Origin of the sequence: Aestuariivita sp. (assembly GCF_049276915.1) — a bacterium.
Taxonomy (GTDB): Bacteria; Pseudomonadota; Alphaproteobacteria; order Rhodobacterales; family Rhodobacteraceae; genus Aestuariivita.
Map to the genome: position 1 here is coordinate 1 of NZ_JBASXK010000089.1, position 54,883 is coordinate 54,883.

60 protein-coding genes (1 of these 60 cut by a window edge) are annotated in these 54,883 nt (G+C 61.3%); 33 read left to right on the forward strand and 27 right to left on the reverse strand.

The window, feature by feature from the left end; translation table 11 throughout:
* Positions 1–183: 183 nt before the first annotated feature.
* From WAO69_RS09160 to WAO69_RS09180, 5 genes are all read left to right on the forward strand, one after another.
* On the forward strand, positions 184–537 hold the full coding sequence (locus WAO69_RS09160; protein ID WP_422178260.1) for a carboxymuconolactone decarboxylase family protein: 354 nt from the start codon (positions 184–186) through the stop codon (positions 535–537).
* A 223-nt stretch (positions 538–760) separates the two neighbouring features.
* Positions 761–2,191, forward strand: a complete 1,431-nt coding sequence (gene hydA / locus WAO69_RS09165) for a dihydropyrimidinase (RefSeq protein WP_422178262.1) — start codon at positions 761–763, stop codon at positions 2,189–2,191.
* Positions 2,188–2,577 carry a VOC family protein gene (locus WAO69_RS09170; RefSeq protein WP_422178264.1) on the forward strand — a complete coding sequence of 130 codons (390 nt, stop codon included), beginning with the start codon at positions 2,188–2,190 and terminating at the stop codon, positions 2,575–2,577. Before hydA ends, WAO69_RS09170 begins: the two co-directional genes overlap by 4 nt.
* Complete coding sequence (locus WAO69_RS09175) at positions 2,574–3,254, forward strand: aspartate/glutamate racemase family protein (RefSeq protein ID WP_422178266.1); 681 nt, start codon at positions 2,574–2,576, stop codon at positions 3,252–3,254. The genes WAO69_RS09170 and WAO69_RS09175 overlap by 4 nt, the downstream gene beginning before the upstream one ends.
* Complete coding sequence (locus tag WAO69_RS09180; protein WP_422178268.1) at positions 3,247–4,164, forward strand: dihydrodipicolinate synthase family protein; 918 nt, start codon at positions 3,247–3,249, stop codon at positions 4,162–4,164. The genes WAO69_RS09175 and WAO69_RS09180 overlap by 8 nt, the downstream gene beginning before the upstream one ends.
* A gap of 155 nt (positions 4,165–4,319) precedes the next feature.
* On the opposite strand, the gene WAO69_RS09185 is transcribed toward WAO69_RS09180, so the two are convergent.
* A complete protein-coding gene (locus tag WAO69_RS09185) occupies positions 4,320–5,528 on the reverse strand; it encodes a hypothetical protein (protein ID WP_422178270.1) in 1,209 nt (402 codons plus the stop codon).
* A 375-nt stretch (positions 5,529–5,903) separates the two neighbouring features.
* Positions 5,904–6,623, reverse strand: coding sequence for an META domain-containing protein (locus WAO69_RS09190; RefSeq protein WP_422178272.1), 720 nt, complete (start codon positions 6,621–6,623; stop codon positions 5,904–5,906).
* Positions 6,624–6,858: 235 nt separating this feature from the next.
* Here WAO69_RS09190 and WAO69_RS09195 point away from each other — a divergent pair, with 235 nt between their 5' ends.
* A complete protein-coding gene (locus tag WAO69_RS09195; RefSeq protein WP_422178274.1) occupies positions 6,859–9,066 on the forward strand; it encodes an NADP-dependent isocitrate dehydrogenase in 2,208 nt (735 codons plus the stop codon).
* 66 nt (positions 9,067–9,132) lie between these two features.
* Here the strand turns inward: WAO69_RS09195 and WAO69_RS09200 are convergent, their stop codons facing one another.
* Positions 9,133–10,113, reverse strand: coding sequence for a DMT family transporter (locus WAO69_RS09200; protein ID WP_422178276.1), 981 nt, complete (start codon positions 10,111–10,113; stop codon positions 9,133–9,135).
* Between the two features lie 134 nt (positions 10,114–10,247).
* Here WAO69_RS09200 and WAO69_RS09205 point away from each other — a divergent pair, with 134 nt between their 5' ends.
* From WAO69_RS09205 to WAO69_RS09245, 9 genes are all read left to right on the forward strand, one after another.
* Entirely contained in the window at positions 10,248–10,763 is a 516-nt protein-coding gene (locus tag WAO69_RS09205; protein WP_422178278.1) for a CoxG family protein, read from the forward strand.
* 267 nt (positions 10,764–11,030) lie between these two features.
* On the forward strand, positions 11,031–11,828 hold the full coding sequence (locus tag WAO69_RS09210) for a S49 family peptidase (RefSeq protein WP_422178280.1): 798 nt from the start codon (positions 11,031–11,033) through the stop codon (positions 11,826–11,828).
* Between the two features lie 37 nt (positions 11,829–11,865).
* Entirely contained in the window at positions 11,866–12,003 is a 138-nt protein-coding gene (locus WAO69_RS09215) for a hypothetical protein (RefSeq protein WP_422178426.1), read from the forward strand.
* A complete protein-coding gene (locus tag WAO69_RS09220; RefSeq protein WP_422178282.1) occupies positions 12,000–12,953 on the forward strand; it encodes a calcium/sodium antiporter in 954 nt (317 codons plus the stop codon). Before WAO69_RS09215 ends, WAO69_RS09220 begins: the two co-directional genes overlap by 4 nt.
* Before the next feature lie 13 nt (positions 12,954–12,966).
* On the forward strand, positions 12,967–13,746 hold the full coding sequence (locus WAO69_RS09225) for an SDR family oxidoreductase (RefSeq protein WP_422178284.1): 780 nt from the start codon (positions 12,967–12,969) through the stop codon (positions 13,744–13,746).
* Positions 13,747–14,047: 301 nt separating this feature from the next.
* Positions 14,048–15,937: an excinuclease ABC subunit UvrC gene (uvrC, locus tag WAO69_RS09230; protein ID WP_422178286.1), complete on the forward strand. Its 1,890-nt coding sequence runs from the start codon at positions 14,048–14,050 to the stop codon at positions 15,935–15,937.
* Between the two features lie 102 nt (positions 15,938–16,039).
* Positions 16,040–16,705, forward strand: coding sequence for a CDP-diacylglycerol--glycerol-3-phosphate 3-phosphatidyltransferase (gene pgsA / locus WAO69_RS09235; RefSeq protein ID WP_422178288.1), 666 nt, complete (start codon positions 16,040–16,042; stop codon positions 16,703–16,705).
* Positions 16,705–16,950 carry a molybdopterin converting factor subunit 1 gene (moaD, locus tag WAO69_RS09240; protein ID WP_422178290.1) on the forward strand — a complete coding sequence of 82 codons (246 nt, stop codon included), beginning with the start codon at positions 16,705–16,707 and terminating at the stop codon, positions 16,948–16,950. Before pgsA ends, moaD begins: the two co-directional genes overlap by 1 nt.
* Positions 16,951–16,955: 5 nt before the next feature.
* Entirely contained in the window at positions 16,956–17,399 is a 444-nt protein-coding gene (locus tag WAO69_RS09245) for a molybdenum cofactor biosynthesis protein MoaE (protein ID WP_422178292.1), read from the forward strand.
* Between the two features lie 60 nt (positions 17,400–17,459).
* Here the strand turns inward: WAO69_RS09245 and WAO69_RS09250 are convergent, their stop codons facing one another.
* The 3 genes from WAO69_RS09250 to ubiA form a co-directional block, all read right to left on the reverse strand.
* Positions 17,460–17,786 carry a hypothetical protein gene (locus WAO69_RS09250; RefSeq protein WP_422178294.1) on the reverse strand — a complete coding sequence of 109 codons (327 nt, stop codon included), beginning with the start codon at positions 17,784–17,786 and terminating at the stop codon, positions 17,460–17,462.
* Positions 17,773–19,680: an OmpA family protein gene (locus WAO69_RS09255; protein WP_422178296.1), complete on the reverse strand. Its 1,908-nt coding sequence runs from the start codon at positions 19,678–19,680 to the stop codon at positions 17,773–17,775. The genes WAO69_RS09250 and WAO69_RS09255 overlap by 14 nt, the downstream gene beginning before the upstream one ends.
* Before the next feature lie 83 nt (positions 19,681–19,763).
* A complete protein-coding gene (gene ubiA, locus WAO69_RS09260) occupies positions 19,764–20,726 on the reverse strand; it encodes a 4-hydroxybenzoate octaprenyltransferase (RefSeq protein ID WP_422178298.1) in 963 nt (320 codons plus the stop codon).
* An 11-nt stretch (positions 20,727–20,737) separates the two neighbouring features.
* Between ubiA and WAO69_RS09265 the strand changes: the two genes are divergently transcribed.
* The 3 genes from WAO69_RS09265 (at position 20,738) to WAO69_RS09275 (ending at position 23,415) form a co-directional block, all read left to right on the forward strand.
* On the forward strand, positions 20,738–21,460 hold the full coding sequence (locus WAO69_RS09265) for a 16S rRNA (uracil(1498)-N(3))-methyltransferase (protein ID WP_422178300.1): 723 nt from the start codon (positions 20,738–20,740) through the stop codon (positions 21,458–21,460).
* Positions 21,457–21,981, forward strand: coding sequence for a hypothetical protein (locus WAO69_RS09270; protein WP_422178302.1), 525 nt, complete (start codon positions 21,457–21,459; stop codon positions 21,979–21,981). Before WAO69_RS09265 ends, WAO69_RS09270 begins: the two co-directional genes overlap by 4 nt.
* A gap of 63 nt (positions 21,982–22,044) precedes the next feature.
* On the forward strand, positions 22,045–23,415 hold the full coding sequence (locus WAO69_RS09275; RefSeq protein ID WP_422178304.1) for a glutamate--cysteine ligase: 1,371 nt from the start codon (positions 22,045–22,047) through the stop codon (positions 23,413–23,415).
* A 67-nt stretch (positions 23,416–23,482) separates the two neighbouring features.
* Here the strand turns inward: WAO69_RS09275 and plsY are convergent, their stop codons facing one another.
* The 5 genes from plsY to WAO69_RS09300 form a co-directional block, all read right to left on the reverse strand.
* A complete protein-coding gene (gene plsY / locus WAO69_RS09280) occupies positions 23,483–24,091 on the reverse strand; it encodes a glycerol-3-phosphate 1-O-acyltransferase PlsY (protein ID WP_422178306.1) in 609 nt (202 codons plus the stop codon).
* Entirely contained in the window at positions 24,091–25,371 is a 1,281-nt protein-coding gene (pyrC, locus tag WAO69_RS09285; protein WP_422178308.1) for a dihydroorotase, read from the reverse strand. The genes plsY and pyrC overlap by 1 nt, the downstream gene beginning before the upstream one ends.
* 167 nt (positions 25,372–25,538) lie before the next feature.
* Positions 25,539–25,922 carry a hypothetical protein gene (locus tag WAO69_RS09290; protein ID WP_422178310.1) on the reverse strand — a complete coding sequence of 128 codons (384 nt, stop codon included), beginning with the start codon at positions 25,920–25,922 and terminating at the stop codon, positions 25,539–25,541.
* Positions 25,919–26,479, reverse strand: a complete 561-nt coding sequence (locus WAO69_RS09295; protein ID WP_422178312.1) for a hypothetical protein — start codon at positions 26,477–26,479, stop codon at positions 25,919–25,921. The genes WAO69_RS09290 and WAO69_RS09295 overlap by 4 nt, the downstream gene beginning before the upstream one ends.
* A complete protein-coding gene (locus WAO69_RS09300; protein ID WP_422178314.1) occupies positions 26,479–27,429 on the reverse strand; it encodes an aspartate carbamoyltransferase catalytic subunit in 951 nt (316 codons plus the stop codon). The genes WAO69_RS09295 and WAO69_RS09300 overlap by 1 nt, the downstream gene beginning before the upstream one ends.
* A gap of 110 nt (positions 27,430–27,539) precedes the next feature.
* Here WAO69_RS09300 and WAO69_RS09305 point away from each other — a divergent pair, with 110 nt between their 5' ends.
* From WAO69_RS09305 to WAO69_RS09325, 5 genes are all read left to right on the forward strand, one after another.
* On the forward strand, positions 27,540–28,313 hold the full coding sequence (locus WAO69_RS09305) for a uracil-DNA glycosylase (protein WP_422178316.1): 774 nt from the start codon (positions 27,540–27,542) through the stop codon (positions 28,311–28,313).
* Positions 28,310–28,930, forward strand: a complete 621-nt coding sequence (locus WAO69_RS09310; protein WP_422178318.1) for a LysE family translocator — start codon at positions 28,310–28,312, stop codon at positions 28,928–28,930. Before WAO69_RS09305 ends, WAO69_RS09310 begins: the two co-directional genes overlap by 4 nt.
* Positions 28,931–29,473, forward strand: coding sequence for a molybdenum cofactor biosynthesis protein B (gene moaB, locus WAO69_RS09315; protein WP_422178320.1), 543 nt, complete (start codon positions 28,931–28,933; stop codon positions 29,471–29,473).
* 172 nt (positions 29,474–29,645) lie between these two features.
* The gene (locus WAO69_RS09320; protein WP_422178322.1) at positions 29,646–31,100 is read left to right on the forward strand and encodes an efflux RND transporter periplasmic adaptor subunit; all 1,455 of its coding nucleotides are present in this window, start codon (positions 29,646–29,648) and stop codon (positions 31,098–31,100) included.
* A 4-nt stretch (positions 31,101–31,104) separates the two neighbouring features.
* The gene (locus WAO69_RS09325; protein ID WP_422178324.1) at positions 31,105–34,503 is read left to right on the forward strand and encodes an efflux RND transporter permease subunit; all 3,399 of its coding nucleotides are present in this window, start codon (positions 31,105–31,107) and stop codon (positions 34,501–34,503) included.
* Positions 34,504–34,512: 9 nt separating this feature from the next.
* On the opposite strand, the gene WAO69_RS09330 is transcribed toward WAO69_RS09325, so the two are convergent.
* Complete coding sequence (locus tag WAO69_RS09330) at positions 34,513–35,313, reverse strand: protein-disulfide reductase DsbD domain-containing protein (RefSeq protein WP_422178326.1); 801 nt, start codon at positions 35,311–35,313, stop codon at positions 34,513–34,515.
* A gap of 138 nt (positions 35,314–35,451) precedes the next feature.
* On the opposite strand from WAO69_RS09330, the gene WAO69_RS09335 reads away from it, so the two are divergent.
* Positions 35,452–36,009, forward strand: coding sequence for a YqgE/AlgH family protein (locus tag WAO69_RS09335; RefSeq protein WP_422178328.1), 558 nt, complete (start codon positions 35,452–35,454; stop codon positions 36,007–36,009).
* Positions 36,010–36,016: 7 nt separating this feature from the next.
* Here the strand turns inward: WAO69_RS09335 and WAO69_RS09340 are convergent, their stop codons facing one another.
* Positions 36,017–36,967, reverse strand: coding sequence for an L-threonylcarbamoyladenylate synthase (locus tag WAO69_RS09340; RefSeq protein ID WP_422178422.1), 951 nt, complete (start codon positions 36,965–36,967; stop codon positions 36,017–36,019).
* A gap of 151 nt (positions 36,968–37,118) precedes the next feature.
* Here WAO69_RS09340 and WAO69_RS09345 point away from each other — a divergent pair, with 151 nt between their 5' ends.
* The 5 genes from WAO69_RS09345 to WAO69_RS09365 all read left to right on the forward strand — a co-directional run bounded on the left by WAO69_RS09345 (position 37,119) and on the right by WAO69_RS09365 (position 41,293).
* The gene (locus WAO69_RS09345) at positions 37,119–38,834 is read left to right on the forward strand and encodes an acyl-CoA dehydrogenase (protein ID WP_422178330.1); all 1,716 of its coding nucleotides are present in this window, start codon (positions 37,119–37,121) and stop codon (positions 38,832–38,834) included.
* 71 nt (positions 38,835–38,905) lie between these two features.
* The gene (locus tag WAO69_RS09350) at positions 38,906–39,949 is read left to right on the forward strand and encodes an MBL fold metallo-hydrolase (RefSeq protein WP_422178332.1); all 1,044 of its coding nucleotides are present in this window, start codon (positions 38,906–38,908) and stop codon (positions 39,947–39,949) included.
* A 4-nt stretch (positions 39,950–39,953) separates the two neighbouring features.
* Positions 39,954–40,418 carry a DUF6173 family protein gene (locus WAO69_RS09355; protein ID WP_422178334.1) on the forward strand — a complete coding sequence of 155 codons (465 nt, stop codon included), beginning with the start codon at positions 39,954–39,956 and terminating at the stop codon, positions 40,416–40,418.
* A 105-nt stretch (positions 40,419–40,523) separates the two neighbouring features.
* Complete coding sequence (locus WAO69_RS09360) at positions 40,524–40,658, forward strand: aa3-type cytochrome c oxidase subunit IV (RefSeq protein WP_422178336.1); 135 nt, start codon at positions 40,524–40,526, stop codon at positions 40,656–40,658.
* Between the two features lie 38 nt (positions 40,659–40,696).
* Positions 40,697–41,293: a hypothetical protein gene (locus WAO69_RS09365; RefSeq protein WP_422178338.1), complete on the forward strand. Its 597-nt coding sequence runs from the start codon at positions 40,697–40,699 to the stop codon at positions 41,291–41,293.
* Between the two features lie 6 nt (positions 41,294–41,299).
* Here the strand turns inward: WAO69_RS09365 and WAO69_RS09370 are convergent, their stop codons facing one another.
* Positions 41,300–41,635: an AzlD domain-containing protein gene (locus WAO69_RS09370; RefSeq protein WP_422178340.1), complete on the reverse strand. Its 336-nt coding sequence runs from the start codon at positions 41,633–41,635 to the stop codon at positions 41,300–41,302.
* Entirely contained in the window at positions 41,632–42,348 is a 717-nt protein-coding gene (locus WAO69_RS09375) for an AzlC family ABC transporter permease (RefSeq protein WP_422178342.1), read from the reverse strand. Before WAO69_RS09375 ends, WAO69_RS09370 begins: the two co-directional genes overlap by 4 nt.
* Before the next feature lie 48 nt (positions 42,349–42,396).
* Between WAO69_RS09375 and WAO69_RS09380 the strand changes: the two genes are divergently transcribed.
* Genes WAO69_RS09380 through glp form a run of 4 tightly spaced genes read left to right on the forward strand, consistent with a single transcriptional unit; the run spans position 42,397 to position 46,512 of the window.
* Positions 42,397–43,287 carry a formate dehydrogenase accessory sulfurtransferase FdhD gene (locus WAO69_RS09380; protein ID WP_422178424.1) on the forward strand — a complete coding sequence of 297 codons (891 nt, stop codon included), beginning with the start codon at positions 42,397–42,399 and terminating at the stop codon, positions 43,285–43,287.
* Positions 43,284–43,904, forward strand: a complete 621-nt coding sequence (mobA, locus tag WAO69_RS09385; protein ID WP_422178345.1) for a molybdenum cofactor guanylyltransferase MobA — start codon at positions 43,284–43,286, stop codon at positions 43,902–43,904. The genes WAO69_RS09380 and mobA overlap by 4 nt, the downstream gene beginning before the upstream one ends.
* Positions 43,901–44,392, forward strand: coding sequence for a molybdopterin-guanine dinucleotide biosynthesis protein B (mobB, locus tag WAO69_RS09390; RefSeq protein WP_422178347.1), 492 nt, complete (start codon positions 43,901–43,903; stop codon positions 44,390–44,392). Before mobA ends, mobB begins: the two co-directional genes overlap by 4 nt.
* Positions 44,389–46,512 (forward strand): gephyrin-like molybdotransferase Glp, encoded by a 2,124-nt coding sequence (glp, locus tag WAO69_RS09395; protein ID WP_422178349.1) that lies wholly within the window; start codon positions 44,389–44,391, stop codon positions 46,510–46,512. Before mobB ends, glp begins: the two co-directional genes overlap by 4 nt.
* Here the strand turns inward: glp and WAO69_RS09400 are convergent.
* The 12 genes from WAO69_RS09400 to WAO69_RS09455 all read right to left on the reverse strand — a co-directional run.
* On the reverse strand, positions 46,491–48,242 hold the full coding sequence (locus tag WAO69_RS09400; RefSeq protein ID WP_422178351.1) for an alpha-amylase family glycosyl hydrolase: 1,752 nt from the start codon (positions 48,240–48,242) through the stop codon (positions 46,491–46,493). The genes glp and WAO69_RS09400 overlap by 22 nt on opposite strands.
* A 7-nt stretch (positions 48,243–48,249) precedes the next feature.
* Positions 48,250–48,888, reverse strand: coding sequence for an urease accessory protein UreG (ureG, locus tag WAO69_RS09405; RefSeq protein WP_422178353.1), 639 nt, complete (start codon positions 48,886–48,888; stop codon positions 48,250–48,252).
* Between the two features lies 1 nt (position 48,889).
* Positions 48,890–49,300: a DUF3995 domain-containing protein gene (locus tag WAO69_RS09410; protein ID WP_422178355.1), complete on the reverse strand. Its 411-nt coding sequence runs from the start codon at positions 49,298–49,300 to the stop codon at positions 48,890–48,892.
* Complete coding sequence (locus WAO69_RS09415) at positions 49,297–49,944, reverse strand: urease accessory protein UreF (RefSeq protein WP_422178357.1); 648 nt, start codon at positions 49,942–49,944, stop codon at positions 49,297–49,299. Before WAO69_RS09415 ends, WAO69_RS09410 begins: the two co-directional genes overlap by 4 nt.
* Complete coding sequence (locus WAO69_RS09420; protein ID WP_422178359.1) at positions 49,934–50,386, reverse strand: urease accessory protein UreE; 453 nt, start codon at positions 50,384–50,386, stop codon at positions 49,934–49,936. Before WAO69_RS09420 ends, WAO69_RS09415 begins: the two co-directional genes overlap by 11 nt.
* Positions 50,387–50,405: 19 nt before the next feature.
* On the reverse strand, positions 50,406–50,627 hold the full coding sequence (locus WAO69_RS09425; RefSeq protein ID WP_422178361.1) for a DUF1127 domain-containing protein: 222 nt from the start codon (positions 50,625–50,627) through the stop codon (positions 50,406–50,408).
* Between the two features lie 129 nt (positions 50,628–50,756).
* Complete coding sequence (locus tag WAO69_RS09430) at positions 50,757–50,954, reverse strand: hypothetical protein (RefSeq protein WP_422178363.1); 198 nt, start codon at positions 50,952–50,954, stop codon at positions 50,757–50,759.
* Between the two features lie 151 nt (positions 50,955–51,105).
* Positions 51,106–52,866 carry an urease subunit alpha gene (ureC, locus tag WAO69_RS09435; protein ID WP_422178365.1) on the reverse strand — a complete coding sequence of 587 codons (1,761 nt, stop codon included), beginning with the start codon at positions 52,864–52,866 and terminating at the stop codon, positions 51,106–51,108.
* Positions 52,867–52,996: 130 nt separating this feature from the next.
* A complete protein-coding gene (locus WAO69_RS09440; protein WP_422178367.1) occupies positions 52,997–53,392 on the reverse strand; it encodes a carboxymuconolactone decarboxylase family protein in 396 nt (131 codons plus the stop codon).
* A gap of 146 nt (positions 53,393–53,538) precedes the next feature.
* Positions 53,539–53,844 carry an urease subunit beta gene (locus WAO69_RS09445; protein ID WP_422178369.1) on the reverse strand — a complete coding sequence of 102 codons (306 nt, stop codon included), beginning with the start codon at positions 53,842–53,844 and terminating at the stop codon, positions 53,539–53,541.
* Positions 53,845–53,986: 142 nt separating this feature from the next.
* Positions 53,987–54,289: an urease subunit gamma gene (locus tag WAO69_RS09450; RefSeq protein ID WP_422178371.1), complete on the reverse strand. Its 303-nt coding sequence runs from the start codon at positions 54,287–54,289 to the stop codon at positions 53,987–53,989.
* A gap of 1 nt (position 54,290) precedes the next feature.
* On the reverse strand, positions 54,291–54,883 hold the 3' portion of the coding sequence (locus WAO69_RS09455) for an urease accessory protein UreD (protein ID WP_422178373.1). The gene runs 271 nt beyond the window's last position; 593 of the gene's 864 nt are visible here — the last part of the coding sequence; its start codon lies beyond the right edge, outside the window — the gene reads right to left on this strand; it ends in the stop codon at positions 54,291–54,293.

Here is a 54,883-nt window from a genome sequence, read left to right on the forward strand (position 1 = left end):
GCGGCACCATCGGTCCAACGGTTCGCCCTGGTGGGTCTGACAGTCGATCCGCGACTATCTGCAAAATCCGCGCAGCGATCATGTGCCGGGGTGAAACGAATGACAGGTTCTTGACCTAGCTCAAAAGCATCCGCGTCGCGCGATGCTAAGGCGGGTCGATGATATCAATGAAGGAAGTCAAAGTTGAGCACGACATCATACCCGAAGCTGACGGATGGAATCGCAAGGCAAGTCGGTCAGTTGAGAAAGAACATCCCCGATACGATGAAAGGCTTTTCTGCGATGGCGCAGGGGGCAACGGCAGATGGCGCTTTGGATGAAAAGATGAAGGAACTTGTTGCGATGGGCATCGCGATTGCCCTGCGCTGCGACGGGTGTATCGGATTTCATACAAAGAGCCTGATACGGCTTGGGGCCACGCGCCAGGAGTTCGAAGAAATGCTGGGCGTTGCGATCTATATGGGAGGTGGGCCCTCGTTGATGTATGCGGCGCAGGCGCTTGACGCCTGGGACCAGTTTGGCGCTTTGCACCGCTAGGCGGTTTGTTGCTTCGCACAGCACCAAAAGCCCGATCCTCGAAAATTTCCAAGGCGCGCGCGACGTCAATCTGATCCGCGCGCCAAGAGAGCAGCCTGGGCCATGGCGGAACCTGTCGCATCACCGGGCAGTCGCTGGGAGAGCAGGGCGCGTTTGTCATTGCAGAACCGGTGAATAGGCGCATGCTGTGCCAAGTGGCAACTGTTGAAGATAGGCAGCATTCATGTGCCCCGGAATAGATCTGGTCATTCAAAACGCCAGGATGGTGACGCCCGACGGCATCGTCCAGGGCGATCTTGCGGTTGCCGATGGCAAGATCGTGTCGGTCGCGACACCGGTCGGTGACGCCAGAACGCGTATTGATGCCAATGGCAAGTGGGTGATGCCCGGCGGTATTGATCCGCATGCCCATATTGAACAGATGTCCGGTATGGGCCAGTGGAATGCCGACACGTTCGAGACCGCCACCAAATCCGCTGCCATGGGCGGCACGACAAGCGTGATCTCCTTTGCCGCTCAGGCCGGCGGACAGTCTCTTTCCGATACGGTTGGCGACTATGCCGCGCGGGCTGCGCGGGGGGCCATGATCGACTATGCCTTCCATATCACGCTGACCGATACCGGGGTCGCAGGTTTTGAGGACGATCTTGCCGCGCTGATCGGTGCGGGCCACAGATCACTCAAGGTGTTCACCACATACAATATTCAGCTTAACGATGCCCAGTTGCTGCAGATTTTCAAGCAGGCCCGGCAGGCGGGTGCGCTGGTGTGTGTTCACGCGGAAAACGACGCGATCATTGCACAGGCCAAAGACGCGCTGATCAGGGCTGGCCATGTGACGCCGCGGGATCATGCCCGGTCCCGGCCCAGAATGGCGGAAATCGAAGCGGTGGAACGCATTTGCCGATTTGCCGAGTATCTCGACCAACCGGTGATGGTGTTCCATATCTCGACATCCGAAGGTGCGGCGGCGATCGCGGCGGCAAAGGCGCGCGGCGCTCCGGTCTGGGCCGAGACCTGTCCGCACTACCTGTTCATGACGCAAGACGTGCTCGACAAGCCCGGGCTTGAGGGGGCCAAGTGGATGTGTTCGCCGCCGCAACGCACTCGGGCGGATCAGGCGGCTTTGTGGGCTGCGCTGCTGGATGGAACGCTCAGCCTGGTCTCATCGGATCATGCGCCTTATCGCTTTGATGAAACCGGCAAGCTTGCGGCCGGTCCGACCCCTGGCTTTCATGAGATTGCCAACGGATTGCCGGGGCTGGAAACCCGACTGCCCTTGCTGTTTGACGCGATGGTCACGCAGGGGCGGGGCGGGCCCGAAGCCTTTGCCGAGTTGACCTCACACGCGCCTGCGAGGCTGTACGGGTTGAAAGGCAAAGGTGCCCTTGCCGAAGGCTTGGACGCGGATATCGTGATCTGGGACAGCGAGAAAACAGTGACATACGGGGCCAACGATCTGCATGACAATGTCGGCTACAACCCCTGGGACGGGTATAGCGTGACGGGTTGGCCGGAGCTTGTCATGCTCAGGGGGCGGCCGCTTTTGCAGGAGGGGGCGTTTCTTGGCACCGCCGGGAGCGGGCGTTGGATCGAACGGCCGGTTCTGGCGACCAGACCCAACGCAGGTGCCGACCGGGCGGAGACAGCATGAACAGACCCGAGACATCCAACCAACTGGCGATCACGTTCTTTTACTATCGCGATCTGCCCGCAGCGATGCAGTTCTACGAAAACGTGCTGGGATTGCCCCTCGCGATCGATCAGGGCTGGTGCAAGATCTATCGGATCTGTCCCGGTGCACATGTCGGTTTGGTGGACGAAACAAGGGGCATGAACAAATGGGCCGCGGTCAAACCGGTGCAGCTTTGTATCCGCGTGCCTGATGTAGATGACTGGTATGCCTATGCCCAGGACAGCAAGCTGGATAACCTGTCAGATCTGTTCTTGAACGACGAGATCGGCATCCGCGCCTTTGTTTTCAATGATCCGGAAGGCTATCAGATCGAGATCCAATCCGCGATAAGGCCCGGCGCATGACCACATTGATCGTGATCAATCCGAACTCTTCCCAAACGGTGACGGACGGCATCGACAGGGCGGTCGAACCGCTGCGCAGTTTTGGCATTCCGATCCGCTGTCTCACGCTGGCCGAAGGGCCTGCTGGCATCGAAAGCCAGCGCCAGGCCGATCTGACCATTGCTCCCATGCTGGCGATGGCGGCGGCTCAGAGCGACGCAGCGGGGTATGTGATCGCCTGTTTCGGTGATCCAGGGCTGCACGCGTTGCGCGATCAGACAAGCCATCCGGTGGTCGGAATCCAGGAGGCTTCGGTCATGACCGCGCTGAGTCTGGGCCATAAATTCGGAGTGATCGCCATTCTTCCCTCTTCGGTTCCGCGCCATTTGCGCGCCTTTGGTGCCATGGGGGTGCTGGACCGGTTGGCAGGAGATCGCCCGCTGGGGCTGGGCGTGGCGGATCTGGCGGATGACACCAGGAGCCTGGATGCCATGATCGCGACCGGAAAACGGTTGCGCGACGAAGACGGTGCCAACGTCCTGATCATGGGCTGCGCCGGCATGGCGCGCTATCGTGAACCGCTGCAGGAGGCAACAGGCCTGCCGGTTGTTGAACCCACTCAGGCCGCTGCAAGCATGGCATTGGGGCAGATCCGGCTGAAGTTGTCTCACAAAGTGAAAAGATCCGATCATGCTTGATGAAACCACCAATGGCGTCTTCACGATAGCTGCCACTCCGTTTCTGCCGGATGGGGCGCTGGATTTCGACAGCATCGATCGCATGATCGACGCCTATGTCGAAAAGGGCGCGAACGGGCTGACCATTCTCGGCATGATGGGCGAGGCAGGAAAGCTGTCGGCCGCGGAATCCGTTTCGGTCGTGCGGCGCGTCACGTCACGTTGCACGGTGCCCGTGATCGTGGGCGTGTCCGCCGCCGGGTTTTCGGCAATGACCGCCCTGAGCAACGAGGCAATGGACGCCGGAGCCATGGGCGTCATGGTTGCACCGCCGATGGGATTGCGCACTGACGCGCAGATCATCAGCTATTTCCACAACACGGCGGATGCGCTGGGCAGCATTCCTTTCGTGCTGCAGGATTTTCCGCTGGCGACCGGCGTGCAAATCTCGGCCTCGGTTGCGCTGAAGATCGTCGAGGACTGCCCGACCTGCGTGATGCTCAAACACGAAGACTGGCCCGGTCTGGAAAAAATCACCGAACTGCGCAAGGCGTCCGATGCCGGATCACGTCGGATATCCATCCTGTGCGGCAATGGTGGGATGTATCTGCTGGAAGAAATGCTTCGTGGGGCAGATGGTGCGATGACGGGGTTTGGATACCCTGAAATGATGCGTCAGGTTCTGACTGCCTTTCTGGCCGGTGACATCGAGCGGGCAAGGGATATCTTCGACGCCTATATGCCCATGATCCGCTATGAGGCGCAGCCCGGCATGGGGCTGGCCATCCGCAAGTATTCTCTGGCGCAACAGGGCGTCATCGCGCATCCCACCCTGCGCAAACCGGGTGCGGGTTTGTCGGCTCTGGCCCGTGCGGAAATCGACGTTCTTGCCGCCCGGCAACGGCAGCGTCTGAGTGAGCTTGGTCTATAGGGCCCGACTGCGCAGCTTGGACAGATCGATAGCTTGCTTGGGTCGGGACCCGGTGTCCGCTCTGAGAGTGGTGCCAGCTTTGTTCGACATAACGCTCGGCATTTGACTGCAAACCGAAACTGGTTCGAATGGGACTGACACCACTCTCGTCGCGCCTAACCCAGGCCGCTAGCTCCGCCCGTGAAGGCACCGACAGTGTCTGCTATCTGCAGCCAGCCTTCGCTTGTGGACAAAAGCTGTTTCGTCTGTGCCGAAAGGCTTTTGGGCTGAAGACCTGCGACATCCCCCAGTTTCACGCCAATGTCCTTCAAGCTTCTCTCAAGCTCTTTGGATTGTGCCATCCCGCTTTTGACTTTCGACACCTTCTTCCTTGCCGTGGCGATGTCTTTTTTCAACGTATCGACGATCTTGGAGTTTGCCGCGTGTTTCTTCAACGCGGACTTGTTGCTTGCGGATTTGGCAAGCTCGGCCATGAGTTTTGTCTGTTCCGCCTCATAGCTGGTGAGTTCTGCGGATTTCTTGTTTATGTCGACCAAAAGTTTTGCGATCTTGTCCTCTTTCATTTTGACAAGATTGTTCATGTCCGAGAGGTGGCCACCCATTTTCCCACGGCTGCTGTTCGCTTTATCCAGAACGGACTGAAGTTCCTTCAGGTCACTTTCAACCTGCTTGAGCAGCCGGGTCTCGGTATCATAAACCTCCTTGCATCCCTTACCCAGGGAGACGAGGCTCGCCGTGCCTGAAATCGCCACGCCAGCGATTGCCAGGCCAAGAAATGCGGGGGCCAAGGCACCACCGCTCAATATGAGCGCCGCAACGCCAAGTGATATGCCGCCGATGACCAAGACGGCTCTGAGCGCCGTGGTTTTTCTCAACTTGGCCTTTTTCGCGTTGAATGCCGCTACGCGCCCCTTCTTGAGCGCTTGCTCGAGCGCGATCAGCGCCTGTTGTTCAAGCCCGCTTGCCCAGTTGTTGACGATGGTCTGGTAATCAGACTTGAGATTTTCGACATCCTTCTGAAGTTTCACGACTTCCAGGTAGGCTGCCTTGAACGCATTGGCATCCGTTTTGCTGACTTTCCCGCTTGCAAGAACTTTTTCCGCCTTTTCAGCTTCCTTGTTCAGCTTTTCAACCAGTTTGGATTTATCCAAGATCCATGAATTGAGATGGGACAGTTGCTTTGAAATTCGTTTCTTGGTTTCTTCTACAAAAAACTTTTCAACTTTGCTTTTGTTCGCAACGTCGCTTTGGTCAAGCGCGTAGTCAATCTTGATGCTTATCTCAAGCGGTTCACTTGATAGAAAACTTGTTTTCTTCGGTGTAACTTTATCGGAATATTCGAATGTGCAGATTTTTTCGGCCATAGAAGAATCCTATTTGTCAAATATAGGCTGCGCTGGGAACCCAGCCCTACAAACAGAAGTCTCTGGCTTGAGACATCAAGTAATCCGAGCCATGAGTGCTCAATACAGCGGGTGTATTGCTTTCACCCACGCTGCCCATGGAGAGCGCCAGCAGGCCGAGCCTGCTTCGATTTTGGCCTTCGATCAAGTCTTTTGGGAGGTCGGCAGGATTTGAACCAGGCGCGCGGATCTCTGTTTGCATGATCAAGGGCACTGCAGTGATGGCCCCGGAAGATGTCGCTGCATCGCGCAAGACGACAGGCAATTGGACGCTGCATCTTGATGCGCGGGTCCATGAAAATACCTGCGCGGCACCGTCAGCTTGCGGCGGGCAGGTCAGTCGGCATCGCGCCGGGTCAGTGTTGCAACCAGCCGGTTATCGGCATCAAACAGCGCAAGCAGCAGATGCGTGGCCACGATACGGTCGGCAGCGGCGAGGGCCTGCATGAAGCCCTGTTCGGTTTCACCTTCGCTGCCCATGCAGACCCGCCGCGTCATGGCGACTGGCCCCATGATCGGCCCGTCCGAGACGGTGTCATAGCGGCCGTTGAACATGTTGCAGCCGCTGTTTCCCGCAGCGGTTCCATCGGATTTGAAGCCAATCCAGGCCTCGGCGCCTGCCGGGGTGCCGCTAAGATCGCGCAGCAGCCATTCCGAACCCGCCAGATCCGACAGACGTCCGCCCGCGTTCAGCGTATCCGGGCCGCTGCCTTCGCTCAGGAACCAGCCCGCCGCCCAGCCGATGGTGCGGTCATGCCCGACGATGCACCAGCGGGTCTTGCTGGCGGCCGCGCGCTCGGTTTCCGAGGCGTCCTGCCAGTCTTGCAGGCTCAGGCCTCCGATGCAGCCAAATGCCATGACCCCGTTCGTGCCTGCCGGAATTGTGCCAATCAGCGCCCCATCGGCTGCTGGTGTCGCGCGGATGTTGAGGACATCATCGCTTTGCACGCCGGTGACCTGATAGTGATCGGGACCATCTGCGGTGGCATGGGCCGTGGCGCTCCAGAGGGAGGCCGCGCAGGCCAGAACGGTCAGGGTGATCGGGCGAGATGTCATTGTGGGGGTCTTTCACTAGTGTTGCATTCCAGAGCATGACGTAAGACCGGCCTTGCGGTTTGCCGATGGTTGTCATGTGCCATAGGCGGGTTTTGGCCGATCGGCATCGCGCATGGCTTTGTGAAAAAGGGCTTTGGCGCGTCACCACGCCCCACCCCTCATGCGATTGTGAGGTGGACGATCCGATTATGGTATACTATTGCATGCCGAAATTACCAGGCAAGGCGTGGGAATCATGACCGAAAAAAATACACCCGATATCATCTATACAACAGTCGACGAAGCACCCGAGCTGGCCTCGGCCTCTTTGCTGCCCATCATCCAGCGGTTTGCGGATGCGGCGGGGGTCAGTGTCGGCACCCGCGACATCTCGCTGGCGGGCCGCATTCTGGCGACGTTCCCGGACCATCTGAGCGAAGCGCAACGGCAAAGCGACGATCTGGCCTGGCTGGGCGAGTTGGTGAAAACGCCCGAGGCCAATGTGATCAAGCTACCGAATATCTCGGCCTCGGTTCCGCAGCTGGTCGCGGCGATCAAGGAGTTGCAGGGGCAGGGCTATGCCATCCCCGATTATCCCGAAACACCAGGCACGCAGGCCGAGAAAGAGGTGCGCGCGCGCTATGACGGGATCAAGGGCTCGGCGGTGAACCCGGTTTTGCGCGAGGGCAATTCGGATCGGCGCGCAGCCAAGGCGGTCAAGGCCTTTGCACAGGCCAATCCGCATCGCATGGGAGACTGGAGCGCGCACAGCAAGACCCGGGTCGCCGCGATGTCGGGAGGGGATTTCTTTTCCAACGAGACCTCGGCCACGCTGAGTGCGCCGGCCACGGCCAAGATCGTGCATATCGGCGCGGATGGCAGAGAGACGGTGCTGAAGGATGCGGTCAGCTATCCTGCCGGCACCGTGGTCGATGCGACGTTCATGTCGGCCCATGCGCTGGATGCGTTCCTGGCCGATGAGATCGCCAGGACCAAGGCAGAGGGCGTTATGTTCTCGCTGCATCTGAAGGCCACGATGATGAAGGTCTCGGATCCGATCATCTTCGGGCATGCGGTAAAGGTGTTTCTTGCTCCGGTCTTTGAGACCTATGGCGATGAGATGGCCGCGCTGGGCGTGAACCCGAATTCGGGCCTTGGCGATCTGATGGCGCGGGTCAAGGATCAGCCCAATATCGTGGCGGCGATCGAAGCGGTGATCGCGGATCGCCCGCCTCTTTATATGGTGGATTCCGATCGCGGCCTGACCAACCTGCATGTGCCGTCCGATGTGATCATCGACGCCTCCATGCCCGCTTTGATCCGCGCGGGCGGCAAGGGCTGGGGTCCGGATGGCAAGGAACATGATGCCGTCTGCGTCATCCCGGACAATTCTTACGCGCCGGTCTATGACGAGACGATCAGGTATTTCAAAGAGACCGGCAAGCTGGATCCGGCCACGTCGGGTACGGTGCAGAACATCGGTCTGATGGCGCAAAAGGCCGAAGAATACGGCTCGCACCCCACCACTTTCGAGATCCCGGCTGACGGCGTCGTGCGCATGGTGCTGGAGGATGGCACGGTGCTGCATGAGCATGCGGTTCAGGCGGGTGACATCTGGCGCTCGGCGTCGGCCCGCAAGGCTCCGATCGAGGATTGGGTGAACCTTGCCATCGACCGGCAGCGCGCCGAAGGCTGTGAGGCGATTTTCTGGCTGGATGCCAATCGCGCCCATGATGCCGAGCTGATCAAATACGTCACGCCGATCCTTGAGGCCAAGGGGCTTGCGGATAAATTCAGGATCCTTGCGCCGCGTGAAGCCACGCGGGCCACGTTGGAAACGATCCGCGCGGGCAGGAATTCCATCGCGATCACCGGCAACGTGTTGCGGGATTACCTGACCGACCTGTTCCCGATCCTTGAGCTCGCGACATCGGCCAAGATGCTCTCGATCGTAAAGCTGATGCAGGGCGGCGGGCTGTTTGAGACCGGCGCGGGCGGTTCGGCCCCCAAGCATGTTCAGCAGTTGATGGAGGAAAACCACCTGCGCTGGGATTCATTGGGCGAATTCTGCGCCCTGGGTGAAAGCTTCAAGTTCCTGGCCGATGTGCGGGACAATGCCAAGGCGCGGGTTCTGGGAGACGCCGTCGAGGCGGCCACGCAAGGGGTTCTGGATCACAACCGTTCACCCGGGCGCAAGCTGGGCCAGCCGGACAATCGCGACAGCCATTACTGGTTCGCGCGCTATTGGGCCGAAGCGCTGGCGGCGCAAACCGAAGATGGCGAACTTGCGGCCTATTTTGCGCCGATGGCCAAGGCTTTGGCGGATGCAGAAGGCGCGATCGTGAGCGAACTGGCGGCCGTGCGCGGTGGGCCTGCGGATCTTGGGGGCTATTACCATGCCGACAAGGCCAAGGTCGCTGCGGTGATGCGCCCCTCGGCCACGCTGAACGCGATCATCGGCTGAATTCACGGCGCTTGAAGACGGGAACGCTCGGCCGGTGACGGCGGGGCGTTTTCTTTTGCGCGCGCGTCAGTCCCTGCGGTCGATCATGCCGCGCGCCACACGGCGGGCTTTTTGTTGTTCGCGCAGGAACACGAACAGCCCCGAGCCGATGATCAGCGCCATGCCCAGCCAGACTTCGAGATCGGGCAGGCTGTTGAATATCGCCCAGCCCCAGAAAACCGCCAGCGGCAGGCCGATATATTCGAACGGGGCCACGGTCGCCGCATCGCTCAGCCGATAGGCCTGGCTGAGACAATAGCCGACGATGGCCGAGTTCACCCCCAGCCCGATGAAGAAGATCCAGTCGCCCTCGGCAGGCCAGACCCAGGCGCGCAACAGAAAGATCAGGCTTTGGTTTTCGACCCCGACGGCATGTCGCCCGTCTCCGGCCACCAGCCAGAACATCGCCGAGACGGCCAGGAACATCAGTTGCACATAGACCGACAGCGCGCTGGCCTTGCTTGAAATGCCCAGTCTGCGCGTCATCAACTGGTTGAGCGCATAGGTCAGGGCCGCCAGAACGGGCAGCAAAAGCACGATCCGGTGCACGTCCAGCGCGGCGGTGCTGACCCAGGGGCGCTGCATGATGACCACCCCGGCAAAGCCCACGGCCACGGCGGCAAGGCGCAGGGGGCCGACCTTTTCCCCCAGTATCGGTATCGACAGCAGCGTGATGAAGAGAGGGGCCACGAAGAACAGGGCCGTTGAATCCGCAAGCGGCAGGACCGCCAGGGCGGTGAAATAGGTCATGTTCGAGATCACCAGCAACAGGCAGCGCAACACATGCAGCCCGGGCTGGTGCGTCCTGAGAATCTGCCATCCGCCTTCCATCTGCACCAGCATCAGGCTGAACACGATCCCGATGCCCGAGCGCACAAAGACCATCTGATGCAACGGATAATCTCCAGAAAGCTGTTTCATCAGCACATCGTTGATCGAAATTGCACACATGCCACCAAGGATGAAGGCTATTCCCCATGCCGAGGCGGTTGGTTTGGGCGATGTCATTGGGACCCCTTCTGGAACACTCACCTTCTTGATTGCCCCTGTGCGTCCTTGTGGGTCGCGTCTGTTTGCGACAGGCTTGGACATTGCGCATCTGTGCAGTAGGAAAGGGCGAACGCACGAAGGAGGACGACCCCATGAAGATGCAGGACCAGCGCGAGATCAAAGCCGCGCGTGACGTGGTGTTTGCGGCGATCCTTGATCCCGAGGTTCTGAAAGACTGCATTCCCGGCGCTGACAGCGTGGAGGGAAATGTGGAGGACGGATATGAAGCGGTCGTGACGCAGAAGGTCGGGCCGGTCAAAGCCACCTTCAAGGGCCATGTGCAGATGTCCGAAATCGTTCAGAACGAAAAGATCACCATTACCGGCGAAGGCAAGGGCGGTGCGGCCGGGTTTGCCAAGGGTGGTGCCGTTGTCACTCTGGAAGAGCTGGGACCGGAGCTGACGATGCTGAGCTATGATGTCGAAGCCAAGGTTGGCGGCAAGCTGGCGCAGCTGGGCAGCCGGATCATCGACGGGTTTTCCAAGAAGATGGCGGATCAGTTCTTTGCCAATCTGCAGGAAGGGCTGGAAGGTCCTGCGGAAACTGCCGAGGTCGAGGACGAGGCCCTGAAAAAGGGCTGGTTCAAACGCCTGACCGGCAAGGCGTGATCCTTTGCCAGACCGGGCGGGTGGCGCGGCGCACTGCCCCGGTCCCGGTCTCATGGCAGTGCGCTGATGGGTTTGCGTGAGGGCCGGGCGCATGCTCGGCTGGCCTGAGCCGAGCGCTACCTCGCGTGGCATCCGTGCTGGCAGAGCAGGCGTGGTCCCCGCGCAGCGTTGCAGATTTGCCAAAGCCCTCACACGATCCCGCGGTGACCTCGAAGGAACTGAGCGCGCCGCCTTGTTTCGCCCCTCGGTGCGATCTACATGGGAGCAATGAAACGTTGGCTTCCCTTCATCAAATCAAACCCGCGCGTGGCCGTCGTGCGCCTGTCCGGTGCCATTGGCATGGCTGGACGCGGCTCGCTGAGCGATGCCACCATCGGCCCGATCCTGGAAAAAGCCTTTCGCAAGGGCAAACCGGACGCCGTGGCCCTTGAGATCAATTCGCCGGGTGGCTCACCCGTGCAATCCTCGCTGATTGGTGCGCGCATCCGCAGGTTGGCGGAAGAGACCGACACCAAGGTCTATGCCTTTGTCGAAGACGTGGCGGCCTCGGGCGGGTATTGGCTGGCGGCGGCAGCGGATGAAATCTGGGCTGACGAAAGCTCGGTCGTGGGCTCGATCGGGGTTATCTCGGCGGGTTTCGGAGCCCATGAGTTCCTGGCCCGATACGGGATCGAGAGGCGCGTCTATACCGCGGGGAAGTCCAAATCCATGCTTGACCCGTTCCGCCCGGAACAGGAAGAGGATGTCGCGCGGCTCAAGGAGCTACTGGAAGACATTCATGCGAATTTCAAGGATCACGTCTCGGAACGTCGCAAGGGCAAGCTGCCCGAGGATCAGGATCTGTTCACCGGTGAAATCTGGCTGGCCCGGCGGGCCACGCAACTGGGCCTGATCGACGGGGTCGCGCATATCCGACCCAAGATGCAGGAAATCTTTGGCGAAAAAGTAAGCTTTCGCCGCTATGGGATTCGCCGTCCGCTGTTTCAGCGCTTTGGCGTACAACTTGTGCAGGATGCGCTGACGGGCATTGAGGAGCGTGCTGAATTCGCGCGTTTTGGCCTGTGACGTGATATTGAAGATCGTCTCTCTTTTCCTGGTCTTCATGGCGGTGCTTGCGATGTTCGGCAAGCTGCGTATCCCGGGAACCCAACGGCTGAAGTCGGCCAAGTGCCGGTCCTGCGGGCGCTATCGTATCGGCAAGGGCCCCTGTGCCTGCGGTGCCGGAGGGAAAGACACATGATCCCATGGCTCTTGTCGGCGCTTGGGCTGGTTATTCTGCTTCTGGCCGGGGATTCGCTGGTGCGCGGCGCGGTGAACCTGAGCCTGCGTCTGGGTGTGCCTGCGCTGATCGTCAGCCTGACCATCGTGGCATTCGGTACCTCGGCGCCTGAGCTTCTGATCAGCATCAGTGCCGTTCTGGATGGTGCGCCGGGTATCGCGCTGGGCAATGTCGTGGGTTCGAACACGGCCAATATCCTGATGGTGCTAGGTATCCCGGCGTTGCTTGCGCCGCTGCACACCAGCCAATGCAATACCCGGAAAACCTATGTTTTCATGATCGCCGCATCCGTGCTGTTCATTGCGCTGGCCTTCACCGGCACGTTCACCATGGCCACTGGAGCAATCCTTCTGGCGGCTCTGGCCTTTATTCTGTTTGACGCCTTTCGCGATGCCCGCAGTCATCAAAACGCCGGTGAAACCGCCGGGGACGAGCTTGACGATCTTGAAGGGGCAGACCCCGAGATGCCGGGCTGGCGCATCGCTTTGTTCCTGGTCCTTGGTCTGATCGGGCTGCCGCTGGGGGCTGATCTGCTGGTGGTCAATGCCACGATCATCGCCAAGACCTATGGTGTCAGCGATACGGTGATCGGCCTGACGCTGGTGGCGATCGGCACCTCGTTGCCCGAGCTGGCCACAACCGTGATGGCTGCGATCCGCAAACAGGCGGATGTGGCGCTGGGCAATGTCATCGGGTCGAACATGTTCAACCTGCTGGCCATCATCGGCCTGACCACGTTGATCGGGCCGATCCCGGTAGACCCGGCCTTCCTTGCGTTTGATCTCTGGGTGATGCTGGCGGCCTCGCTGGTGCTGATCCCCTTCGTCTTCATGAAGATGGATATCACGCGCGGTTGGGGTGTGGCCTTGACGGCAGCCTATCTGGTCTACCTTGCTGTGGTACTGACCTAGGCAGGGCGAACAGATGACACAGGCATTGGTGACAGGAGCGGGCAAGCGTCTTGGGCGTGCCATGGCACTGTATCTGGCGGGGCGCGGCCATGATGTGGCAATCCATTATGCCACCTCGGCGCAGGCCGCCGAGGAGGTCGCCTCCGAGATTGTCGCCATGGGGCGCAATGCCGTGACCCTGCAGGCCGACCTGCTGGTCGAGGAGGAGGTTCAGGCGCTGCTGCCATCGGCAGCCGCCGCATTGGGCGGGCCGATCACCTGCCTGATCAACAATGCATCCATCTTTGAGTATGACAGCCTGGCGCTGGCAACGCGCGAGAGCTGGGACCGGCATCTGGAGAGCAACCTGCGCGCGCCCTTCGTGTTGACTCAGGCCATGGGGGCACAGGGGCTGAGTGCGGCGACAGATGAGAACGGCGAGCCGCAGGCCACAGGGCTGATCATCAACATGATCGATCAGCGCGTCCGCAAGCTCACGCCCGAGTTCATGACCTATACGATCGCCAAGATGGGCCTCTGGGCGATGACGCAAACCACGGCGCAGGCGCTGGCACCCGCGGTGCGGGTCAATGCCATCGGTCCGGGCCCGACCATGCAGGGCGTGCGCCAAAGCCCCGAACATTTTGCGGCGCAACGCGCAGGCACGGTGCTGGAGCGCGGTGCCGACCCGGAGGGCATCTGCGCCGCTCTGGGATATTTTCTGGATGCGCGCGCGGTTACTGGCCAGCTGCTTTGCGTGGATGGGGGCCAGCATCTGGCCTGGCAAACCCCGGACGTTCAGGGTGTGGAGTAACCTCTAAACCGGTGTCGAGCCGCTGAGTTTTGCACCGCGTTCATCTGTGTTACCGAACCGTTACAAAAAAGTTAATGTTTTCAGTCATTTGCTCACGCAGCATTAAAAAATCAAATAATTTCAATACCTTAATATTACGCCCAAAAATTGTGCAAAACGGGGAAACGCCCGAAATTCAACAGAAAATTCCTACTTTGCAAAACATATCATCAGATTTATCCACAGGATCCGTGGACGCCTTAGTCCTTGAATCCGATGGCTCAAGATTGCAGCCCCTGGCAGAGAATCATATGTGTGTTCCATGAGCCCGACGGATTCCTCACCCGCGTCAGATCTACGCAGCCCGGATGTGACGGGCCATGCCTGCATACAGGGCTATCTCAAGACATTGGATAACTCGCCGGGCGTATACCGGATGCTGGATGAGCAGAGCCGCGTTCTCTATGTCGGCAAGGCCCGCAACCTGCGCGCGCGGGTGTCGAACTATGCCCGCCCCGCAGGTCATTCCCCCCGTATCGCCCGGATGATCCGGGAAACCGCGTCGATGATGTTTCTGACGACCCGGACGGAAACCGAAGCCTTGCTGCTGGAACAGAACCTGATCAAGCAGCTCAAGCCGAAGTACAACGTGCTGCTGCGCGACGACAAAAGCTTTCCCAATATTCTGGTGGCCAAGGATCACACCTATCCCCAGATCAAGAAGCACCGCGGTGCCAAGAAGGAAAAGGGCACCTATTTTGGCCCCTTCGCCAGCGCCGGTGCGGTGAACCGCACGCTGAACCAGTTGCAACGGGTGTTCCTGCTGCGCAACTGCACCGATGCGATGTTCGAAAGCCGCACACGGCCCTGCCTGCTTTATCAGATCAAGCGCTGCTCAGGCCCCTGCGTCGATCACATCAGCCCCGAGGATTATGCCAAAAGCGTCAGGGACGCCGAACAGTTCCTGTCCGGACGCTCGACCCGGGTTCAGGAAGAGCTGGCCGCTCAGATGCAGCAGGCCTCGGATGACATGGAGTTTGAACGCGCCGCTGCCCTGCGCGACCGGATCCGGGCATTGACCCAGGTGCAGACGGCCCAGGGCATCAACCCGCGCGGAGTCTCGGAGGCCGATGTGATCGCGTTGCATCTGGAGAACGGACAGGCCTGCGTGCAGGTGTTTTTCATCCGCGCCAATCAGAACTGGGGCAACCGTGACTTCTATCCCCGGGTAGGGGCCGATATCGACGAGGGTGAGGTGCTTGAGGCCTTTCTGGGCCAGTTCTATGACAGCAAGGATCCGCCTCGCCAGTTGCTTCTCAGCCATGAGATCGAAAATCCCGATCTGATGGCAGATGCGCTGAGCCAGAAACTGGGCCGCAAGGTCGAATTGCTGGTGCCGCAACGCGGGGAAAAGGCCGAACTGGTGGACGGCGCGCTGCGCAATGCCCGCGAAAGCCTGGCACGCAAGATGGCCGAAACCGCGACGCAGGGCAAACTGCTCAAGGGGCTGGCAGAAGCATTCGCGCTGGATGGTCCTCCGCGCCGGATCGAAGTCTATGACAACTCGCATATCCAGGGCAGCAATGCGGTGGGTGCCATGATCGTGGCGGGGCCGGAAGGCTTTGTGAAAAACAGCTATCGCAAGTTCAACATCCGCGGTGATGATCTGACCCCCGGCGATGATTTCGGCATGATGAAAGAGGTGCTGAACCGCCGCTTTTCGCGCCTCACCAAAGAGGATCCGGACCGACAGAAAGGCATGTGGCCGGATCTGTTGCTGATCGACGGCGGTGCCGGGCAGGTCAGTGCGGTGGCCCAGATCATGGCCGAACACGGCGTTCAGGACATCCCCATGGTGGGGGTGGCAAAAGGCGTGGACCGCGATGCGGGCAAGGAAGAGTTCCACCGCATCGGCCAGCGTCCCTTTGCATTGCGCCACAATGATCCGGTGCTTTATTTCGTACAGCGCCTGCGCGATGAGGCGCATCGCTTTGCCATTGGCACCCACCGGGCCAAACGCAGCAAGGCGATCGGTGCCACGCCGCTGGATGAGATCGCGGGCGTTGGTGCTGCGCGCAAACGCGCCTTGCTGGCTCATTTCGGCAGCGCCAAAGCCGTGGCGCGTGCCAATCTGGCCGATCTCAAGGCGGTGGATGGCGTGTCCGAAGCACTGGCGGAAAAGATCTATGACTTTTTCCACGATCGCGCCTGATTGGGAAACGTTCTTCCTGGGCTCAGAGGGTGTGTTCCGTATTTTCGGCAAGAAGAACGGCAGGGGCTTTTCCCCGCGACAGGCCGGGGTTAGATGTGACCCATGAAATGGACCCTGCCCAATATCCTGACGCTTTTGCGTTTGTTAGCAGCCCCCGCAGTGGCGGTGATGTTTCTTTATTTCTCGCGACCCTATGCGGATTGGTTCGCTTTGGTTCTGTTCCTGTCGGCGGCGATCACCGACTGGTTTGACGGCTATCTTGCCCGCGCCTGGAAGCAGGAAACCAAACTGGGCGCGATGCTGGACCCGATTGCCGACAAGGCGATGGTGGTGATCGCGCTGATGGTGATCGTGGGGTACTCATCGATGTCGCCCTGGTTGGTCTTGCCGGCCACGTTCATCCTGTTTCGCGAGGTGTTCGTATCTGGCCTGCGCGAATATCTGGGCGACACGGCCGGAACGCTGAAGGTCACGCCACTGGCCAAATGGAAGACCACCGTGCAGATGCTGGCGATTTCCGTGCTGTTCGCACAGGGTATTTTCGAGCATTATCTGGGCATGTCCGCCTGGGGCATGGATCAGGCCCTGGTCGATCAGATCATGTCCGGCGAAGTCGAGGACCTGCAGGGGCTTGCGTGGAAATTCCACGGTATGGAATGGTCCGGGCGGTTGGGATTGTGGCTGCTGTGGCTGGCGGCCGCAATGACATTGGTATCGGGCTTTGATTATCTGCGCAAAGCGATGCCGCATCTGAAGGAGGGGCGCTGATGGATGTATTGTATTTCGCCTGGGTGCGTGAGCGCATCGGTATTCCCAAGGAAACCGTGGCCACCGATGCCGCGACGGTCACGGATCTGGTGGCGGAACTTTCGGGACGCGAAGAGCGTTATGCGGCGGCGTTTGCCGACCTGAGTGCCCTGCGCGTCGCGGTGGATCAAAAGCTCAGCGATTTCGACACCCCCCTCAAGGGTGCGCGCGAAGTCGCCTTCTTCCCGCCGATGACAGGGGGCTGAGGCCCATGCGCATCCTCGTTCAGGAGGCCCCTTTCGATCTCGGGGCCGAAGCCAATGCCTTTGCCGCCGGGCATCACGACATGGGGGCCATCGTTACCTTCACCGGTGTGGTGCGTGATCTGGCAACTGGCGACCTGGATGCGATGGAGATCGAGCATTATCCCGGCATGACCGAAGCGGCCCTTGCCGATATCGCGCAACAGGCCCTGACCCGCTGGTCGCTGGGTGATGTGCTGGTGATCCACCGTTTTGGCCGGCTTGCTCCGGGTGACTTGATCATGATGGTGGCCACCGCAGCCCCACATCGCAAAGACGCCTTCGAAGCGGCGGAATTCCTGATGGACTATCTCAAGTCCCGCGCGCCCTTCTGGAAAAAGGAATACAGCGCGCAAGAGGCCCGATGGGTCGCGGCCAAGGATGAGGACGAAGACGCGCTGACCCGCTGGTAAACCGGCCCGCCCGCTTCTTTCTGGTCAAAAATACCCAAAAGCCGCAGGTGTCATAGGCGCTCAGGCCTGGCGGGCGCGCTCCAACTGTCCGCGCAGTTCCTCGGCTTCTCGGCGTGCATCGCGCAGCCCTTCCATGGCCGCGTTCAGTTCGGCTTCGGTCTGGCTGAGTTGATTGGTCAGTTCGGCCTCGCGCTGCTGCAGGTAGGTGATCGCCTGATCGCGGGTCTCTTCAGCCTCGTGCAGTTCCTGGCTCATCCTCTCCAATTCACCCACATCCGCCGAGGACACACGGGTAAAGCGGTGCACCAGCCAGTTCGCGAACCAGCCCAGTGAAAATGCCACGAACAGAATGATCGCGGTTGTCAGAATGAATTCAGTTCTGTTCATCGCCCGTCCCTTCGCCCCCGGTATCGCTTGTTGCGCTGTCCTGGGCAACCGCATCCAGGGTTTTTTCTGCCTCTGGAACCGAGGGTTCGGGACGGATCAGCCGGAATTCGATCCGGCGGTTTTCCTCACGCCCTTCCTCGGTGGAGTTATCAGCGATGGGGCGGGTCTCGCCATAGCCTTTGGCGATGAAATTCGTGGTCAGGATGCGCCGGGCGCGCAGCTCGTTCAGCACCGATTGCGCGCGGGCCTGGCTGAGTTGTTCGTTCATGCTTTCGCGGCCCTGGCTGTCGGTATGGCCCTGAATTTCAAGCCGGATATCGCCGCAGATGGTCAAGAGATCCGCAATCGCGTTCATGGTGTCGAGGGAACTGGCCGTAATCGTGGCCGAGCCGGGCTCGAAGGTGATTTGCCCGCTCGACATGATTTCGGCCAGACCTGCCTCGCAGATTTCCGGACTTGGCGCGACATCCGTCGGTTGGGGCGGTTCGCGGAAGGCCACGTCGATCTCGAAGGTTTCGGTCTCACCCAGCTTGGAGGAGAACAATCGCGCGATCTCTGCGTTGCCCTCTTCGTTATGGGTCATGCCGCGGATGGAGAGGTTGTCCGGCGTGACCCGCAAGACGCCGTTCTCGAGCTTGGAGAGGGCTTCAAGCCCGGTCAGAACGCGCAGGGGCCAGTCCAGGGGCAACCCTTCGACGACCCGGGCGGCCGTGTAAACGCTGGCCGAGCCGAAGCGCGCTTTGGCATAGCTGTCGGCCAGTTCGCGCAGTGCTGGGTCGCTCAGGCGTCCGCGCAGCTGGACCAGCCCTTCCGGGCTGAGCGTGGCGGTGAACTCGGGTGGGCCTTCGGCGCTTGCGTTCTCGGGCCGCGGCAGCGTCGCAAACAGCGCGAAGACATCCGGCAGGCTGTTTTCCAACTCGCCGACCACGCGGTCGAACAGCGCCTCGGAGGTGCCTTCCAAAGCCACCAGTGCCACATCGGCATCCGAGAATGTCACGGTGCCGCCGCCAAGCTCGGCCACCGCGCGCAGAGCTTTTTCTGCCGCCTCGGCCCAGCGCGGTGTGGGCACACCCATACCGATGGTGCAACGCGCTGTCCCGGTCAGGCCGGCGGCGCGGGCTGCATTCAGAATGCGTTCCTGCGCCTCGTCATCCTGCGCCGAGCAGGCATCGAACCGCCCGCCCTGTTCATCCAGCACAAAGCGCAGCGTGAACGGTGTGATCACTGGGCGCGGGGCCGCGATATCCAGCGCCATGATCAGGGCCGGCGGGATGCGGCGCTGCAGATCGCGCTCGAGCGCGGCTTTTTCCTCGGCACTATCGGCGATTGCCGTGATCTCGATCTGACCCGAATCGACCGAAATTTTCGAGCGCGGCAGCACCGCCAGGGCATTCAGGGCAAACCCCAGAGCGTCTTCCCAGCCTTCGGGCGGTGTGTAATCGGCGGTCTCCAGCAGGTCGGCCACCGGCAGGTCGCCGGCAAGTTCGCTCAGCTTGGCCAGTACCGCCTCGCGGTCGGTCGAGGCCGGGATCAGCCCGATCACCGAAATCCCGCTGTCATTGCGCAGAATTTCCGCTGAAAATCGCGGTGCCACAAGGCCCAGGGTGGGCACGACATCCATTCCGTCGATGATCCGTGTGGCATCGATCACCGTGCCCGTCGTGCTGATGGCGCGAAAGCGCATCGCCTCGGAAGGGGCTGTTCCTGACAGGGTAACGGTCAGACCGTTGGACTGGACCTCGGCCCAGCCCATCTGCGCCTCATCCAGCGTGCGGCGCACGGAGATCTCGGAGTTTTGCTCGATTGCGCTGACGGCGAAGGACGCGGTCACAAGGCTGAGGACGGCGGCACCGGTAAACATTGATGTCACAATAAGCAATGAAGACAGGCGCATAAAACAGACGTCTCAGACTTTGGTGGTGTTAAGACCTTGATGGCCGACAGGGGAGTGATACGCCCTGAGGTTCAGGATCGCAATCACATCAAAAACGCAAGGCACAGGAAGATGAGCGGAATAAGGCCAGTGTCCCGGTTCGAGCGGAATAGGCGCAACAGCGTCGGGGTGCTTTCCACATCCAATTGGCGCAATTGCCAGGTCATGTGAATGCCCATGGCCCAGGGCCCCGCAAGGGCCACAACCAGCACCAGAGGGTTGGCATCCGGCATCGTCGCCAGGACGATCGCCAGGGTCAGCAGCAGAACCGTGCCCACCATGAAGCGTTTGAGCCAGACCGGAGATCTGTCCGCGAACAGACGCGCCGTGGATTTCACCCCGATCAGCGCGTCATCCTCGGTATCCTGATGGGCATAGATCGTGTCGTAAAACAGGGTCCAGACAATGCCTGCGATGTATAGAACCACGGGTGCGGGATGCAGCGATCCGGTATGGGCCGCCCAGGCCAGCAATGCGCCCCAGTTGAAGGCAAGGCCAAGGAACAGTTGTGGCCACCAGGTAAAGCGTTTGGCGAAGGGATAGACCGCAACCGGCAGCAAAGCGAGAATTCCAAGCAGGATCGCGGTCGTGTTGAAGGTCAGAAGGATGCCAAAGGCGATCAGGGCCTGAGTGCACATCCAGACCGCCGCTGCGCGAACGCTGACCTGACCCGATGGGATCGGGCGCGAGCGGGTACGGGCGACCTTGCCGTCGAAGTCGCGATCACTGATATCGTTCCAGGTGCAGCCCGCTCCGCGCATCAGCCATGCCCCGATCGCACAGCCGACAGCGATCCATGCATCTTCCGGGCGCAGTTCCGTGTCATGCAGGATTGCAAGCGCAAGACCCCACCAGCAGGGGATCAGCAGCAGCCATGTGCCGATCGGTCTATCCGCGCGCGAGAGCCTCAGATAGGGCCGACTGGCCACCGGTGCCCAGCGGTCGACCCAATTGTCTTTTTCCGCGTCCGCGACTTGTCCGTCTGGTGTTGGCGCTTGGCCTTGCATATCTAGGAACCATGACAGCGAAAATCAGGCTTTATGTAGAGCACCCTCTGGGTGCAGGGCAATCGGTTCCTTTGGACCGGGATCAGGCACATTATCTCTTTGGCGTGATGCGCCAGGGTGTGGGGGCGCAGATATCTCTTTTCAACGGGCGCGACGGCGAATGGCTCTCGGAAGTGACCGAAGCTGGCAAACGCGGCGGAAGCCTTGTAGCGATCCAGCAGACGCGGGCCTTGCAGATGCCCCCCGATCTCTGGGTGCTGTTTGCGCCGCTGAAAAAGGCGCGCACGGATTTCATCGTGGAAAAGGCAACCGAGATGGGGGCGGCGCGCATCCTTCCCGTCCAGACGGATTTCACCAATGCCGACCGCATTCGTCAGGACCGCCTGCAGGCCCATGCCGTCGAGGCGGCCGAGCAATGCGGCGGAACCTATGTGCCCGAGGTTGCCCCTTTGCAAAAACTTGAGCGGTTGTTGTCGAACTGGCCTGACCGTCGCCAGCTGATGTTTTGCGACGAGGCCGAGGCGGGCAACAACCGGTCTCTGGCGGGTGCCGGACCGGGGCCTTGGGCGATTCTGATCGGTCCAGAAGGCGGGTTTTCGGATGCCGAACGCGCACGTCTTGCCGCTTTGCCCTTCTCTTACACGATCAGCCTTGGGCCGCGTATTCTGCGTGCTGACACCGCGGCGGTCGCGGCGTTGACCGTCTGGCAGCAGGTCCTGGGGGATTGGGGATGAGCTTTGTGCGCCCCGAGGCCCGCGCCGCAATCTGGCGGCTGCGCGAGGTCCTGGCCGGAGGGGGGCTTGCCGCGTTGGGTCTGTGGCTTGTGCTGGGGCGCGGTCTGACGGTCTGGCTGGGATATGGGGCGATGATCGTGGCGCTTGGGTTGATCGTGGTTGGCGTTCAGCGCGCACGGTTTCGCACCGGTGGCGGTGGTCCGGGTGTCGTGGCCATTGACGAAGGTCAGGTGGCCTATTTCGGCCCTCTGTCCGGCGGTGTGGTGGCGTTGGCCGACATGACGCGACTGACGCTGGATCCCGGTGCGCATCCGGCGCATTGGACGCTGGAAAGCGAGGCGCAGCCTGCGCTGCGGATCCCGGTGAATGCCGAAGGGTCCGAGCGGCTGTTTGACGCTTTCGCAGCCTTGCCGGGCATGCGCACGGAACGGATGCTTTCGCAGATGCGCAGCGCGGGAACACACCCCGTTGTGATCTGGCAGCGGACGCAAACACGCCCCGCGCACCTGCGCCTCCATTGACACCCCGCCGGTTTCGCCTCAGGACTGGCCTGCGAATGAGACTGCAAGATCGGAGCCCCGAAAATGTCTATCCCACAATCCGGCGGCGGGCCGATCGAACGTCATGAACAACTGGCCGAGTATCTGGCCGAAGGCTGCAAGCCCAAGGAAGACTGGCGCATCGGCACCGAGCACGAAAAGTTCGGTTATTGCAAAGAGACATTGAAACCGCTGCCCTATGAGGGGGAACGCTCTATTCTGGCGGTGCTTGAGGGGTTGCGCGACCAACATGGCTGGGCCCCTGTGGAAGAAGGCGGCAAGCTGATCGGTCTGGTGAAAGACGGTGCCAATGTGTCGCTTGAACCGGGTGGGCAACTGGAACTGTCGGGGGCGCCTCTCGAGACCATTCACGAGACGTGCGACGAGGTGAATGCGCATCTCAGGGACGTGAAAGATATCTCGGACAAGATCGGCGTGGGCTGGATCGGTCTGGGCGCGGCTCCGATCTGGAGCCATGACGAGATGCCGTTGATGCCCAAGGGCCGCTACAATCTGATGGACGGCTATATGCAACAGGTCGGCACGATGGGCCGGACGATGATGCGGCGGACCTGTACGGTTCAGGTGAACCTCGATTTTTCCTCCGAAGCGGATATGGTCAAGAAACTGCGGGTTGCCTTTGCCTTGCAGCCCGTGGCGACCGCGCTGTTTGCGAATTCGCCGTTCTTCGAAGGAAAGCTGAACGGCCACAAAAGCTGGCGCAGCCGGGTCTGGCGTGATCTGGATGCAGATCGCACCGGCATGCTGCCCTTTGTGTTCGATGACGGCTTCGGTTTCGAAGCCTGGGTTGAATACGCTCTGGATGTGCCGATGTATTTCGTCTATCGCGACGGCGCTTACATCAACGCCCTGGGGCAGTCATTCCGTGATTTCCTCAAAGGGCAACTGCCCGCGCTGCCCGGCGAAATGCCGACGTTAAGCGACTGGGCCGATCATCTTACCACGATTTTCCCCGAAGCACGGCTGAAGAAATTCATCGAGATGCGCGGTGCCGATGGTGGACCCTGGCGCAGGTTGTGTGCGCTGCCGGCATTCTGGGTTGGCCTGACCTATGATCAGGCTACGCTGGACGCGGCCTGGGATCTGGTCAAGGACTGGACGGCAGAGCAGCGCGAGGCGCTGAGAATTGCCGCCAGCGTCGATGGGCTGCAGGCCCGTGTGGATGGCATCAACATGCATGATCTGGCGCGCGAAGCTGTGGCTTTGTCGGATGCGGGCCTCAAGGCGCGGGCGCGGCCGGGTGCGGGCGGGCTGGTGCCGGATGAGACGCATTTCCTCAATACGCTCAAAGAAAACCTTGAGACCGGCAAAGTGGCCGCTGATGAGTTGCTGGATCATTATCGCGGCGACTGGAACGGCGACATGACCCGCGTGTTTGCCGATTACAGCTACTGAGGCGAAGGGCGCTCAATCTCAAAGAGTCGGCGTGTCACTGGACCGTTCGTGACCGGTTCGGGATCTTTCAGGACTTGTCGCCGATCTTGGATTCCGTGCCGGCGCGAATGCGGGAGATGTTCTCGCGGTGACGCCAGAAAATCAGCAGGGTCAGCGCCATGGCCAGCAGGATCGACTGAGGGTATCCCAGCGCCATGACCCAGAAGCTGGACAGGGATGCCATCATCAGCGCGGCCATTGAGGACATGCGCTTGAGATAGGCAAAAACCAGCCAGGTCGCGCAGCAGGCCAGCCCGATGGGCCATGCATAGGCAAGCCAGACACCCAGGAAGGTGGCCACGCCCTTGCCGCCGCGAAAGCGCAGCCAAACGGGAAAGCAATGGCCGATAAAGGCTGCCAGGGCGGCCAGTTGCACCGCATCCTCGGGCGTGAAAGCCCGCGCCAGAAGCACGGCCACGGATGCCTTGCCGCCATCCAGAAGCAGCGTCAGCGCGGCGGCTTTCTTGCTGCCGGTGCGCAACACATTGGTGGCCCCGATGTTGCCAGAGCCGATCTCGCGCAGATTGCCCAGACCCATGACACGGGCAAGCACCATGCCGAACGGGATCGAGCCCAGCAGATAGCCGATCGCGGCCCAGATCAGCAGAATGGGTGCAGAGGATATGAGATCTGGCATCAGTGCCTCCGATAGACTTCTTTACCGTCCACATATGTGGCCAGCACCCGGCCCTGCATGCGCTGGCCGTCAAACGGGGTGTTCTTGGATTTTGACAGCAGGGTCGAGCGGTTGAGAACAAAGGGCACGTCCGGATCAAACAGAACAAGATCCGCCGGTGCGCCCACGCCAAGACGCCCCGATGGCAGGCCAAGCCGTTTGGCCGGGTTCAGCGCCATGGCGCGAAACAGTTGCGGCAGGTCAAGCTGGCCCGCGTGATAGAGGCGCAGGGCCGCCGGCAGGAAGGTCTCCAAAGCGACGGCACCGCTGGCGGCTTCTTCGAAGGGCAGGCGTTTGCTTTCTTCGTCCTGTGGCGTGTGCATCGACGAGATTACGTCGATCAGCCCGTCACGCACCGCTTGTACCACCGCCATCCGGTCTTCTTCCGAGCGCAGTGGCGGCTTGACCTTGAAGAACGTCCGATAGTCGGCCACGTCCAGCTCATTCAGCGTCAGATGATGGATCGACACGCCTGCAGTGATGTCAAACCCGTTTGATTTGGCCCGCTCCAGCGCGGGCAGGGCGCGCGCGGTGGTTATCTGGTCGGCGTGATAGCGCGCTCCGGTCATCTCGATCAGGGCGATGTCCCGGTCCAGTCCTATGCGCTCGGCCATGGGCGTGACAGCTGGCAGTCCACGCAGAGAGGCGAATTTGCCCGAGGTCGCCGCGGCACCGGCCGACAGGCCCGGTTCCTGGGGATGGGCAATGACCAGCGCGCCACAGGAGCGCGCATAGGTCAGCGCGCGTGCAAAGACCTTTGTGTTTTGCACCACGTGGTCGCAATCGGTGAAGGCGACGGCTCCGGCATCCATCAGAAAGCCGATCTCGGTCATCTCGCGGCCTGCGCGTTCCTTGGTGAGCGCGGCCATGGGCAGGACATTGACCGGTGCGGCTTCGTTGGCGCGGCGGGTGACGAATTCCAGCGTTTCCGGGCTGTCGATGGCAGGTGTGGTGTCGGGACGCGTGACCATTGTGGTCACGCCGCCTGCCGCGGCGGCCTGTCCGGCCGAGCGATAGCTTTCCTTGTGCCGCTCGCCCGGCTCGCAGACCTTGACGCCGATATCGACGATGCCCGGTGCGAGGCATTTGCCCTGACAGTCGATCACCTGATCATCCGGGTTCGGGCTTGCACCTTCTGGCAGAATGGCCTCGATCCGGCCACCGTTGATGCGCAGTGCACCGGGTTGATCCAACCCGGTCTCGGGGTTGATGAGGCGGGCATTGGTAAACAGGATGCTCATGACTGACCCCTCCCTTCCGCTGCCCCGGTATCTGTGGCGTCTGCGTTCATCATCTTGGGGCCTTCATCCTGCAATCCAGACCATCACGCCCACAAAGGCGAACATCACGATCAGGGCGATCATGGCCACACGGCCCGATAGTCTTGGATCAGGTTTCGGCTCTGGCATCAGAGGGCTCCTTTGATCTGAGCGACAGTGGCATCTGCATCGGCCTGATACTTGATCAGGTGCTTGTCGCCTGTTTTTGTCACGATCTGTACCGTGCTGAGAAACCCGCGCACGAGCGCGATGTCCGACAAGGCGATATTGCGCTCCATCGGGCCGGTGAGGCGACCGTCCTTGATGGTCCAGACCACGTTCAATTCTTCTGATGCCATGTACCAGCCGCGCAGGGAAATGGCAGCCAGCCCTGCGATGGCACCGGTCCAGACATGAGGATTGCCGATCAGCCACAGGATCAGCATGGCTCCGCCCATGCCGATCGCGGCCATCCACGCGTGGCTGCGGATATAGGTCTGCGGGTCTGCGCTGAGGGTGATCCGGGCGCTCATGTCAGCAGGATCCAGACAAGGGCGCAGAGCGCAAGCATGACGGCCGCAAAGATCAGACCGCCCAGCCGTTGGGCGCGCTGGCGCGCGACGCGGGGGGGCACGGAAGGCGCGCTGTAGGGTTTGGCGGCCTCGGATGCGATGGCGCCATGCGGTGCCCATTCGCTGCCGGGTTGATCAAAGCTTGCGATATGGGTGAGGTCGGCGGTCTTGCCCAGAGCAAAGGCATTGCCCTGAAAGGCCCGCGAAGACAGGATCAGCGCATATCCTTCAAGCGCGTCCAGCCTGCGCAGATCGCCGCTCAGAGCGCTTTGCGGTATATCGTGACCTTCGGTCAGATACCCGCTCAGCCCCAGGCCTTCGAGATCGGCCAGAAGGATCAGCTCGGCTCCTGCAGGATCAAGGTCTTGCGCGCCGGTCAGTTCGGCCAGCAAAGCGGCGGGCGGTTGCAGCCGGTCGGGGCCGCTGTCGGGCGGCCGGAAGACCGAGGCGATTTCGGATCGGGTGCGATTGACCGCAAAGACATGGAGCCGGCCCTTTTCATGAGGCTCCACACGCATCAGGCGGCGTTCCCGGCGCGGGCGGCCCTGAGGTTGCGCGCCAGCAGGTGCATCGCGGCCATGCGCACGGCAACGCCCATTTCAACCTGTTCTTGAATGACCGAGCGGTTGATGTCGTCGGCAATCTCGCCGTCGATTTCCACACCGCGGTTCATCGGGCCGGGATGCATGACGATGGCATCGGGCTTGGCCAGATCCAGCTTTTCGGCATCCAGCCCGTAACGATAGAAATATTCGCGCTCGGACGGGATAAAGCCGCCGTCCATGCGTTCCTTCTGAAGGCGCAGCATCATCACGACATCCACATCCTTGAGCCCTTCGCGCATGTCGTCATAGACCTCGACGCCGAATTGGTCGATCTGCGCAGGCATCAGGGTCGGCGGGCCGATCAGGCGAATGCGGCTTTCCATCTTGCCCAGCAGCAGGATGTTGGAGCGCGCCACGCGCGAATGGGCGATATCGCCGCAAATCGCGATGTTCAGGCGGTGCAGCCGGCCTTTGGCGCGCCGGATCGTCAGGGCATCCAGAAGCGCCTGTGTGGGGTGTTCATGGCGTCCGTCCCCGGCGTTCAACACGACGCATTCGACTTTCTGTGCCAGCAGGTCGACCGCGCCCGAATTGGGGTGACGGACCACCAGAAGATCGGGGTGCATGGCGTTCAGCGTCAGCGCGGTGTCGATCAGCGTCTCACCCTTCTTGAGCGAACTGGCCTGCATCGCCATGTTCATCACATCCGCGCCCAGCCGTTTGCCCGCCAGTTCGAAACTGGCCTGTGTCCGGGTCGAGTTTTCAAAGAACATGTTGATCTGGGTGAGGCCGTTGAGCACATCGCGATGCTTTTCGGGCTGGCGGTTCAGCGTGACGTAATCGTCGGCCAAATCGAGGATGCATTGGATATCGGGAGGGCTAAGCGGCTCGATCCCCAGAAGGTGGCGATGCGCGAAGGACATGTCAGGCGCTCTCCCGTGTCAGTTCCCGCCTTATAGAAAGCGTTTGGGATACGGGCAAGTCGGGTTTCATGGGTATTTCCGTTGCCCCGCTTCACAGGTAGCTTGGCACCATGGAATCGGCACTCACCCCGGAACTGGCGCGGACCTACCTCGACTGGCTCATCGAGCTGGGTGCGGATGACGCGATTTCTGATGCGCCCATAGATCGCTATGGGCTGCAGGATAAGGTAAAGCCGGCCCCCGCCGTGGCGGTTGCGGCCGCACCGGGTGTGATCCCCGCGAAAGTGCCGGATGAGGTTGATCCGGTCGCCGTTGCGCGTGCAGCGTCGCAAGGCGCTGGCGATCTTGCGGCTTTGAAGGCGGCTTTGGCCAGCTATGAGCATTGCGAACTGAAACGCGGCGCGCGCAATCTGGTGTTTTGCGATGGCAGACCCGGAGCCCGGGTCATGGTGATCGGCGAAGCCCCCGGCCGGGACGAGGATCGCGAGGGGCGGCCGTTCGTGGGCCGGGCCGGGCAATTGCTGGACCGGATGCTTGGCGCGATAGATCTCAGTCGCGAAACCTCGGTCTATATCACCAACGTCCTGCCGTGGCGCCCGCCGCAGAACCGCGATCCCAAGCCGGATGAAATCTTGATGATGCAACCGTTTCTGGCGCGCCATATCGAGCTGGCGGCACCCGATATCCTGGTGATCATGGGCAATATCAGCTGTCAGGCGGTCTTGGGCAAACGCGGCATCACGCGGCTGCGCGGCACATGGGCCGAGGCGTTCGGCAAGCCGGTTTTGCCCATGGTGCACCCGGCCTATCTGCTGCGCACGCCAGCGGCCAAGCGCGAGGCATGGGCGGATCTTCTGGAACTGAAGGCGCGGCTGAGGTCATGATCGATCCGCTTGTTCTGTTGGCCTTCGTCCCGGCGGCCTTGGCTCTGAACCTGACGCCCGGTGCGGATATGATGTTCTGTCTGGGCCAGGGTTTGCGCGCGGGGTCGCGACCCGCAATCGCGGCAAGTGCGGGGATTTCGACCGGTTCGATGATCCATGTGGCCTTGGCCGGGCTGGGTCTGGGGGCGCTGGTGGCGGCTGTGCCCGGAGCCTTTGACGCGATCTGCTGGATTGGCGTGGGCTATCTGCTCTATCTGGCGTGGGGCGCGTTTCGCCATGGCACGCTGGGCGCAGAGGGGCCAGAGATCGCCGCCCTGCACGCTTTTCGCTCGGGTCTCTATGTCAACCTGACAAACCCCAAGGTCATCCTGTTCGTACTGGCGTTCATTCCTCAGTTCGTGGATCCTGCGGCGGGCTCGGTTCTGGGGCAATTCCTGATATTCGGCGCGATCATCAGCATTGGCGGGTTCTTCATCAACGCAGGCGTCGGTATATTTGCCGGAGGGGCCGGGCGGGTGCTGACGGGAACGCCCATGGCGGCGCGGGTTCTGGGATATCTGAGTGGAACAATTTTTGCCGGGCTGGCCTTGCGGCTTGCGCTTTTGGAAAGGGGATAGATGTCCCGTATCGATGACAGGAAAGAGTTTATCGCGATCCGCATTGCGGTCCTGACAGTGTCGGACACGCGGGATCTGTCTCAGGACCGCTCGGGTCAGGTTCTGGTCGAGCGGATCGAGGGCGCGGGCCATGTGGTCGCCGACCGGCTTGTCCTGCGCGATGAGCGCGCCGAGATTGCCGATCAACTGCGCGCCTGGATCGCCGATCCCGGGATTGATGTGGTCATTTCCACAGGAGGCACCGGGTTGACCGGGCGCGATGTGACGGTTGAGGCGCATCGCGATGTCTATGAGAAAGAGATCGACGCCTTCGGGACCGTCTTCACCATCGTGTCGATGAAGAAGATCGGAACCAGCGCGGTGCAGTCGCGTGCCACCGGTGGCGTGGCCGGAGGCACCTATCTGTTTGCTCTGCCGGGCAGCCCGGGTGCCTGCAAGGATGCCTGGGATGAGATTCTGGCGATGCAACTGGATTACCGGCATCGGCCTTGCAACTTTGTCGAGATCCTGCCGCGTCTGGACGAGCATCACCGGCGCAAATAGATGGCGGGCTTTTTCGTGGCGCGGTGTGCTGTTGGTCATGAAGCTTTTTTCAAGGGCGGGAAAGTGTTGCGACGGAAACATCCCGCTCAAGCGTTAACACCTTTGTGGCTTGGCATTTTTTGCGCTCCCGCTACCTTAAACAAGCCGCTGTCGCGGTGGAGTACCTGAACGAATGCGCTTTTTGCGTCAAAGCCTCGTGGGATTGTTCCTGTCGGCCCTGACACTGGGTCTGCTGGCTTATGCCGGCCAGTTGATCAGTAGCGCTGTGCAAGAACGGATGTCAGATGAGCGCCCGGCACCGCCTGCGCGCGAAAGAATTTTTGCCGTCAACGTGATCCTGGCCACGGAAGGGCCCGAAACGCCGGTTCTGGAAACCTTTGGCGAGGTCCAGAGCCGCCGCACGCTTGAACTGCGCACAGCCGTCGGCGGGCGTGTGATCGAGTTGTCGGACAACTTTACGGAAGGTGGCGTGGTGCGCGCGGGCGAGGTGCTGGTGCGGATTGACCCCTCCAAGCCAAAGGCCGAGCGGGATCGGGCGGAAAGTGCTGTGCTGGATGCGCAGGCCGAAGTGCGTGATGCGGATCGCTCTGTCGGGCTGGCCCGTGACGAGTTGGCCGCCGCGCAGGACCAGACAGACCTGCGCGAGCGTGCGTTTCAACGCCAACAGGATCTTGCTGCGCGCGGGGTGGGTACGGCTGCGGCTGTCGAAGTGGCCGAACTTGCCGCGGCCCAGGCCCGCCAGGTGGTCCTGTCCCGCCGGATTGCACTGGCTCAGGCCGAAGCGCGGGTTGATCAGGCCGCCACCAGCCTTGCGCGCGCCGAGATCGCCCTGGCGCAGGCCGAACTGGATCTGGCGGATACTGAAATCACCGCCGGGTTCGATGGCACGCTCAGCGGCGTCAACCTGGTCGAAGGGCGGCTTGTGTCGGCCAATGAGAAAATAGCCGAGCTTGTAGACCCGCTTGAACTGGAAGCGGCCTTTCGGGTCTCGACCAGTCAATACACACGGCTCTTGGATAGCACCGGCGCGTTGATACCTGCCGAGGTCACGATCACGATTGACGGCGCGGGCGCAGAGCTTTCCGCCAAGGGCACGATCAGCCGCGACAGTGCGGGCGCGGGCGACGTGCAGACCGGACGTCTGATTTATGCGACCTTGGGTGCAGCGCTTGGCTTCAAGCCGGGCGATTTTGTCAACGTGTCCGTGCGTGAGTCCCCGCTGGACAATATCCTGCGGCTTCCGGCTTCGGCTTATGCGGCCGACGGAACCGTGCTTGTGCTGGATCAAGAGGACCGTCTCGAGACATTCCCCGTTACCCTGATCCGGCGACAGGGCGATGATGTTCTGTTGCGCGCAGAAGGATTGGCCGGGCGCGAGGTGGTGCAGGCGCGCACCCCCTTGCTGGGCGCAGGCATCCGCGTGCGGCCCTTGCGCGGAACCGATCTGGTGCCCGAGGAACCGGCGATGCTGGAGCTGGATTCCGACCGCCGTGCGCGGCTTGTGGCCTTTGTCTCGGGCAGCGCAGGGATGCCCGAAGCTGCCAAGACACGGATTCTGAACCAGCTGTCTCAGGACAAGGTGCCCGAGCAGGTGGTCAAGCGTATCGAATCCCGGATGGGGGGCTAGGATCATGCCCCGCGACATTCCGATCGCGGCCGGGGGTTTGCTGTCCTATTTCACACGCCACCCCACGGCAGCAAATCTTTTGCTTGTCATGCTGCTGGTGCTTGGGTTGGCCTCTGTCCCCAATATGCGCGCGCAGTTCTTTCCCGATGTGATCGTCAACAACGTCAGCGTGAGCATCTTGTGGGAAGGGGCCGGTCCGGAAGACGTGGACGGCGCGATCGTGCAGACGCTGGAACCGGTTCTGCTGGCGGTGGATGGCGTGGAGAGTTCGTCTTCGCTGTCGCGTGAGGGGATGGGCACGATCACTCTTGAGTTCGAGCCGGGCTGGGATATGGGGCGTGCCTCGGATGATGTGCAGGCGGCCGTCGATGCCATAACCACCTTGCCCGAAGACGCCGAGGAACCCAGTGTGCGCCGGGGCGCATGGCGCGACCGGGTCACGGATCTGGTCATCACCGGACCCATCGAGCCCGAGCAAATGGCCCTGTTTGCCGATGAACTGGTCACCCGTCTGTTCGCCGTAGGGGTGACGCGCACCTCGATCCGGGGGGTGGCTTCGCCCGAGACCCTGATCGAAGTGCCCTCTGCCCAGTTGATCCAGCATGACGTGACCATGGCCGAGATCGCCGCGGCCATTGCGGCCGAGGTCAACGCTGATCCGGCCGGGGATGTCACAGGGGCCAACGCGCGGGTGCGCACGGGCACTGAAAAACGCACGCCTGCGGCAATTGCCGGTATTGTCCTGCGCTCGAACCCGGATGGTTCCAAGCTGACCATCGGGGATGTGGCGCGTATTCGACTGGGAGGGGCTGACCGCGAGCGGGCCTATTTCGTCGGCGACAACCCAGCGATGTCGATCACGGTCGAGCGTTCCGACAAGGGCGATGCCATCGGCATTCAGCGCGCGGTCGAGGATGTTGCCACGCAGATGCAGGCCAGCCTGCCGCAGGGGGTCACGCTCGAACTGATCCGCACCCGATCAGAGGCGATCACGGCGCGGCTCGATATTCTGCTGGATAACGGGCTGATGGGATTGGGGCTGGTGGTGTGCCTGTTGTTCCTGTTCCTGAACGCACGGACCGCGTTCTGGGTTGCGGCAGGTATTCCGGTGGCCATGCTCGCGGCGATTGCGATGATGTATGTCGCCGGGCTGACCATCAACATGATCAGCCTGTTCGGTCTGATCATCACGCTGGGGATCGTGGTGGATGATGCCATCGTGGTCGGTGAACATGCCGATTACCGATATCGCAAATATGGCGAGCACCCCTATCAGGCCGCTGAAAACGCCGCGCGTCGCATGGCGATGCCGGTCTTTGCGGCAACCGTTACGACGATCATCGCGTTTTTCGGCCTGGTCGCGATTGGCGGGCGCTTTGGAGACCTGATCCGTGACATTCCGTTCACGGTGATCGTGGTGCTGGCAGCTTCGCTGGTCGAGTGCTTTTTGATCCTGCCCCATCACATGGCAAAGTCTTTGATGAAGTCCGAGGCCGAGCGCTGGTACGACGTGCCCAGCCGCGTGGTGAACGTGGGCTTTCGCTGGGTGCGCGAGACACTGTTCCGCCCCTTGGTGCGCTGGGTCATCTGGGGGCGCTATGCGGTGGTGGCCGGTGTTCTGGTCATCCTTGCCAGCCAGGTGGCCGTGTTCATCAAGGGCGATGTGCAATGGCGCTTTTTCAATGCGCCCGAAAGGGGATCGGTGACCGGCAACTTCGCCATGGCCGAAGGGGCCACACGCGCCGACACATTGGCCATGATGCGCGAGTTGCAGCGCGCCACCGAAGAACTGGGTGCGCGCTATGAGGCCGAGCATGGCACCAACCCTCTGGCCTACGTCCTGGCCGAGATTGGCGGCAATGCCGGACGCGGGATGACCGGGGTAGAGGCCAAGGACAGCGATCTGCTGGGCGGTATCTCGATCGAGCTGATTGACGCCGATCTGCGGCCCTATTCCAGTTTCGCCTTTGTTGCCGAGCTGCAGGATAGCGTGCGTAACCATCCGCTTGTCGAAACTGTCAGCTTCCGGGGCTGGCGTTCGGGTCCGGGCGGGGATTCCCTGTCTGTTCAGTTTTTCGGGGCCAGTGTCGATACGCTCAAGGCGGCCAGTCAGGATTTGCAGGCGGCGTTGTTGCAATATCCCGAAGTCTCGGCCCTGGAGGACAACCTTGCCTATGACAAGGAAGAGTTGCTTCTGGATCTGACGGCGCAAGGTCAGGCGCTTGGCTTTACCATCGACACGCTGGGGCGGGCGTTGCGCGCGCGGCTCAATGGGCTGGAAGCCGCGACCTATCCTGACGGGCCGCGCAGCGCCACGATCCGTGTCGAATTGCCCGAAGGCGAGCTGACGGCGGATTTTCTGGAACGCACGCTGATGCGCACGCCCGAGGGCAACTATGTGCCGTTGGCCGATCTGGTGACAGTCGAACAGCGCACCGGCTTTTCGACCGTGCGGCGGGAGAACGGGATCCGGTTGATCTCGGTAACCGGGGACATCTCCGAGGACGATCCCGCGCGCGCCGAAGAGATCACGCAGCGTCTGCAGGAAGAGATTTTGCCAAACATCGCCAGTGAACGGCAGGTGGAATGGCGGATGTCCGGGCTGAGTGAGGATGAGAACGCCTTCTTGTCGGATGCGCTGACCGGTCTGATCCTGTGTCTGACGGGCATCTACCTTGTTTTGGCCTGGGTATTCTCAAGCTGGACCCGGCCCATGGTCGTGATGGCGATCATTCCGTTCGGGCTGGTGGGGACGATCTATGGCCATGCGGCCTGGGATGTGCCGCTGAGCATGTTCACCGTTGTGGGGCTTTTGGGGATGACCGGGATCATCATCAACGATTCCATCGTTCTGGTCACGACCATAGATGAATATGCCGAGGAGCGCGGGCTGATTCCGTCGATCATCGATGCCACGGCGGACCGGTTGAGACCGGTTCTTTTGACCACGCTGACAACCGTTCTGGGTCTTGCGCCCTTGCTGTACGAGACCTCGCAGCAGGCGCAGTTCCTCAAGCCCACGGTGATCACGCTGGTCTATGGGTTGGGCTTCGGGATGATCCTTGTGTTGTTGATCGTGCCGGCGCTGGTGGCCATGCAGTCGGATGTAAACCGCAGGGTCACGGCGATGCGGCGAGCGCTGCGCAGCCCCAACAGGGCAATCCGAGGCACAATCGTGCTGAGCGGATTGGCCGTTCTGGCGTGGTTTGCCGTGACGCTGGGTGCTGTGCTGGCGACCGGTGGCATGCTTGAGCCGGTGGCGGCTCTGCTGCCGGCATTGGCCGCAATGGACGCGATGCGCGGCGCGTTTCTTGCCTTTGTGAGCGGTGCGTTCGTGCTGGTGGCGATTGTCTATCTGGTAGCCAGCTTCAGCGCGATGATCCGCCAGCCTGCGCGGGAATAGCCGGCGCGTTCACTCGCCGCTGCATCCGCGGATGTCGACGGCGCGTTTGTCACCCAACACCGTGAAGCGCAGCTTGGAGCGATCAAGGGCAAAGCTGCGCGCGCTGGCGTGCACAAGCTCGGAGGTGGCAATCAGCGTATCGCCCTGCCGATTGACGGCGGTCTCGGAAACCCAGATCTGCGGATTGCCGGTCTCCGTAACCGTGAATTCGTCCCCTCCGGCGTGGGGCATGCGAATATGGGCTTCGATCTTCATCCCGTCCCGGGTCGGGGAAATCACGCATGTGGCAGAGGATACGCCCGCTTCACTGGCGCTGTAGGGGCGGTCCGTACGGGCCGCAAGAATGGCTGGGTGTTGCTTGGCGTCGGGATCGAGAATGTGGTCAAAAGACAGCGTGCTGGGGATGCAGACATCCTTGCACACGCCCAGTTCGACCTTGCCCTTGAGGCGCACGCGCGTGCCGTCTTGTGTCGGTGTGACATCGATCGGCAACACCAGTTCATGTTCATAACCGACCGAGCGCATGCCATTCTGGTCAAACACCTTTGGCGTGGGCCAGTAGATCTGGGTGGCTGCCACATTGCGCGAGCCCCGCCAGGAAAACTCGGGCGGGATACCTGCATCGCCCGGTGCGCGCCAATAGGTTTTCCAGCCATCCTCAAGCGTCAGCTTGATACCCGCGTGATGCGTGCCGTTTGCATCCAGCCCGCCATCCAGCACTTCGATGCGCACGACATCGTCTATCCAGCTCTGTGCCTGTGCAGGCAGAGCGGTCAGCGCCGCTAGGGCAAGGGGGAGGAGGCGATGCATTCTCATGTCCCTGAGATGGCGCATGAGCGTTGAAATGCCAAGTCACGTTCCGGTCAGTCGATTGTAAGCGTGTCGGGGTTGCACTGTAACTGTGCAGGATGTGTACTGTAGACAGGCGCTGACGGCTGGATTTGGAAAATGCTTGATCTCGCGGGACATCTTCTGATCGCGATGCCCGGAATGGGCGACCCCCGGTTTGACGGATCGGTTGTGTTGATGTGCAGTCACTCTGAAGAGGGTGCCATGGGGTTGATCGTCAACAAGCCCGCGCCCGAAGTGCGGTTTTCGGAATTGCTGGAACAGCTTGATATCGCGCCACAATCCGCTGCTTTGAACCGCCCGGTGCATTTTGGCGGGCCCGTCGAGGGCGGACGGGGCTTTGTGCTGCACAGCCGGGATTATGGCTCGGCGATCCACACGCTGCAGGTCACGCCCGAGATCGGGATGACCACCACGCTGGATGTTCTGGAAGACATCGGGCGCGGTGCCGGCCCTGCCAAGGCCATGATGATTCTGGGATATGCGGGGTGGGGGCCGGGGCAGCTGGAGCGCGAATTGGCTCAGAACGGCTGGCTGACCACAGAAGCCTCGGCGGATCTGGTCTTTGACGTGGCCGATGCGCGCAAATGGTCGTCAGCCCTGAAAACTCTCGGGATCGAGCCGGTGATGCTGTCCGGGGCTGCCGGGCGGGCCTGAGCGGGGTTCAGTCTCGCGGGGCGGCAGCGCGCTGCAGGCGGTCGTTGATGGCGCGGCCAAGACCCGTGTCGGGGATCGGCGCGACGGCGATGGGTCTGCCTTTGTCATCCAGCGCATGCAGGCAGGCAAAAAGCTGTGCGGCGGCTTCGCCGAGATCGCCAGAGACCGACAGGTTGAGGTCGCCAGTATGCGCGCCAAAACCGAGGTAGAGTTCGCCCGGCTCAGGAGCATCGGCATTCAGGCGCAATCTGGCTTTCGGCGCATAATGCGAAAGCAGCTGGCCCGGCGCGTTGATCGCGGATCCTTCCGCGCGCTGGATCAGCCGGGTGTCGAGCACGCGTTCGAGCGCCTCGACCGGCACGCCGCCGGGTCGCAGAAGCACCGGCTGAGCGTCCTCGAACCCCACGATTGTGGATTCCACGCCAACCGGGCAGGCCCCGCCATCCACCACGGCATCAATGCGTCCGTCCAGCCCGGCGAGCACATGGGCGGCCTGCGTCGGGCTGATGCGCCCGGACGGGTTCGCCGAGGGGGCTGCCACGGGGCCATCAAAGGCCCGCAGCAAAGCAGCGGCGACCGGATGAGCGGGAACGCGCAGACCGACGGTGGGCAGCCCCGCGGTGACCAGTTCGCTCAGGCCATGATCCAGTGTCAGCGGCAGCACCAGTGTCAAGGGGCCGGGCCAGAACGCGTCGGCCAGCCGGACGGCGTCACCCTCAAGCACTGCATAGCGCCGTGCCGCCTCAGTGTCTGCGACATGCACGATCAGCGGATTGAAGCTGGGGCGATTCTTGGCGGCGAAAATACCGGCGACAGCGCGCCCGTTGCATGCATCCGCGCCCAGCCCATAGACGGTTTCGGTTGGAAACGACACCAGCCCTCCGGCGCGCAGCAGATCTGCGGCCTGGTTCAGGTCGGATGACTCCACACCCAGAGTGATGGTGGTTCGCTGTTGCATCGGGAAGGTGCGCTCGTGACGCGGCGTTTTGGTTGCGTGGATCGGCAAGGCCGGGTTGGTATGAAAGCAATCATGCTTTTAGCTGGGCTGTGCGCGGAGGGAAACCCGCCGTGACAGCAGCTGTGTTGCAATTGAGCCAAGGGGTGATCCTATGCCGTATCGTGCGCCTGTTGCTGATTTCGAATTCATTTACAAACATGTGGTCGGCTTTGATCACGTCGCCCGGACCGAGCGATTTGCCGATGCAAGTTCCGAGACCGTCCATGCGATCCTGACCGAGGCGGGCAAGATGTGCGAAGAGGTTCTGGCCCCGCTGCAACGGCCCGGTGATCTGCATCCAGCAGTTTTGGAGAACGGCGTGGTGCGGACCTCTCCGGGTTATGCCGAGGGATGGCGCGCGATTGCCGAAGGCGGCTGGGTCGGCATCGCAGGTGATCCCGAATACGGTGGAATGGGTCTTCCGATGGCTGTGGCAACGGCTGTGAACGACATGATGAGCAGTTCATGCCTGTCGCTGCAACTGGCACCTCTGATGAGCCAGGGGCAGGTCGAGGCTCTGGAGCACCACGCGAGTGACGCGATCAAGGAACTCTATCTGCCCAAGCTCATGAGCGGGGAATGGACCGGCACGATGAACCTGACCGAACCACAGGCAGGCTCGGATGTCGGGGCGTTGACCTCCAAGGCCGAGGCCAGAGGCGATGGGACTTATGCGATCACCGGACAGAAGATCTACATCAGCTGGGGCGATCACGATTTGGCCGAGAATATCTGTCATCTGGTTCTCGCCCGCCTGCCCGGAGCGCCGGAAGGCACAAAGGGCATCAGCCTGTTTCTGGTGCCCAAGCGCCTGCCGGACGACAATGGCAATGCCGGCGTCGCCAACAGTCTGAAAGTGGTCAGCCTTGAGCACAAGATGGGCTTGCATGGCTCGCCCACCGCAGTGATGCAGTATGACGGTGCAATCGGTTGGATGGTTGGCCCGGAAAACGGCGGCATGGCGGCGATGTTCACCATGATGAACAATGCGCGTCTGGGGGTCGGCACACAAGGTGTCGGCGTGGCAGAGGGGGCCTATCAGAACGCCCTGCAATACGCCTTGGATCGCAAGCAGGGCCGCTCCTATCATGGCTATACCATCGCGGCGCATGCGGATGTCCGACGCATGCTGACCTCTATGAAGGCGGATGTGTTTGCAGCGCGCTCGATTGCATTGGCCTGCGCCGTGGCGATTGACATGGAAACCGCCACCGGAGAGGCGGAATGGTCCGCGCGTGCGGCGTTCCTGACGCCGATTTCCAAAGCCTTTGGAACCGATATCGGCAATGAAGTCGCCAACACCGGCATCCAGGTGCATGGCGGTATGGGTTTCATCGAGGAAACCGGCGCCGCTCAATATGCCCGCGACGTCCGTGTCACGACGATTTATGAGGGCACCAACGGGATTCAGGCCATGGATCTGGTGGCGCGCAAGATGTCCGACGGGGGCGAGATGGCGGGCAAGCTGCTGGACGAGATCGAAGAGCAAGCCGAACAGGTCCGCGCCAGGATGCCGGAACTGGCCGATCTGGCAGAAAGCGTCTGGCAAGCGACCGAGTCTCTGCGCGAGGCAACCGAATGGATCGTCGCGCAGGAGGATGTCACGGATCGTTTTGCCGGTGCCGTGCCATATCTGCGCGCTTTTGCGCGGGTGCTGGGCGGGCATTTCCATCTTTCGGCGGCAATGGCGGACCCCAAAGGCCCGCGCGCGGCCTTGGCGCGGTTCTACATCACACGCCTCTTGCCCGAGCATTCCGGGCTTCTGGTGCATGCCCAAAGCGGATCGGGCGATCTTTACGCGTTGAGCCTGGACGACCTGGCAGCGTAAAAGGCGTTGAACGCCGGGAGGAATGCCCGGACTACGGGGCGGTTTTTCGAGCCGTGGAAAGGAAGGTCAAGTTGGACGGATCGCAGGAGGGTATACGCTATCCTTGGGACGCCGCACCGGAACGTGGTGCGGCGATCGAAGTGGCTCCGGGTGTTCTCTGGATGCGCCTGCCGCTGCCAATGAAGCTGGATCACGTCAATGTCTACGCGTTGGATGATGGTCAGAGCTGGACGGTGATCGACACGGGCTTTGCCTCGAAACTATCGCGCGAGGTCTGGACCGGACTGCTGGCCGGGCCGATGGGCGGCAAGCCTGTGGGCCGTGTGATCGTGACCCATCACCATCCCGATCATGTGGGTCTGGCCGGGTGGTTTCAGTCCGAACATGGGACTGAATTGATCACCACGCGCACCGCATGGCTGTTTTCGCGCATGCTCATGCTGGACAAGCAGGATGCGCTGCCCGAGGAAACCCTTGCCTTTTATCGCAGTGGCGGAATGGATCCCGAGATCCTGGAACAGCGCCGGACAGACAAGCCGTTCAACTTTGCCGATGTCGTGGCTCCCATGCCGCTGGGCTACACCCGCATCAAGCAGGGGGATACGATCCGCATGGGCGGTCGCGACTGGGACGTGCATATCGGGAACGGACATTCACCCGAACACGCCACATTCTGGAGTCGTGACGACAATCTGGTGATCGCCGGTGATCAGATCCTGCCGTCGATCAGCCCGAATATCGGGGTCTACGCCACCGAGCCCATGGCCGATCCGGTGAGTGATTGGATCGAGGCCTGTGAGCGCCTCTCAACGCTGGCGCGCGCCGATCATCTTGTTCTGGGGGGGCACAAACTGCCCTTTACCGGCTTGCCGTTTCGGATGCGTCAGTTGATCGACAATCATCACGGTGCACTTGCCCGGTTGATGGACGCGCTGGATACGCCAAAGACCGCTGTCGAGTGCTTCATGCCGATCTTCAAGCGCAAGATCGGTGAGGGTGAATACGGGCTGGCGCTGGTCGAAGCGATTGCCCATGTCAGCCATCTGCATCAGGCCGGAGAGGTCGAGCGGACCCGCCGCGAGGACGGGGCCTGGCTTTATCAGCGAAAGGGATAGGCCCTTGGACAATGAAATCAGAACCGCTGCCGAACTCAGCGAGGCCGAGGCGATTCCCCGGCGTCATGAGGTGCATACGCAGGCAGGCGGTCAGGTCGATATGGGCGACTTGCCCGATGGTATGAAGACCCCAGTAGAGCACAAAAGCCCGGCGCGCTGGGCCTATGAGCGATTGATCCTTTATATCCAGAATTTCGAAGAGCAGCTGGACGCTGAACACGAGGTTGGCATGGGCACGGCCGGGGGCGAACTGGGCGTGCTGCGGATCGAAGGCATGGGCTATTTCGATCCCGATATCGTAACGTTCTATGGCTCTGACGCATCGGGGGTACGCACCCAGCTGATCCAGCATGTCACGCAGCTGAACGTGATGCTGCGCGCGGCACCCAAGCCACAAGGGCAGGCGGAACCGGCGCGCATCGGCTTTCGGTTGGCTGCGGATTTGCAAAAGGACAGCGACGCGGCGTAAATCCTGTCGGATTGTGCGCCCGGTCAGGCTGCGCTGGATTGACGTCGTGACAGGATTTTGCGAATCCGGTATCGAAACGCAACATTGCGCAACAGGATGGACAACATGGCTGACCACAAACACGGCGAGATGAATATCTCGGATCAAGAAAAAACCTTTGAAGGCTTTATGAAATGGGTCACCTGGTCCGTTATCGTGATTGTTCTTGTGATCATCTGGATGGCGATTTTCATCACCTGACGCCACCTGCGTTCCTCGAAGTCGGACAGGGGTAAAAAATGCGAATACTGGGCCTTGTTCTGGGTGCGTTGATGGTTTTGGGGGGCTGCGCGGCTCCTCAGCAACCTTTTGCGTCCGATGAATCCATCGCTGCGGTCTCCTTTCGCGATGAAGGCCCTCGGGAACTCAAGCTTATGACGATGGTGAACAATCGTTCCGGTGCGGGTGCGCACACGTCCTTGCTGATCAGTGCATCCGAGCGTGTCATCTTCGATCCTGCAGGCTCTTTCAAGGCGTCGGGCATTCCCGAACGCAACGATGTGCTGTTCGGGATTACCCCCAATGCCGAGCAGGCTTACATCAGCGCCCATGCCCGCAGCACGCACCGGGTGATCATTCAGACGGTTCAGGTGTCGCCGCAACAGGCCGAGATGGCGTATCGCCTCGCACTTCAGGCGGGCCCGGTTGCGGGTGCGTTCTGTGCCAGCTCGACAGCGGCCCTGCTGAGCCAGATCCCCGGATTCGAGGGGCTGCGATCAACATTCTACCCCGTCAATCTGATGGAGCAGTTCGCCACTGTTCCCGGTGTGCAAACCATCGAATATCGCGAGGACGACGATCCTTCGTTGCAGGCCGCGCTTGATCAGTTGAACTGAACCGGTTCACCCCAGCAGGTACAACAGCCCATAGAGCGTGGCAGCGCCCGCCCCGATGGCAGCAAAGACATTGCGCGATATCACACCCGCGGCCACAGTCGCGGCGGCGGCGGCAAAGCGCGCGATATCAAACTCTCCCCCCGTCGCATTCGGCCAGACCACCAGTGGCGCGACCAGCGCAGGCAGGATCGCCACTGCCGTATAGCGCAGATGGCGCAAGACCCATTCGGGCATGGCGCGATCACCAATCAGACCGAGAAACACGAAACGCAGGCCAAAACTGCCCAGGCCCATGCCGATGATGACTGTCCAGATCAGGACCGGATCAAAGCCGTCGGTCATGACCATTTCCCTCGCGCCTTGAGCCAGAGCTCGACCTGCGCACCGGCGATCATGCCCGAGATGCCGGCCACCATCAGGCCAAGGCTGTAGGGGATGCCATTCGCCAGAAGTGCGACCAGGATCGCCACAAGGGCGGCCGCGAGATGAGAGGCCGTGCGCAACATCGGAGCAATCAGCGCCAGAAAGGCGATGGGCACCACGAAATCCAGACCCCATTCGGGCGGGATCTGGTTGCCGACCAGTGCGCCGATCAAAGTGAATGCGTACCAAGTCGGGCAGATCGGCGAGATGGTGCCAAAGAAAAAGGCCACCTTTTGCGCAATGGTCATGCCGGGGTCTTTTTCGTATTGCGCCACCGAGCAGGCATAGGATTGATCGACCAGCAGATAGGCCATGAGCGCGCGTTGCCACAGCGGGGCGGATCCCAGATGCGGGGTGAGTGCCGCGGAATACATCGCCATTCTGAGGTTCACCGCCAGAGCCGATGCCAGGATGATCACCGTGGGCGCGTTCTCGGTCATCAGCTGGAGGGCAGTGAACTGCGCCGCTCCGGCGATCACGGCAATCGAAAAGACCAGCGTTTCGAAAACGCTCAATCCGGCCTCGGTCGCAATCACTCCGAACAGCATCGCAAAAGGAGCAACGACCAAGACAAACGGAGAACCGTCGCGAACTCCCAACCAAAAGGCCGATTTCGTGGTGGTGGAGCTCATGAGATGTCCTTAGATTGTCGTTCGGGAATTAACGGTCTTCGGGGAGGGATGCAATTGGCGCAATCCAGCGATACTTCAGAGTTCATCATCGCACCGGATCCCGCGGCTCCACGTCTGACACGCGCGGTCGAAGGCGTCGACCAGAACGGGCAGATCAGCCGCATTTCGGTGGTCGAGGAGAGACCCCTGACCATTTTCCTCAACTCGCAGGAGATCGTGACGGCCATGACCATCGGGGATTATCCCGAGTATCTGGCGCTGGGTTTTCTGCTCAATCAGGGCATGCTGCAGCGCGACGAAGACGTCACCGGTGTCGACTATGACGAAGAGCTTGAAACCGTGGTCGTGCGGACGGCCTCGCAAACCACCTATGAAGACAAGCTGAAGAAAAAGACGCGCACCTCGGGATGCGCTGTTGGCACGGTGTTCGGCGACATGATGGAGGGGCTTGAGGGTGTGAGCCTGCCTGCCACCCCGCTGCGTACGTCCTGGCTTTATGAGCTGGCCGCACGGATCAACCGCACACCGTCTCTTTATCTTGAGGCCGGAGCAATTCACGGCACGGTTCTGTGCCAGGGGAATCGCCCGCTGGTCTATATGGAAGATGTGGGACGCCATAATGCCGTGGACAAGATCGCGGGCTGGATGTTGCAACATGGCGTGAGCGCTGACGACAAGATGCTTTACACCACGGGTCGCCTGACTTCGGAAATGGTGATCAAGACCGCGATGATGGGTATCCCGGCCCTGGCGTCGCGCTCGGGCTTTACCGCATGGGGGGTCGAGATCGCCCGCGAAGTGGGTCTGACGCTGATCGGACGCATGCGCGGACGCCGGTTCGTTTGCCTGAGTGGAGAGGATCGTCTGATCCGCGATGTCGATCCGGAGAGCGTCGCCGAGGAAGACAGCAAGCATCGACGCAAGAGTGCGGCGCAATGACTGCTCCACTGGGCGTTATCCTGGCCGGTGGGCTTGCCCGCCGGATGGGTGGAGGCGACAAGGGGATGCTGAGCCTTGGCGGGCAGACAATCCTGTCGCGGGTGATTGATCGCCTTTCGCCCCAAGTGGCGGGTCTGGCCCTGAACGCCAATGGTGAGGCGGGACGGTTCGATCCTTTCGGCCTGCCGGTCATTGCCGATAGCATTGACGGGTTTGTGGGGCCATTGGCCGGTGTTCTGGCCGGGCTTGACTGGGCAGCCGGGCAGGGGGCCGACAGCATCGTGACGGCGGCGGCAGACACCCCGTTTTTTCCCGCTGATCTTGTGCAGAAGCTGCAAGCGGCGGGGGATGGGATGACCCATCCGCTGGTGCTGGCCGCGACCCCGGACCCGGAGCGCGGGCAGATCAGGCATCCCACGTTCGGCCTTTGGCCCGTGGCACTGCGCGATGATCTGCGCGCCGCACTCTCGGACGGTCTGCGCAAGGTCGTGATCTGGACCGACCGTCATGACGGCCGCGTGGCGGTCTTTCCGGTGCAGGGGGTTGATCCGTTCTTCAATGTCAATACGCCCGAGGATTTGAGTGTGGCCGAAACTCTTTTGAAAGGTGCATCATGAGGCTTTATGGGGTGGTCGGCTGGAAGAATGCCGGGAAAACGGGTCTCATGGAGCGGTTGGTGTCCGAGATAACCGGGCGCGGGATAACCGTGTCCACGATCAAACACGCGCATCACAGTTTCGATGTGGATCATCCGGGCAAGGACAGCCACCGCCACCGTGTCGCCGGTGCGACCGAGGTTCTGCTGGCATCACGCAACCGATTTGCGCTGATGCATGAGCTGCGCGACGAGGACGAGCCGACGCTGGAGATGCTGCTGAGCAAACTCAACCCGGTCGATCTGATCCTGATCGAAGGCTACAAGCGCGACACGCATCCCAAGGTCGAAGCTCACCGCGCCGAGACCGGCAACCCGCTGATCGCACCTGGGGATCAGACGATCCGGGCTGTGGCCAGTGACACGCCGCTTGATCTGGACCGGCCGGTGTTCGATTTGAACGACACGGTTGCGATTGCCGATTTCATCCTGGCCGAGGTCGGCCTGTGAGAGCATTCGACAGCATTCTTGTTGCGGATTGGTCAGCGGGGAAACGCGCGCCGAAATCTCCGTCCAAGGATGCAATCTGGCTGTGTGTTGCACGGCGCGGCGCTGCCGAGGAACCTGTCTATTGCCGGACGCGCCGTGAGGCCGAAGACTGGATCAGGAATTTCTTCGCGCAAGAGATTGCCGCCGGTCGCCGTGTGCTGGCCGGGTTCGATTTTCCCTTTGGCTATCCGCAGGGCTTTGCCGCGCATGTGACTGGATCAAGCGATCCACTGGCTGTGTGGGATTGGCTGGAGGCGCGAATTACAGATGCCGAGGATGGGGCGAACAATCGCTATGATGTTGCACAAACGCTGAATGCGCTATTTGAGGGTCCGGGGCCGTTCTGGGGAAAGCCGAACGAGGCGGGCTGGCCCGAAATTCCCTATCGCAAGGCGGATATCGCCTTTGATCAGCTGTCCGAGCGGCGCGCTTGTGATCTTGCGGCAAAGGCGTCCTCTTCGTGCTTTCAACTGGCCTTCCCGCCCACGGTGGGTGGGCAGATCCTGATGGGTCTGCCGATGCTTGCGCGGTTGCGACAGATCGCTGGTGTGCATGTCTGGCCCTTTGAAGACTGCACCGAAGCGCCGGTTGTTCTTGCCGAGATATGGCCGGGATTGATCGAACCTGCGGTCAAGGCGGAACTGGGGCGTCTGGACGCAAACCCGATCCGCGATCGTGAGCAAGTCAGGCTGTTGTCGCGGGCCTTCTCCCGCCTTTCCCTGTCCGAACTGGTCGCGATGATGACCGAGATTCCGGACGTCGCAAGGGAAGAGGCGTGGATACTGGGTGCCGGGTTTGAAGAACGACTGGGTGCGCTTTGCGCGACATCTCTGGCTCCGCCCCCCTTGCGCAACGATTGCTTTGCTTTGCCTGCAGGCGTGGAATGGACGCCAGTGGATGAGGCGCTGGAGCTGTTACGCAGCCGGCTGACGCCGGTGACAGGGATGCGCAGCGCCCCATTGGCAGAAAGCCTGGGGCGTGTTCTGGCGGTGCCGGTTCATGCCAGGCGCTCGAACCCGCCCCAACCCAACACGGCGGTGGATGGGTATGGCTTTGCCGGAGGCCGGCCGGAAGGTCCGCACGTTTTGCCGCTGATCCAAGGGCGCGCGGCGGCGGGTGTGCCCTTCAACGGTTCGGTGCCCGAGGGCCATGCGATCCGCATTCTGACCGGTGCGGCCCTGCCCGAAGGCGTAGACACGGTGATTCTTGAGGAAGACGTGAGAACCGATGGCACGCAGATCGCCTTTCATGGGCCTCTGAAACCCGGAGCCAATACCCGCAAGGCAGGGGAAGATGTGCACGCAGGTGATCTGGCCCTTCCTGCCGGGCAATGCCTGACCCCGGCCGATCTGGCGCTGTTGTCGGCGGTGGGTATATCCGAGGTCGATGTGCGCGCACCGCTGCGCGTGGCTGTTCTGTCGACAGGAGACGAATTGGTAGAACCCGGTGATGCAGCCGGGCCAGGTCAGATTTTTGACGCCAATCGCCCAATGCTGCTGTCGATGATGACGCGCTTTGGGTTTGAGCCGGTCGATATGGGGCGTGTCGGCGATGACCGTGAGGTTTTGCGCCTTGCGATGGATCGCGCGGCGCAGCAGGCGGATGTGATCCTGACCTCGGGTGGTGCGTCAGCCGGAGACGAGGATCACGTATCGGCCCTCTTGCGCCAGGCCGGCGCAATGCAGGAATGGCGCATCGCGGTCAAGCCGGGTCGACCTCTTGCGCTGGGGCTTTGGGACGGCAAGCCTGTGTTCGGTCTGCCGGGCAATCCCGTGGCAGCGATGGTCTGCACCCTGGTCTTCGCACGCCCGGCCATGGCGCTGCTGTCTGGGCAGGAATGGCGCGCGCCGCAGGGCTTTGATGTGCCCGCCGCGTTCGAAAAGCGCAAGAAGCCCGGTCGTCGGGAGTATCTGCGCGCGCGGGTTCGCGATGGAAGGGCCGAGGTGTTCCGCTCGGAAGGTTCGGGACGGATCAGCGGGCTGAGTTGGGCCGATGGGCTGGTCGAGATCGAGGACGGTGCCCGTCACATTCGCCCGGGCGATCCCGTGCGTTTCATTCCCTATGGCAGTTTCGGGCTATAGCGTCGGTTGGTGATCCAGCGGCATTGATAGGGCGCAAGGCTGATCTTGCGACCCACCGGGTCGATCACCTCGCCCGACAGAATGTCGACCCATGAATCCCCTTCGATCAGGTTCAGCGTGACAGGGTCCAGACTGACGGGCTGATCACTGACATTGTGCAGCGCAAAGATGGACTGATCGCGATCCAGGCTCTGCCGCCAGACGCCGAAAATCCGGTCTTCGGTTTGCAGCGTAAACTGGGTGGCATTGGGGTGGAAGGCGGGTTGCTTTGCCCTCAGCTTGATCCGCGTTTTTAGCGCGCCCAATACCCGGGATGTAATGCTCTCAGGATCCTCCAGCAACGCCTGAAGCGCGGCGTAATCCCAGTGATGCCGGTTGATGGCGCGTTTCATGCCCGTGCGCGCGACTTTGTCGTGATCGTTTGGCGTCGCAAGAAGCGCGTGGATGTAGAACGCCGGTATCCCTTCCAGCGCCATGACGATGGTCTGCGAGCATAAGAACCGGTCGATCTGATGGCTGTCCGGTCCGTCAAAGGTTCCTTTGAGGGCTTCAAAATAGGTGATGTTCAACTCATAGACCGATTCCGTCCCCGAGAGCGCACGCATGGACACATCACCGCCAAAGTCCCGGGCGATCTGCACCATGGCGTCGATCTGATCCTGCGGCAGGATTCCTTCGGCGGGCCGCATTCCGATTCCGTCGTGACTTGCCGAAAAGTTCAGATAGGCGCAGCCCAGTTGCGCCGGCGGCATCGCCGCCTGCCAGCCCCGCAGATACCTGGCCGAGCCGGATAAAAGCGCATGCAGGATAAGCGGGGGCAACGGAAAGTTATAGACAACATGCGCCTCGTTGCGGTTGCCGAAATAGCTGAGGTTTTCGGCACTTGGCACGTTGGTTTCGGTCAGCAGGATCACCGGTTCAACGGTGTAATCGCTCAGCAGTCGCATCAGGCGCACGATCGCATGGGTCTGGGGCAGGTGGATGGAGGGCGAACCGACCTCTTTCCACAGGAAGGCGACGGCATCCAGACGCAGAATGCGAACGCCGTTGTCGATATGCAGGCGCATGATGCGCAGGAATTCCAGCAAGACATCCGGGTTGCGGAAGTCCAGATCGACCTGGTCATGGCTGAAGGTGCACCAGACATGCCGCGTGCCGTTCGCGGTTTCGACTTCGCGCAGCAGGGGGTGCGTGCGGGGGCGAACCACCTGCGACAGATCATCCTGAGGCGAGGCCTCGAAGAAGAACCTGTCATATGGTGCGCGACCCTGGAGATAGTCGTTGAACCAGGTGCCTTGACTCGAGACATGGTTCAGCACGAGATCCGACATCAGCTTGAACTCGCTGGCAATCCGGCTGATGTCGCTCCAGTCTCCCAGGGTCGGATTGACGGCGGTATAGTCGCTGACCGCGAAGCCGTCGTCCGAGGTGAAAGGAAAGAATGGCAGGATATGCACGCCGTTCAGCGTGCCACTGAGATTGCGGTGCAGGAAATCGCGCAGCAGGTCCAGGGGCTTGTGGACCCCGTCGACAAAGCTGTTGCCATAGGTGATGACCAAGGCGTCACGTTCTGACCAGAAGCTGTTGCCCGGTTTGCGCCCGCGGCGGCGGCGGTTGCGCTCATCGGGCCAGAAGGCGTCGATGATCTTGGAAGACAGGATCGCACCATCCACATCGGGATAGATCGCAGCTACCAGATCAGCCAGCTTGAGAGAAAACGCATCTGACATGCCGGGCTTATTCTGCGGCCTTTACCTTCGGTTCGGGTAACCCGCCAAAAGCACAGATATGCGAAATCACATGATCTATCCCGTGACCTTCCTTGAGGCGTGCGAACACGAAGGGACGGGTGCCGCGCATACGCTTTGCGTCGCGGTCCATCACCTCAAGCGAAGCTCCGACATAGGGGGCGAGATCGGTCTTGTTGATGATCAGCAGATCGGATTTTGTAATCGCCGGGCCGCCCTTGCGGGGGATTTCTTCGCCTGCGGCCACGTCGATGACATAAAGCGTCACATCCGCCAGTTCCGGGCTGAAGGTGGCCGACAGGTTATCGCCGCCGCTTTCGATCAGGATGATGTCGAGGTCGGGAAACCGATCCGAAAGCTCTTTGACAGCCGCGATGTTGATCGAGGCGTCTTCGCGGATTGCGGTATGCGGGCAGCCTCCGGTTTCCACACCCTTGATCCGGTCAAGCGGCAGTGCCTGCATGCGCATCAGCGCCTCGGCATCTTCCTGTGTGTAGATATCATTGGTGATAGCAGCGACCGAGAAATGGTCGCGCAACGCCCGGCACAAGCCAGCGGTAAGGGTCGTTTTGCCGGCACCCACAGGGCCGCCGATGCCTACGCGTAAAGGTCCGTTTGGGGACGCCATGTCAGAACTCTCCAAATACAAGAATGAGATACCCGATACCAAGCATCACGCAAAGTGGTCCGTAGACTCTGCGATCCATGGTCGCAAAGGGTTCTTCGGGGACCAAAGTGCGCCAGACGGGCAGATAGGTCGCGATACCGCGCGCGATGAACACTGCGGCGATCATCGGCATGAGGACAAAGCGGGCGGGAAAATCCGGGCGATGAGGCAGAACGGCACAAAAGAGCAGAGCCATGCCAACAACCGCGCAGGGCACAGGGCCGGGCATGTTGCGGATACCGGGCCTGCCAATCACGCTGCGCGCCAGCCCGGATTCATCACGGATCGGTACCCAAAAGCCAATCGCCCAAAACAGGTGAAGCAGCGCCAAGGCCCCCAGAATGCCAGAGATGACAAAGACAAGGGCCATCATGAGCGAAACAACCTGGAATACTGCGTCTCATGCTGCATCGAGGCAATATCGGCCGCGAAGGTGCTTGAGCCGATATCCTCGGGCGAAAGATGCAACGTCTCTTCGGAAATCTGCTGGCAGACGGGGGCCAGACGGGCCAGAACGCCTTGACCGTCTGTCTGCCCCAGCGGGATCAGGCGGATCGCCGCAGAGGTCAGGTTGGCCGCGAAGGCATGCAGATACGTGGCACAGGTCAGGCTGGCGTCGATCCCCTCGCGTCTTGCCGCAACCCCGACAGCCACCGGATAGGCAAGCGGGGCATCATCCGCGCCCCAGATGGCGGCTGTCGTGCGGGCAAAGGCCTCGCCTTGCAATTCGGTCTCGATCCGGCGCTCATGCGAGGCGCAAAGCGCGCGGGCGAGATCGTCAAGTTCACCCAGACGGGCCGGGCTCTGACTGCGATAGGCGCTGTGCAGCAGGATTGCATCGGATCGCCCGGTGCCATGGCGCAGGATGTCGTCAAGCCACTGGTGAAACGTGGTGCTGTCATGAACCTGACCGCAATCGACCATCCGCTCCAACCCATGCGAATAGGCGAAAGCCCCCACCGGATAACCCGGTGAGAGCCATTGCATCAGCGTCAGATGCGCCAGATCAATGGGCATGGGAATGCGTACGCCCGTGCCCGTATGCTCCGCCTTCAGGGGTGAAGGGTTCGGTGATCTCGCGGGTTGTCGCGCCCAGCAGCGACAGCATATCCGCCATCACGTGGTCCGGCTTGATCAGCAAGCGCGTTGCCTCGATCTGACAGGGGGTATGACGATTGCCGATATGCCAAGCCAGCCGTGTGAGGTCGTTTCCGGTAATCTCGATCAATGGCTCGGGGGCTGCGATAACAGCCACCTCTCCGCCATCTTCCAGCACCAGCACGCCGCCATGATCCAGTGAGGTGGTTTGAGGCAGATCGACCAGCAAATCGGCCCCATCGTTGGTGCTCAGCACCTTGCGGCGCAGAAACCGGTCCTCATAGCTCAGCGCGATCTCAGCAACCGGCGTTCCATGACCGTGGTCGTGATAGTGTCGGGCGATGCGTTGGGGGGTACTCATGCGCACACCCCCTGCGAGATCAGATGTAGAACAGGTCGCCGAACACGTGGCGCGTGATGTCTTCGCGTTTCAGGCCATGTTTGGCCAGTTCCGCATCGCTCATCGCGTTCAGTGCTTCGGCGCGGCGCACCCGGCTGTTGGCCTCTCCGATCATCACAAGGGCGTTGCCAATGGATGAAAAAAACTGTGAAACGCGTCCGCCAAGCGGTGCCTGCTGCAGTGATGTTGTCGTGTAAGCCATTGGAAACCTTCCAGATTGCGTTTAGGTTCCCTCCCTGTTTCTGGAAATAGGGCAGCGTTGCTGTCCTGAAAAGGCGCAATGCGGAATAGCTGCATCCCGCTGGATGCAAGGCTCGGGCGGTGGCTTGGGCTATTTCATCAGTTTGAAAAACACATGCTCTGCGATCATCGGGCGTCGCAGCCCCTTGGCCAAGAGGTCTTCGTCGCTCAGCGCAAAGAGCTTGAGATGCTCGGCGCGATAGGCCCGGCGCATCGCGGCGGGATTGCGGCCAAAGCCGATGCTGGCAAGATACCATTCGAAGTCGGATCTGTCGTGGGTTGAATACATGATGTACGGAATCCCCTGATTTGATTGCAGGCGGATTCCTCTCCTGACGCTCGATACCGTGTTCACAGACGGATTGACAGCGAGAAGCGGTGATGGATGCAACACTCGGGTCAGTCAGTGGCATTTGTTGTGTCATGCTCAATATACTCGTTCAAAACAGGAAGTAACGCTGCGCCATGGGCAGCACTTCGGCAGGCTGGCAGGTCAGCAACTCTCCATCCGCCCGCACTTCGTAGGTTTCCGGGTTCACTTCGACATGCGGCATTGCATTGTTCAGGATCAGATCCGCTTTGCCGATGTTGCGCGTGTTTTCCACCGCCAGCGTCTTTTTCGCCAATCCCAGCGACGCGCCGATCCCATCGGCCTGAGCCGCTTCTGAGACGAATGTCACGGCGGAATGCTCGACCGAGCGACCATAGGCCCCCCACATCAGTCGCGAATAGACAGGCTGTGGCGTCGGGATCGAGGCATTGGGGTCGCCCATCTGCGCGCAGACAATCGTGCCGCCCATCAGAACCATCTCGGGTTTCACGCCAAAGAATGCGGGGTTCCACATGACAAGATCCGCGCGCTTGCCTTCTTCGATCGAGCCGATGTGCTTGCTGACCCCATGCGCAATCGCTGGATTGATGGTGTATTTGGCGATGTAACGGCGCACACGCATGTTGTCGTTGTCGCCGGTTTCTTCGCTCAGTTTCCCGCGCTGTTTCTTCATCTTGTCGGCGGTTTGCCAGGTGCGAATGATGACCTCGCCAACCCGCCCCATGGCCTGGCTGTCCGAGGCGATGATCGAAAACGCGCCCATATCGTGCAGAATGTCTTCGGCAGCAATCGTCTCGCGGCGGATGCGGCTTTCGGCGAACGCCACGTCTTCGGGTATGGATTTGTCCAGGTGGTGGCAGACCATGAGCATGTCCAGATGCTCTTCGATGGTGTTCACGGTAAAGGGCCGCGTCGGATTGGTGGAGGAGGGCAGCACATGGCTCTCGCCGCAGATCTTGATGATATCCGGGGCATGGCCTCCGCCCGCGCCTTCGGTGTGAAAGGCATGGATCGTGCGGCCCTTCATCGCCGCCACGGTGTTTTCCACAAACCCGCTTTCATTCAGCGTGTCGGTGTGGATCATCACCTGCACATCCATTTGATCCGCGACATCCAGACAACAGTCTATGGCACCAGGGGTCGTGCCCCAGTCTTCGTGGAGTTTCAGCGCGCAGGCCCCGCCGCGCACCTGTTCCTCAAGTGCAGCAGGAAGCGAGGCATTCCCCTTGCCTGCAAAGGCAAGGTTCATCGGAAAGGCATCCGCTGCCTGCAACATGCGCCCGATATGCCAGGGGCCCGGTGTGCAGGTGGTGGCCAGTGTCCCATGTGCGGGGCCTGTGCCGCCGCCCAACATGGTGGTCAGTCCGGAATGCAGCGCGTCTTCGATCTGTTGTGGGCAGATGTAATGAATGTGGCTGTCAAAGCCACCCGCCGTCAGGATGCGCCCTTCGCCTGCGATGGCTTCGGTGCCGGGGCCGATGATGATGTTGACGCCCGGCTGTGTATCTGGATTGCCCGCTTTGCCGATCTTGTGAATGCGCCCGTCGCGCAGGCCGACATCCGCCTTGTAGATGCCCGAGTGATCCACGATCAATGCGTTGGTAATCACTGTATCCACGGCCCCTTCGGCCCGGGTCGCCTGAGACTGCCCCATCCCGTCACGGATCACCTTGCCTCCGCCGAACTTGACCTCTTCGCCATAAAGCGCGGCATTCGGACCGGTGCCACCACCCGATGCACGGCCCGCTCTTTCGGCAGTCAGGTCGCGCTCGACCTCGATGATGAGGTCGGTATCGGCAAGACGCAGGCGATCCCCGGTGGTGGGGCCGAACATCGCGGCATAGTCGGAACGGGTGATTTGGGTGGGCATGTGCGGTCTCCTAGACGTTCCACAAGGCGTGGGAGCGGTGCCGGTCGTTGAATGATTGGTCGCGAATGTGCGGCGCGACCCATGGGGTTTCGAATTCAGGCATTATATCTGCGCGGTCTGGTGGCATCGGCTACGTCCTGAAGACCTCATCCACATCGACCTGAAGGCCGGTCACGATGCCATTTGTCTGCATCGCCATCCCGATGACGCCCAGCAATTCGCCATGCTGCGCGGCTGTCATCCCCTTGGCTTTGGCTGCTGCCGTGTGGGAATGCACGCAATAGGAACACCCGTTCGCAGTCGAGACCGCCACATAGATCATCTCCTTGACCAGCGGATCCAGTTCTCCAGGTCCCATCACCACCTTGAGCCGCTCCCATGTGGCCTTCAGCAACGCGGGATCATGCGCCAATGCGCGCCAGAAGTTGTTCACGTAATCGGTGCCGCGCAGGGCGCGGATATCATTGAAGACGGCCAGAGCTTCAGGGCTGACCTCTTCGTCCGAAAGCAAGGACACTGTTCCCATCAGCTCATCCCCCCGATACAGGCCCGGTCCCCCGTGCCACCCGGACCGCCATGTACCGGAGGCCGGGCTGACAGATCATCAGCCACCCCCGCATTGATCCCAAAGTTATCGCACATTTCTCCGGCCCTCCCGGTTTGATGTGCCGCTCAAAGCGGCCCCATCACCTTCTGGTTGAACCCATAGATCTTTCTTGCCCCGGAGACGGGGATGAGGTTCACCTCGCGCCGCTGACCCGGCTCAAAGCGCACGGCGGTGCCTGCGGCAATGTCCAGCCGCATGCCGCGCGCGGCCTCGCGATCGAACTCCAGCGCCCCATTGGACTCGGCGAAATGATAGTGACTTCCGACCTGAACCGGACGGTCACCGGTATTGGCCACCATCAGCGTGATCGCCGTCCGGTCCCCGTTGAGCGACAGCATGCCTTCGGCCGCAAACAGCTCTCCGGGGATCATCTGGCGCGCACCTTGGCCGCAACCCGCCTGCGCCCACTCACAAGCATCATTGTCACTGCGGCACATCCACTCAAAACAAAGGCGAACATCTCGATGAACATCTCTCTCTCCTGCTTCTTTCTGGTCTCAAATACCCCGATCCTCACCGGATCGGATTGTGCACGGTCACCAGTTTCGTCCCATCCGGAAAGGTGGCCTCGACCTGTACGTCGTGGATCATCTCGGGCACGCCTTCCATGCATTGCTCGCGGGTGATGACTTCGGCACCGGCCTGCATCATCTCGGCGACCGAGCGGCCATCGCGCGCGCCTTCGACCACCGCGTCCGTGATCAGCGCGATGGCTTCGGGGTGGTTCAGCTTTACGCCGCGGGCAAGCCGTTTGCGGGCAATCTCGGCCGCAAGGGCGACCAGAAGTTTGTCTTTTTCGCGGGGTGTGAGGTTCATGTCAGATCATCCAGGGTCTGGGGAGTGGGTCGGTGCGGAACTGCGCGATCAACGGGATCAGAGCTTGGCGCAGAGTAAATCCATCCGGGGCAAGAATGCGAGCAAAGAGTACATCGGGTGCCGGCTGAGACATGCCTGCGGTCGCGGGCAGCAGAGCGCGCGCGGCGTCCAGATGGTCAGAGGCACCCGGTGCTGCGAAAATCAGACTGGCCATTGCTCCGGCCCCGCCGCCTGTTGCGAGTTGCGACAGATGGGCGTTGGCATCGCCCTGCAGCCGGGCACGGTCGGCAAAGATGATCCGGCCAGCACGGCGCAAAGTGATGCGGTCATCCAGATCAAGATCGCGCACCGTTTCACCCATGGCGACACGGCCAAAGATCAGGCTTTCGACCAGAAGGCAGGTGGCTTGCGCGCCAAGGGTCACGTCCAGACGGCGGGCAAGGGCGGCCCCGTCATAAAGGATCGTTTCCTGGGGCAGCCAGCATATACGCGCATTTTCGGTCACGTTCAGGCCCGTGCAGACGCGACCCTGCCCAAAGCTGGCACGATAGGCGCGTTCGGCGGCCTGCGTGGTGACCGTGAGGCGGGTGTTCG

Coding starts and splice junctions, on each gene's coding strand:
- WAO69_RS09450 (WP_422178371.1), bottom strand. CDS start 54,289: ATGAACCTCACACCCCGCGAAAAAGACAAACTTCTGGTCGCCCTTGCG.
- ureG (WP_422178353.1), bottom strand. CDS start 48,888: ATGGCGTCCCCAAACGGACCTTTACGCGTAGGCATCGGCGGCCCTGTG.
- WAO69_RS09325 (WP_422178324.1), top strand. CDS start 31,105: ATGCCCCGCGACATTCCGATCGCGGCCGGGGGTTTGCTGTCCTATTTC.
- WAO69_RS09415 (WP_422178357.1), bottom strand. CDS start 49,944: ATGCCCATTGATCTGGCGCATCTGACGCTGATGCAATGGCTCTCACCG.
- WAO69_RS09205 (WP_422178278.1), top strand. CDS start 10,248: ATGAAGATGCAGGACCAGCGCGAGATCAAAGCCGCGCGTGACGTGGTG.
- mobA (WP_422178345.1), top strand. CDS start 43,284: ATGACTGCTCCACTGGGCGTTATCCTGGCCGGTGGGCTTGCCCGCCGG.
- WAO69_RS09310 (WP_422178318.1), top strand. CDS start 28,310: ATGATCGATCCGCTTGTTCTGTTGGCCTTCGTCCCGGCGGCCTTGGCT.
- pyrC (WP_422178308.1), bottom strand. CDS start 25,371: ATGAGCATCCTGTTTACCAATGCCCGCCTCATCAACCCCGAGACCGGG.
- WAO69_RS09290 (WP_422178310.1), bottom strand. CDS start 25,922: ATGAGCGCCCGGATCACCCTCAGCGCAGACCCGCAGACCTATATCCGC.
- WAO69_RS09195 (WP_422178274.1), top strand. CDS start 6,859: ATGACCGAAAAAAATACACCCGATATCATCTATACAACAGTCGACGAA.
- WAO69_RS09295 (WP_422178312.1), bottom strand. CDS start 26,479: ATGCGTGTGGAGCCTCATGAAAAGGGCCGGCTCCATGTCTTTGCGGTC.
- WAO69_RS09175 (WP_422178266.1), top strand. CDS start 2,574: ATGACCACATTGATCGTGATCAATCCGAACTCTTCCCAAACGGTGACG.
- WAO69_RS09250 (WP_422178294.1), bottom strand. CDS start 17,786: ATGAACAGAACTGAATTCATTCTGACAACCGCGATCATTCTGTTCGTG.
- WAO69_RS09380 (WP_422178424.1), top strand. CDS start 42,397: ATGCAATTGGCGCAATCCAGCGATACTTCAGAGTTCATCATCGCACCG.
- plsY (WP_422178306.1), bottom strand. CDS start 24,091: ATGCCAGATCTCATATCCTCTGCACCCATTCTGCTGATCTGGGCCGCG.
- WAO69_RS09430 (WP_422178363.1), bottom strand. CDS start 50,954: ATGTATTCAACCCACGACAGATCCGACTTCGAATGGTATCTTGCCAGC.
- WAO69_RS09375 (WP_422178342.1), bottom strand. CDS start 42,348: ATGAGCTCCACCACCACGAAATCGGCCTTTTGGTTGGGAGTTCGCGAC.
- WAO69_RS09300 (WP_422178314.1), bottom strand. CDS start 27,429: ATGTCCTTCGCGCATCGCCACCTTCTGGGGATCGAGCCGCTTAGCCCT.
- WAO69_RS09190 (WP_422178272.1), bottom strand. CDS start 6,623: ATGACATCTCGCCCGATCACCCTGACCGTTCTGGCCTGCGCGGCCTCC.
- WAO69_RS09265 (WP_422178300.1), top strand. CDS start 20,738: ATGACAGCGAAAATCAGGCTTTATGTAGAGCACCCTCTGGGTGCAGGG.
- WAO69_RS09400 (WP_422178351.1), bottom strand. CDS start 48,242: ATGTCAGATGCGTTTTCTCTCAAGCTGGCTGATCTGGTAGCTGCGATC.
- WAO69_RS09340 (WP_422178422.1), bottom strand. CDS start 36,967: ATGCAACAGCGAACCACCATCACTCTGGGTGTGGAGTCATCCGACCTG.
- WAO69_RS09275 (WP_422178304.1), top strand. CDS start 22,045: ATGTCTATCCCACAATCCGGCGGCGGGCCGATCGAACGTCATGAACAA.
- WAO69_RS09360 (WP_422178336.1), top strand. CDS start 40,524: ATGGCTGACCACAAACACGGCGAGATGAATATCTCGGATCAAGAAAAA.
- WAO69_RS09170 (WP_422178264.1), top strand. CDS start 2,188: ATGAACAGACCCGAGACATCCAACCAACTGGCGATCACGTTCTTTTAC.
- hydA (WP_422178262.1), top strand. CDS start 761: ATGTGCCCCGGAATAGATCTGGTCATTCAAAACGCCAGGATGGTGACG.
- WAO69_RS09200 (WP_422178276.1), bottom strand. CDS start 10,113: ATGACATCGCCCAAACCAACCGCCTCGGCATGGGGAATAGCCTTCATC.
- ureC (WP_422178365.1), bottom strand. CDS start 52,866: ATGCCCACCCAAATCACCCGTTCCGACTATGCCGCGATGTTCGGCCCC.
- WAO69_RS09335 (WP_422178328.1), top strand. CDS start 35,452: ATGCTTGATCTCGCGGGACATCTTCTGATCGCGATGCCCGGAATGGGC.
- WAO69_RS09225 (WP_422178284.1), top strand. CDS start 12,967: ATGACACAGGCATTGGTGACAGGAGCGGGCAAGCGTCTTGGGCGTGCC.
- WAO69_RS09245 (WP_422178292.1), top strand. CDS start 16,956: ATGCGCATCCTCGTTCAGGAGGCCCCTTTCGATCTCGGGGCCGAAGCC.
- WAO69_RS09425 (WP_422178361.1), bottom strand. CDS start 50,627: ATGGCTTACACGACAACATCACTGCAGCAGGCACCGCTTGGCGGACGC.
- WAO69_RS09440 (WP_422178367.1), bottom strand. CDS start 53,392: ATGGGAACAGTGTCCTTGCTTTCGGACGAAGAGGTCAGCCCTGAAGCT.
- WAO69_RS09185 (WP_422178270.1), bottom strand. CDS start 5,528: ATGGCCGAAAAAATCTGCACATTCGAATATTCCGATAAAGTTACACCG.
- uvrC (WP_422178286.1), top strand. CDS start 14,048: ATGAGCCCGACGGATTCCTCACCCGCGTCAGATCTACGCAGCCCGGAT.
- WAO69_RS09420 (WP_422178359.1), bottom strand. CDS start 50,386: ATGAGTACCCCCCAACGCATCGCCCGACACTATCACGACCACGGTCAT.
- moaD (WP_422178290.1), top strand. CDS start 16,705: ATGGATGTATTGTATTTCGCCTGGGTGCGTGAGCGCATCGGTATTCCC.
- WAO69_RS09305 (WP_422178316.1), top strand. CDS start 27,540: ATGGAATCGGCACTCACCCCGGAACTGGCGCGGACCTACCTCGACTGG.
- WAO69_RS09210 (WP_422178280.1), top strand. CDS start 11,031: ATGAAACGTTGGCTTCCCTTCATCAAATCAAACCCGCGCGTGGCCGTC.
- ubiA (WP_422178298.1), bottom strand. CDS start 20,726: ATGCAAGGCCAAGCGCCAACACCAGACGGACAAGTCGCGGACGCGGAA.
- WAO69_RS09270 (WP_422178302.1), top strand. CDS start 21,457: ATGAGCTTTGTGCGCCCCGAGGCCCGCGCCGCAATCTGGCGGCTGCGC.
- WAO69_RS09365 (WP_422178338.1), top strand. CDS start 40,697: ATGCGAATACTGGGCCTTGTTCTGGGTGCGTTGATGGTTTTGGGGGGC.
- WAO69_RS09320 (WP_422178322.1), top strand. CDS start 29,646: ATGCGCTTTTTGCGTCAAAGCCTCGTGGGATTGTTCCTGTCGGCCCTG.
- pgsA (WP_422178288.1), top strand. CDS start 16,040: ATGAAATGGACCCTGCCCAATATCCTGACGCTTTTGCGTTTGTTAGCA.
- WAO69_RS09330 (WP_422178326.1), bottom strand. CDS start 35,313: ATGCATCGCCTCCTCCCCCTTGCCCTAGCGGCGCTGACCGCTCTGCCT.
- WAO69_RS09370 (WP_422178340.1), bottom strand. CDS start 41,635: ATGACCGACGGCTTTGATCCGGTCCTGATCTGGACAGTCATCATCGGC.
- WAO69_RS09255 (WP_422178296.1), bottom strand. CDS start 19,680: ATGCGCCTGTCTTCATTGCTTATTGTGACATCAATGTTTACCGGTGCC.
- WAO69_RS09345 (WP_422178330.1), top strand. CDS start 37,119: ATGCCGTATCGTGCGCCTGTTGCTGATTTCGAATTCATTTACAAACAT.
- WAO69_RS09215 (WP_422178426.1), top strand. CDS start 11,866: ATGGCGGTGCTTGCGATGTTCGGCAAGCTGCGTATCCCGGGAACCCAA.
- mobB (WP_422178347.1), top strand. CDS start 43,901: ATGAGGCTTTATGGGGTGGTCGGCTGGAAGAATGCCGGGAAAACGGGT.
- WAO69_RS09410 (WP_422178355.1), bottom strand. CDS start 49,300: ATGATGGCCCTTGTCTTTGTCATCTCTGGCATTCTGGGGGCCTTGGCG.
- WAO69_RS09445 (WP_422178369.1), bottom strand. CDS start 53,844: ATGATCCCCGGAGAGCTGTTTGCGGCCGAAGGCATGCTGTCGCTCAAC.
- WAO69_RS09180 (WP_422178268.1), top strand. CDS start 3,247: ATGCTTGATGAAACCACCAATGGCGTCTTCACGATAGCTGCCACTCCG.
- moaB (WP_422178320.1), top strand. CDS start 28,931: ATGTCCCGTATCGATGACAGGAAAGAGTTTATCGCGATCCGCATTGCG.
- WAO69_RS09220 (WP_422178282.1), top strand. CDS start 12,000: ATGATCCCATGGCTCTTGTCGGCGCTTGGGCTGGTTATTCTGCTTCTG.